Source organism: Arthrobacter sp. zg-Y1219 (assembly GCF_030125545.1).
GTDB lineage: Bacteria > Actinomycetota > Actinomycetes > Actinomycetales > Micrococcaceae > Arthrobacter_B.
The window spans coordinates 115343-173013 of record NZ_JASKLY010000014.1; the positions used below are offsets into that span (position 1 = coordinate 115343).

Below are 57671 nucleotides of genomic sequence, written 5' to 3' on the forward strand. Positions count from 1 at the left end.
CTGCTGCCGGTGCTGCTGGGCTGGCTGGCCGACGGCGTGGACCCCGACGCCGGGCTGCTGGGCTTCCGGCGGCTGAGCGAGTCGCTGGGGGAGACGCACTGGTACCTGGGGATGCTGCGTGATTCCTCGGCCGCGGGGGAGCGGCTGTGCTCCATCCTGTCGTCCAGCCGGTTCATCACGGACCTGCTCGAGGTCTCGCCCGAAGCCACCGCGTGGCTGGCCACCGACAAGGACCTGACCCCGCTGTCGTTTGACGCGCAGTGGCAGGAAATCCGGTCCAAAATGTCCCGCCACCCCGATCCGCGGGCGGCCATGCGGCTGGTCCGCCTGATCCGGCGCCGGGAAATGCTGCGCATCGCGCTCGCCGACAGCGCCGGGCTGCTGACGCAGGAGGAAGTTGGCCGGGCGCTGGCCGACGCCGACCGGGCAGCGGTCCTGGGGGCGCTGCACGTCGCCGAGGGCGAGGTGTTCGCCGGCGAGGAGAGACTCACCGACATGCTGGTGGTGGCCATGGGCCGCCAGGGCGGCCGCGAAATCGGCTACGGGTCCGACGCCGACGTCCTGTACGTCCACCGTGCCGTGCCCGGGGCCGACCCGGGCGCTGCCCAGTCCCAGGCCGAACGCATTGTCGGCCAGCTCTCGGCCCTGCTGCAGCAACCGTGCACGCCGGCGATCCTGGCGGAAAAAGTGCTGGTCCTGGATGCCGGCCTGCGCCCGGAAGGGCGCAACGGTCCGCTGGTGCGCAGCCTGGGCTCCTACCGCGAGTACTACAGCCGCTGGTCGCTGATCTGGGAGGCGCAGGCACTGGTCCGCGCTCGCCCGATGGCCGGCAGCGACGACCTGGCCGAGGACTTCATAGACCTCATCGATCCCATCCGCTACTCAGCCGGCGTGAGCGAAAACGACATCCGCGAGATCCGCCGCATCAAGGCGCGGGTGGAAAATGAACGCCTGCCCCGCGGGGCGGATTCCTCCCGGCAGCTGAAGCTCGGCCGCGGCGCCCTCAGCGACGTCGAGTGGCTGGTGCAGCTGCTGCAGCTTGAGCACGCCGGCACCCATCCGGAACTCCGGACCACCGCCACGCTGCCGGCGCTGGACGCAATCGCGGCTGCCGGCCTGCTGCCCGAGGCGGATACGGCCATCCTGCGGGAGGCCTGGCTGCTCGCCAGCCGGATCCGAAGCGCCAACGTCATCCGCGGCGGACGGAACCCCGATGTGTTGCCTTCCTCACGTCGGGAGCTCGAGGCAGTGGCCCGCTGGTGCGGCTACGGCGCCGGCCAGGGAGGCGTTTTGGAGGAAAACTACCTACGAATCACGCGCCGATCGCGGGCAGTCTTCGAACGCTGGTTCTACGGCTACAACTCCCACTGACCCCGGAGCCGCCAGTCTCCCGGTTAGTTCCTGCGCCGTGCGCTCGGTAGTCTCTATGAGGCATTATCGGCATTTCTGTGCCGTTTCGGAACATCTAGGAGACGTTTTCACCTTGCATACTGGCAAACGGGCCCTCCGGGGCCGGGCTAAGTTCGCCGCGCCCTTCATAGCGGTGACCGCGGCCATCGCACTGCTCCTTGGCGTCCCCGCAACCGGGGCCTTCGCAGCAGATACCACCGGCGGCGTCTCGGGCCAGAACTTCGCCGTCGGCACCGACACCACGTTCGCCCCCTTCGAATTCCGCCAGGACGGCGAACTCGTGGGCATCGACATGGACCTCATCAACGCGATTGCCGAGGAGGAGGGATTCAGCGTCGACATCCGCTCCCTCGGTTTTGACGCGGCCCTGCAGTCCCTGCAGTCCAACCAGGTGGACGGCGTCATCGCGGGCATGTCCATCACCGAGGAACGCCAGAAGGTCTTCGACTTCTCGGACCCCTACTTCGAATCCGGCATCCAGATGGCTGTCGCGGAGACGAACGACGAGGTTTCCAGCTACGAGGACCTGGCCGGCAAGCGCGTGGCGGTCAAGACCGGCACCGAGGGCCAGACCTTCGCAGAATCCATCAAGGACGAGTACGGCTTCAGCGTGGTGGCGTTCGCGCAGTCCGCGCAGATGTACGACGACGTGAAGTCCGGCGGTTCCGTGGCAGTCTTCGACGACTACCCGGTGCTGGCCTACGGCGTCGCTTCCGGCAACGGGCTGAAGACCGTCACGGAGAAGGAAGCCGGTTCCTCCTACGGCTTCGCCGTGAACAAGGGGACCAACCCCGAACTGCTGGAGGCCTTCAATGCCGGCCTGGCCGAGCTGAAGGCCAGCGGTGAATACGACGAGATCATCGACCGCTACCTGGACGCCGGTGCCAAGGATTCCAGCTTCTGGTCGCTGGTCACCGACAACGCCCCGGCCTTCGCCAAGGGCATGGGCCTGACCCTGCTGGCAACCGCCCTGTCGCTGGTCTTCGCCCTGGTGCTAGGTGTGCTCTTCGGCTTCTTCAAGGTTGGCAACAACGTCATCCTGCGCGGCATCGCGACCACCTACGTGGCGATCTTCCGCGGCACTCCGGTGCTGGTCCAGGCGTTCTTCTTCTACTTCGGGCTGCCGCAGCTGATCGGCCAGCCGGTGGACGTGCTGACCGCCGGCGTGCTGACCCTGTCGCTGAACGCGGGCGCCTACATGACCGAAATCGTGCGCGGCGGCATCCAGTCGGTGGATCCGGGCCAGATGGAAGCCTCCCGCAGCCTGGGCTTGGGCTACGGCAAGACCATGCAGAAGGTCATTATTCCGCAGGCCGTGAAGATCATGACGCCGTCCTTCATCAACCAGTTCGTCATCACCCTGAAGGACACCTCACTGCTGGCCGTGATCGGTTTCGCCGAACTCACCTACCAGGCCCAGCAGATCTACGCCGTGAACTTCCGGACCGCCGAGGTGCTGCTGATCGTTGCGGCCCTGTACTTCATCGTCATCACGCTGCTGACCAAGCTGGCGGATGTTCTGGATAAGAGGTTTAACAAGTGAGCAAGATCGTAACCCGCGGACTGCGCAAGTCCTACGGATCCAACGAGGTCCTCAAGGGCCTGGACGTCTCCGTCGCCGAGGGCGAGGTGGTGTGCGTGATCGGCCCGTCCGGTTCGGGCAAGTCCACCTTCCTGCGCTGCCTGAACAAGCTCGAGGACATCACGGCCGGCGAGGTCGAGGTCAACGGCTACAGCCTGACCGACCCGAAGGTGGACCTGAACAAGGTCCGCCAGAACATCGGCATGGTCTTCCAGCACTTCAACCTGTTCCCGCACATGAGCGTGCTGCAGAACGTCATGCTCGCGCCGCTGGAACTGAAGAAGGGTTCCAAGGCAGAGGTCCGCGCGAACGCCCTGCGCCTCCTGGAACAGGTGGGACTGGCCGACAAGGCCGACGCCCGCCCGGCGCAGCTTTCGGGCGGCCAGAAGCAGCGTGTGGCCATTGCGCGGGCGCTGGCCATGGCTCCGGACATCATGCTCTTCGACGAAGCCACCTCCGCGCTTGATCCGGAAATGGTCGGCGAGGTCCTGCAGGTCATCCGCGACCTGGCCAAGGCCGGCATGACCATGGTCGTCGTGACCCACGAGATGGGCTTTGCCCGCGAAGTGGCAGACCGCGTGATCTTCATGGCCGACGGCGTCATCGTGGAAGAGGGCGTGCCGGAGGACCTCTTCTCCCGGCCCGAGCAGCCCCGGCTGCAGGACTTCCTGGCCAAGGTGCTCTAGCTCCGCTTGTGGCAGCGCCGGGACGTCCGGCGCCACCGCGACGACGGCGGCCGTTCCCTCCGGGGGCGGCCGCCGTCGTCGTACTCCGGCCGGTTTGGTGGGTTCCCGCGTGACCAGACCCACGTTGAAGCGGCCAGACCGGGCTCCTAGACTTAATGGTGGCCGGGATTTGTTGGCGGCGCGGCGAAATTCATCCGCCCGCCAGTCCCCGCCTTGGAGCGGACGAGCCGTTGCGCCGTCCGGCACCTCCATCTTCCGGCAATGACGGCGTTCTGCCTCCCGGAAATCTCCACCACAACGATAGGAGTCCCATCCATGCCGAAGCATGCTGCGCAAACCCGGAACCGTACCGGATCTTCCCTGACCGCCCAGATCACCGCTATCGCTGTTGGCTGCGTCCTCGTGGCCGGCGGGGTGTCGGCCGCCGAAATCAGCATTTTGAACAACGCGCGTGTCGATGCTTCCGTCAGCGCTGAGCTGGTGTCCTAACGAAGCGACCGGACTGCCCGCCGTTCCTGGCCGGGTTTCTGCCAGGAATCGGCTACCGTAAGAAATGTGGGCCGTACGAGCCCGGCGCCGCTATCCAATCCAGGAGAACCCCATGACATCGCCACTGCCCGGCTGGTACCAGGATCCGCTGAACCCGGACCAGCTGAAATGGTGGGATGGCCAGCAGTGGAGTGCTCACACCATGCCGCTGCCGGCGGCCGACACTGCCGACTCCTTCAGCCCGGTGCAGCCCGCAGCGCCCACGGCCCGGGAGGACCAATCCCCGGAGGCATTCGACGTCCCGGCCGCCGCCGAGGACGTGCCGTCTTATCCCGGCAGCCAGGGATATCCCGGCGGCCAGCAGCAGGCTTTTCCGCCCTATTCCGGCTATCCGGGGCAGCAGCCGGGCCATCCGGGGCAGGCCCAGGGCTATACGGACCAGGCCGGGCATGTTGGCTACCAGAACTACCAGCAGGGGTACGCCGGCTCCCGGCCCGCATACTCCGGCTACCCCGGATATCAGGGCTTTCCCGGCTATCCTGCGCGGACCCGCAGCAATCCTGTCGCCCTGACCGGCTTCATCCTGGGAATCGTATCCCTCTTCCTGTTCTTCATTCCGTTCGTGGGCACCGCCGTGGGTCTTGCCGCGGGAGCCTTTTCCGCCATCGGGCTGTCGAACCAGAGCGATCGGGCACCGATGTACAAGGTCTTCGGGGTCATCGGCCTGGTGCTGGGCATCATCTTCACGCTTTTGTCGGTCCTGGTCCTTTTCGTGTTCCTCTCCAGTTCCCTTTATTACTAGGGATTCCTGGCCGACAATCCGGCGGCAATCCGTTTGGCGAGCATCTGCTTGCCACCTGTGGTTTTATGGCCGTGGGCCCGGGCGAAACGGGACGGCTCATCTTTTAGCCAGTACCGCTGAAGAGATTCAGCTCCGGTGGTACCGGCGGTTAACGGCGGCCGTTCGGTCCCCGGAGTCTTTCCGCAGCGATAATATTTCCCACCCTCCACCTCTTGTGCCCGCAGTAGCTAGTGTTACTATTTAGCAGTAGTCAGTAATGCCAAGTAGTGCGGAGGAGCCTTAGTGGGCAAGCAGATGACCGAGATGCTCAAGGGCACTCTTGAGGGCATCGTCCTGGCGATCCTGGCCGTGCGGCCGGCGTACGGCTACGAGATCACGGCCCGGCTGCGCGAGCAGGGTTTCTCGGACATCGTCGAGGGCACGGTCTACGCGCTGCTGGTTCGAATCGAGAGACGCGGCCTCGTGGATGTCGAAAAGGTCCCCTCGGAAAAGGGCCCGCCCCGCAAGGTTTATTCGCTCAACGCCCTGGGCGGAGAGTACCTCGAGGAGTTTTGGGGTTCGTGGGGATTCCTCGCAGAACGGATCGAACAGCTCCGCCGCCGGATCAACAACCCGCAGCAAGGAGAGTAGCCATGGCCGCAAAATGGATCGAGCAGGTGACCGGCTCGTTCGAGGACAAGAAGCGCTGGCGACAGTACAAGGCCCGCAAGGAAGAGCTCCCCGCCAACTACCGCACGGCGGTCGAGGGACTTGAACGGTACTTCATGTACGCCCGGCCGATCGCCAACGGCAGGATCCTGGTCCAGATGCACGATGACCTCGCGGACCTGTTTGAACGAGCCGCTGCCGATGAGACACCAATCCGCGACATCGTCGGGAATGATCCGGTGGAATTTGCTGACACCTTTATCCAGAACTACGCGGACGGCCAGTGGATCAACAAGGAGCGAAAGCGCCTGAACGACGCGATAGAGCAGGCCGCCCGCGAGCCGTAACCGAGCACAACCCGAGCCGGAACCGGAGAACCGGACATGACCACCTACCAATCACCTGGCACCGCCATACGGGTCCAGGGAATCCAGAAGTCATTCAAGGACCTGCACGTACTGCGGGGGGTCACCTTCGATGTGGGCCGGGGGAGCATCTTTGCGCTGCTCGGCTCGAACGGTGCAGGCAAGACCACGCTGGTGCGGATACTGGCGACAACATTGACGGCCGACGCCGGCAGTGCCACGGTCTGCGGCTTCGACGTCGCCGCCAAACCCGGCGGCGTCCGCGGGTCGATCAGCCTGACCGGCCAGTTCGCGGCAATCGATGACGTGCTGACAGGCAGGGAGAACCTTGTCCTTATCGCCAAGCTGCGCCAGCTGAAGAAACCCGGCAAGATTGCCGACGACCTGCTCGCCCGGTTCTCGCTGAGCGATGCCGGAAATCGCAGGGCTTCGACCTACTCGGGCGGCATGCGCCGGCGGCTGGACATTGCGATGAGCCTCATCGGCCATCCGCCGGTCGTCTTCCTGGACGAGCCGACCACCGGCCTCGACCCCCAGGCACGCATCGAGGTGTGGCAGACCATCAGGCAACTCGCCGACAACGGCACCACGGTGCTGCTCACGACACAGCATCTCGACGAGGCGGAGCATCTCGCCGACCGGATCGCGATCCTCCACAGGGGCACGATCATTCAGAACGGCACCCTCGCTGAACTCAAGCAGCTCCTTCCACCCGCCAAGGTCGAGTACATCGAGAAGAGGCCCTCCCTGGAGGACGTCTTCCTCAGCCTCGTCGGGGGCAGCGACGGCCCGGTTTCTTCGGGAGAGGACCTGAGATGACCACGCACACGCTCGGCAACACACGTGTCCTGACCGGACGGTCGCTGCGCCACATCCAGCGCAGCCCCGACACGATCATCACCACCGCCGTTACGCCCGTCGCCCTGATGCTCCTGTTTGTCTACGTCTTCGGCGGCGCGATAAACACCGGATCCGACGAGTCCTACGTGAACTACATGCTTCCCGGCATCCTGCTGATTACCATCGCGTCCGGCGTCGCCTACACCGCCTACCGGCTGTTCCTTGACCTGCAGGGCGGCATCTTCGAACGCTTTCAGTCAATGCCCATCGCGAGGTCGAGCGTGCTCTGGGCGCACGTCTTCACCTCCCTGGCGGCGAACCTGATCTCCATCGCGGCGGTCACCGGCGTCGCGCTGATCCTGGGGTTCCGCAGCGGAGCCTCAGCGGCTGCGTGGCTCGCCGTCCTGGGAATCCTGCTCCTGTTTACCCTGGCGCTGACCTGGATCGCTGTGCTTGCCGGGCTCTCGGCCAAGACTGTCGACGGCGCGAGCGCGTTCAGCTACCCGCTGATCTTCCTGCCGTTCATCAGCTCGGCCTTCGTTCCCACCGGCACCATGCCCGGCCCGGTGGCCTGGTTTGCCGAGAACCAGCCCGTGACATCCATCGTGGACACCATCCGGGCCCTGTTCGCGCAGCAGCCCGTCGGCAGCGACATCTGGATAGCCCTCGGCTGGCTCGCCGGTATCCTCGCTCTGGGCTACGCCTTGGCGACTGCCAAGTACCGCAGCAAAATCACCTGACCCCGAACCCAGCCCCGAAATGGCACAAAGTGCTCGTCTGAGCGCTGAGAAGAGCACTTTCTGCCATCTCGGGGGTGGGGCGAAACAAAAAAAGAGTCCGCACGTGCAGCCGTCACCGAAGTGCCGGCCGCTCGTGCGGACTCCCTGCGGACTGAACCCGGTTCAGCCGCGGATGCTAATTAGCAGCCGTAGTACAGCTCGAACTCGTACGGGTTCGGGCGCAGCAGGAGCGGCTTGATCTCGTATTCGCGCTTGTACTCGATCCAGGTGTCAATCAGGTCCTGGGTGAAGACACCGCCGGCCTGGAGGAACTCGTTGTCGTTCTCCAGGGCCTCCAGTGCTTCTTCCAGGGAGCCCGGTGCCAGCTGGATGCCGCGGGCCTCTTCCGGCGGAAGCTCGTAGAGGTCCTTGTCGATCGGGTCCGCCGGCTCGATGCGGTTCTTGATGCCGTCCAGGCCGGCCATCAGCTGGGCCGAGAACGCCAGGTACGGGTTCGAGGAGGCATCCGGGGCGCGGAACTCAATGCGCTTGGCCTTCGGGTTCGAGCCCGTGATCGGGATGCGGATACCGGCCGAGCGGTTGCCCTGCGAGTAGACCATGTTCACGGGAGCTTCAAAGCCCTTGACCAGGCGGCGGTAGGAGTTCACCGTCGGGTTGGTGAAGGCCAGGACGGCGGAAGCGTGCTTGAGCAGGCCGCCGATGTACCAGCGTGCGACGTCGGACAGGCCGGCGTAGCCCTTCTCGTCGTAGAACAGGGGAGTGCCGCCGTTCCAGAGCGACTGGTGGCAGTGCATGCCCGAACCGTTGTCGCCGAAGATGGGCTTGGGCATGAAGGTTGCGGACTTGCCCCAGGCATCCGAGGTGTTCTTGACGATGTACTTGAACTTCAGCAGATCATCGGCAGCATGCGTCAGGGTGGTGAACTTGTAGTTGATCTCTGCCTGGCCGGCGCCGCCGACCTCGTGGTGGGCGCGCTCAACCTCAAGGCCGGCGTTGTCCAGCTCGACGCAGATGGCGTCGCGGAGGTCGGCCTGCTTGTCCACGGGAGCTACGGGGAAGTAGCCGCCCTTGAACGGCGTCTTGTTGCCGAGGTTTCCGCCTTCTTCTTCGCGGCCGCTGTTCCAGGGCGCCTCAATCGAGTCGACCTTGTAGAAGCTGCCCTGCGGGGAAGACTCGTACTGGACGTTGTCGAAGATGAAGAACTCGGCCTCGGACGCGAAGTACGCGGTGTCGGCAATGCCGGTGGAGGAGAGGTAAGCCTCGGCACGCTCGGCCACGCCGCGCGGGTCGCGGTGGTACGGCTCGCCCGTGCGGGGGTTGACGATGGAGAAGTTCAGCGCCAGGGTCTTTTCGATGCGGAACGGATCCAGGAACGCCGTGGTGACGTCCGGGATCAGCTGCATGTCGGATTCGGCGATGCCCTGGAATCCGCGGATGGAAGAACCGTCGAAGAGCTGGCCATTGATGAAGAACTCTGCATCGACGGATTTTGCCGGCACGTTGAAGTGCTGCTGCACTCCGGGGAGGTCGGTGAATCGGACGTCGACGAACTTGATATCTTCGTCAGCGATGAACTTGAGGACTTCGTCCGCAGTTTTGAACATCGGTATTTTGCTCCTTTTACACATTTGGGTGGATGACTCCGGGCTGCCCGGCCTGCCCACGGACGGAACTTGCTTCCCTGTCAACTTCTTAGAACTGTAGGGGGAGCAAATTTCTCGGCCGTGACGGCCGTGTTTCAGGCAAGTAACGCTAGCCGAAGTCTCCTTACTACCCTAGCGTGAACCGGCCTCAGGGAGCATTCGCGGGGGCCGGGCGCTTCACCGGGGCCGGGTAGTCTTAAGTCGTGGTTGATAGAAGAGACATAGGTTCGTGGCTGGAAGGCCCTCCCTCCGACGAAAGCTCCTGGCCCGGCAAGCGCCTCGGCAGGCCCAAGACGGGACCCGGCAGCATCGGCCGGGTCGGCCCGCGGCTCGGGGCAATCCTCATTGACTGGGCCATCGCCTCGGTGATCTCCTACGCCTTCTTCGGCGGCTCCTCGACAGCAACGCTCGTCATCTTCGCCGTGGAACAGCTGGTCCTCGTGGCGTTGCTGGGCTACGGCATCGGGCACCGCGTGTTCAGCCTGCAGGTCCAGAAGCTCGACGGCACACCGGCAGGCCCGTTGGCGGCCCTGGTCCGGACCCTGCTGCTCTGCGTCGTGATTCCCGCCGTCGTGTTCGACGCCGACCAGCGAGGCCTCCACGACCGCGCGATGGGCACGGTCCTCGTCAAGGTCCAGCACAAGCGCTAAGGACGACGACGGCGGCCGCTCCACTCCGAGCGCCGCCGCGCACCGGTTCCCACCCGGTGTTGCCTGCTGGGGCCGGTGGAACCCCAGGAGGGCCCACGCGCCACAGCGGGTGGGACTGTGCAGCCGAAAGCCTCCCGCCCGTCCGATGTACAGCTAACGGGCTTATACCGGCCTCCCGCCCCGTCCGTTGTACAGCAAACAGGCCTATCCCGAGCTGAAAAGCCCGTCATCCGTACGACGAACGCACGAACGTACGCCGGACGCACCACCCTTGCTCGAAGCAATCCCGTCGAGCCCGCAACGCAAAAAGGGGCCCTTCCGAAGAAGAGCCCCTCTTTGCGTTGTGAGGTATCTGTCCTGCTTAGCGTCCGCGCGAAGCCTTGCGGTCCGGGCGCGCCTTGTACGGGTCGATGCCCTTGGGAATCGGCAGCCGGGTGCCCAGGGCGGCCAGGCGCTTGTTGACTGCCTGGACCTCCTGCTTGGTCAGCGACTTGGGCAGCTTCTTGGCTTTCTTGGCCACCTGGGAGAGCGGGGTCAGGTTCTCGCCGCGTCCGGTCTGGATGATGTGTACCGGAACGTTCGGCGCGATGCGGTTCATGCGGCGGCGTTCGCCGTCGGCCAGGGCCTTGGCGCGGCCGGGGGCCCCCTCGGTCACCAGGACAATGCCCGGGCGTCCGATGGCGCGGAACACGGCTTCCTGGCTGCGCGGGTTGATGGCGACCGGCTGCTCTTCCAGGATCCAGCCGCGGCGCAGGATGCTCAGCGCGGCGCCGGAGGCACCGGCCTGGCCCTCGATCTGGGTGAAGGCGGCGCGTTCGGCGCGGCGGGACAGGATGAAGACGGCAGCAAGCAGTCCCAGCGGAACCGCGATGATGAGCATCGTGATCCAGTTGTCGATCAGCAGGCCGATGATCAGCCCGACGGCGATGATGCCCAGGAACGCGCCCAGCATCACCCAAATCAGGTTCGGATCGTTGCGCCGCGTCATCTTGAAGACGTCGGCGATCTGCTTCATGCGGCCCGGGCCTTTTTTCTTCTTCTCCGCCTTGGGCTTGCGGGAGAAGAGGCCGCTGCGGGCGCTCTTGGGTGCGTCGGAATCTGTGCTTTTGGCCATAGTGGTTCAATTCTACGTGATCGGAGCGCGGTATCCGTGCGGCCCGGACGTCGGCAAACCGGAAGTTCCGGCTTTCCGTGCGCCGGGTTCGCGACAGGCGTACATCTGTCCGCCCGCCCCGTCTGCAGCGGGCCGGGCGGGAGCGAGTCAGCGGCGGGCGAGAATGGAGGACGCCTCCTGGAGCGTGGTGCCCGAATCCTCGATGTGTGCCAGCCGGGGCGGGAGCTCCAGGCCCTTCCTGCGCATCGCTCCCGCCCAGAGCCGGCCGGCCCGGTAGGAGGAGCGCACCAGCGGCCCGCTCATCACGCCGAGGAAACCCAAGGCGGTGGCCTCTTCGCTCAGCTCCACGAACTCCTGCGGCTTGACCCAGCGGTCCACCGGCAGGTGCCGGTCGCTGGGACGCAGGTACTGGGTGATGGTGAGCAGGTCGCAGCCGGCGTCGTGCAGGTCCCGCAGCGCACCCGAGATCTCCTCACGGGTCTCGCCCATGCCCAGAATCAGGTTGGACTTGGTGACCATGCCCAGTTTTTGTCCCTGCGTGATGACGTCCAGGGACCGTTCGTAGCGGAAGGCCGGCCGGATCCGCTTGAACAGCCGCGGAACGGTCTCGACGTTGTGCGCAAAGACTTCCGGCCGGGCCTCGCAGATCGCCTCGATGTGCGCGGGGTTGCCGGAGAAGTCGGGGATCAGGATTTCGACGCCGGTGCCCGGGTTCAGCTCGTGGATCTTGCGGATGGTCTCGGCGTAGAGCCAGACGCCTTCGTCCTCCAGATCGTCGCGGGCGACGCCGGTGACCGTGGCGTAGCGCAGGTTCATCTTCTGGACCGAGCGGGCCACCTTCGTCGGTTCGAAGATGTCGACGGCGGAGGGCTTACCGGTGTCGATCTGGCAGAAGTCGCAGCGGCGGGTGCAGGCGGAGCCGCCAATCAGGAAGGTGGCCTCCTTGTCTTCCCAGCATTCGAAAATGTTCGGACAGCCGGCCTCCTCGCAGACGGTGTGCAGGCCCTCCTTCTGCACCTGGTCCTTCAACTGGACGTATTCGGGGCCGATGGACACCTTCGCCCGAATCCAGTCAGGCTTGCGTTCCACGGGAACGGCCACATTCCGCTGTTCAATGCGCAGCAGGCGGCGGCCTTCGGGTGCAAGGGTCATAGCATGGCTCCTTTCGGCCGGCCGGCTGCGGTTGCGCCGGTTTCCGGAGTTGCGGTGTCCGTGGTCCCAACGGGATGTTCGCGGACGAGGTGGTCCCGGCGGCGGAGAAGTTCTTCTTCCACGCGGGCCACCAGGTCGGTCGGAGTGACCGTGCGGCCGGTCTCGGCCGAAAGCGTGGTGGTGCCGGCGTCGGCGATTCCGCAGGCGACAATCTGGCCGTAGGGAGCCAGATCGTTGCTGCAGTTGAGCGCGAACCCGTGCATGGTGACGCCGTGGTCCACCCTGATGCCGATGGCAGCAATCTTGCGGTCACTGCCGCCGCCGCGCACCCACACGCCGGAGCGGCCCGCCACCCGTTCGCCGGCAACGCCGTAGTCCGCCAGCACACTGATCAGCGCAGCTTCGAGCGTGTCCACATAGTTGGCGACCTTGCTGGGATCGGGCAGCCGAAGGATGGGATAGCCAACCAGCTGGCCCGGGCCGTGCCAGGTCAGCTTTCCGCCGCGGTCCACCGGTATCACCGGAGTTCCGTCAAACGGACGCTCGTGGTCCTCCGTGCGCCGGCCCGCGGTGTAGACCGGGGAATGCTCCAGCAACAGCACGGTGTCGGGGGCTGTGCCGGCCCGGACCCGCTCGTGCAGTGCGCGCTGCCGGTCCCAGCCGTCGCGGTATTCCACATAGTGCGGGGCGAGACCGATGCGCAGGAACTCCAAAGTCATGGGGCCAGCCTAGACTGCCGGAGCGCAAGTTCCGACTGTGGTTTGGCTCACACCGCCTCAGGAGTCGCAGCCGGTTGTGGATAACTTCTGCACGCGCCCGGGATCCGGTCTAGAACAGAGGGCATGGAGTTCAACGGAGCTATCGGGACAGCGCGTCCGCCGGTGATCGAGCAGGGGTACCGGGCCGCGCGGCTGCTGGGTTCGGGCAGCACCGCCCGGGTCTGGCTGGCGGTCCGCGAGCACGACGGCGCCTGCTTCGCTTTGAAGACACCGGCGGCGGGCGGCGGCCCCGCCGGTACGTTCGAAACCCGGCGGGAGCTGAACATCCTCTCGCGGTTCGAACACGAGAACCTGCTGCACCTGTACACGGTGCTGGAGACGGACCAGGGGCCGGGGCTGCTCATGGAACACGCGCCGGGGGAGTCACTGTCCCGCCTGGCGGCCGTCCGCGGAACCCTGACGCCGGGGGAGTCGGTCACGGTCCTGGTGGGCATCGGCTCCGCGCTCGCCTATCTGCACGGACAGGGAGTTGGTCACGGCGATGTTTCGCCCGGAAACATTCTGTTCTCTGCGCAGGGCAAGCCGCTGCTCGCCGACCTGGGAACCGCCCGCCTGCTCGGGACGGCGGGGCCGGGTGTCCCGCCGGCACCGCCTGCTGTCGACGCCGCCGCGGAACCGGTCGCTCCTGAACGGCTGCCGCAGCCTGATGCTGACGTATTTGCCCTTGCCGCGTCGGGCTGGCTCATCCTGACCGGACAGGCCCTGCCCCCGCATGAGCACCGTCCGCGGCTTGAGGAGCTGGTTCCCGGGATTCCGCCGGCGCTCGCCGCTGCAGTGGAAGCAGGGTTGCGGGCAGACGCCCCTCGCCCGGACGCCGCGGAGTTCACCCGGCTGGTCTTTGCCTCCGCCGCTGCGAAACCGCTGGACCTGGCGCTTCCCGTTAACGGTGACGGCGGACCCGGGGCGGAATCCCGCCGCGCCCGAATCGAACTGGGGCGGGCCTCCGCCGGGCTGCGGGCGCGGGGCCGGCGCCGAACATCCGGACGGCGTGCGGGCCCGGACGAGCGGATAACGGAGCGCAGACGCCCCAACCGGCTGCTGCTGAGCGCGGCGGCCGTCCTGGTGGCGGGCACGATGGGGCTGGGCGCCGTAGCGGTGGCTGCTCCGGAAATGCTGCAGCCGCAGGGCAACCCGGCCCCGGAAGGCCAGACGCCGGAAGGTCCGGCCCCGGAAGGCCAGACGCCGGAAGGCCCGGCCCCGGAAGGCCCGGCCCCGGAAGGCCAGACGCCGGAAGGCCCGGCACCGGCCGGGCCCGGCGCTGCAGCCCCGGAGCAGGGCGATGCGCCGGAAGCAGATGCATCTGCGGTTCCGGCACCGCCGACGGGCACTGCTCAAGCTGTGGCGCCGCGACCGGAGGCCGCCCCTGGCCCGGGTCCGCTGGCACTGGTTCCGGAGCCCGAACTCCAGGCACTGCTGCATGCAGATGATCCGGTACGGGCGGCGGCGGCCCTCGCGGAACTGCGTGCCCGGGCCTTCAGCACGGCCGACGCCGGGCTGCTGGACGGGGTCAATCTTCCGGGCTCATCAGCAATGGAAGCCGACCGGGCCGAGGTCGCCAAGCTCGAGGCAGCCGGAACCGTCCTCTCCGGCCTCACCGTGGAGGTCCTGTCCGCGGGTCCGGCGCTGGCGGGGGAGGGCGGGCGGTTCAGCGTGCCGGCAGCAGTGTCCACGTCGGCCTACGCCGAGCGTGACGCGCACGGCGGCATGGTCCGCGGTGCGGAAGCGCTGTCTCGCCAGGACATTGTCCTCGTCATGGTGAACACTCCGGACGGATGGCGGATCGAGGACATCCTGGCCTCGCCCGCCTGAGCGCCGTGCCGACATGGCGGCGCCGGGCCTGTCCCTGGGGCGTCCTGTCCGGCCTGAAAGATAGGATCGGGGACATGAGTTCAACTCCCTATCTTCGCTTTCCCGATCTGCACGACGACCTCGTCACCTTTGTGGCGGAAGACGACGTCTGGGTCGCCTCGCTGACCGGGGGCCGCGCGTGGCGGATCTCCTCGATGCATCTCCCGGCACGCAATCCCCGGTTTTCCCCCGACGGCGCCACCATCGCGTGGAGCGTCGTGCAGGGCAGCGCGCCCGAGGTGGTCGCGGCGGATACAGCCGGCGGAGACTTCCGCCGGCTGACCTACTGGGGCAACCAGGGCACCAGGGTCAAGGGCTTCAGCGCAGCGGGCAACGTGATCGCGATCAGCCCCTTCGAACACGAGGACTTCCGGCTGCGCTGGGCCTACGAAGTGCCCCTGGACGGCTCCGCCCCGCTGGCCCTGCCGTACGGCCCGGTGGACGCCGTGGCCGAGGGCCCGGCCGTGGGCGATGAGCGTCCCGTCGTCATCGGCTCCGTGATGACCCGCGAACCGGCCTGGTGGAAGCGCTACCGCGGCGGCACCGCCGGCAAGCTCTGGATCGATGCAGACGGCAACGGCGAGTTTGAGCGGCTCGTGCCGGAACTGGACGGCAACCTGACCGATCCCATGTGGATCGACGGCCGCATCGTCTTCCTCTCCGACCACGAGGGGTACGGCAACCTCTACTCGGTGACGCCGCAGGGAACGGGCCTGCGCCGGCACACCGACTTCGGCGAGTTCTATGTCCGCCATGCCTCGACGGACGGGCGCCGGATCGTCTTTGAATCCGCCGGCACCCTCTGGCTGCTGCCCTCGCTCGAGGAGGACGCCCGGCCGCTGGACATCACCCTGGGCTCGGCCGGCACCGGCCGGCGGCCGCAGCCGCTGAACGTCGGCGCGCACCTGGCGGCTGTCATGCCGGACACCGAAGGCACCGCCTCCGTGGTGGAGTCCCACGGCACGCTGCACTGGCTGACGCACCGCGACGGACCGTCCCGCGTCATCGAAGCGGACTCCGCCGTCCGTGCCCGGCTGGGCCGGCCGCTGGCCGGCGGCCGGGCCGTCTATGTGGCGGACCACGACGGCGAGGAATCCCTCTACGTCCGCAGTGTCTTTGCCGAGCTGGACCTGCCCGACGGCGCCGCCTCCGCCGTCCGGGACGGCCAGCCCGCCGCCTCCGCGGCAGCGCCCGTGCCCGGGGCCGCAGCCCCGGCCGCCGCCGAGCCTGAAATTGTCCTGCCCCGCCCGGTCTCGGCCGCCACCCGCACCCCGGTGCCGGTCTCGGCCACGGCACCGGCGCACGAAGACAAGCCGCCGGTGGCCCCGGCCGGAGCGGAACCGGTCCGGCCGGAGGAGGACACGGAAACGTCGGCGGTACCGGCGGAGAAATCCCCGCGCACGCTGCGCATCCCCTTCGACAAGCCCACCCGCGTCGCCCAGATCACCGCCAGCCCGGACGGAACCGCTGTTGCGGTGTCCACCGAATACGGCGAGGTCTACCTGCTGGATCCCGCCGGCGGCGCCCTGGCCCGCATTGCCGCCACCGGTCACGGCGCCGTGGACCAGCTGGCGTTCTCTCCCGACTCACAGTGGCTGGCCTGGTCCGAGCCGGTGACCGGGGAAGGCGCACGGGCCCGAATCCGGGTGCACTCGGCAACGGATCCCGCGGCCGGGACCATCGAGGTGACCGACGGCCGTTTCCGCGACCATGCCCCGGCCTTCACCGTGGACGGACGCTACCTGGCGTTCCTGTCCGAGCGCAGCTTCGACCCGGTTTATGACACCCACCGCTTCGACCTGAGTTTCCCGTCCTCCACCAAGCCCTTCCTCGTCGCCCTCGCGGCGGATACGCCGTCGCCCTTCGGCCCCTCCGTCCACGGCCTTCCGGTGCCACGCGCCGAACAGCCTCCGGTGTCCTCGGATGATCCGGCCGAAGCGGCCCCTTCGGGCCCGCGATCGGTGATTGACGCCGTCGGCATCTCTGACCGGATCATCAGTGTGCCGGTGCCGCAGGGCCGCTACGAAAAGCTCACGGCGGCCGACGGCGCCCTGCTCTGGCTGGCGTCCGACACCTACGGGGTCACCGGCGACGGCCGGGCCTCGACCCGCGACCGGCAGCCCGCCGGCCGGCTGGAACGCTTCGACCTGGAGAAGAAGGACGTGTCGGTCCTGGTGCCGGCCCTGGAGGATTACGAGATCAGCGGCGACGGCCGCAAGGTCGTGTTTGTCCACGAGCAGCAGGTGCACGCCGTCCCGTCGTCGTCGCGCGCCGACAACGACTCGCCGGAGAACGTCACGGTGGATCTCACCCGCATCCGCGTCCTGCTGGATCCGCTGAAGGTCTGGGGCCAGGAATTCGATGAAGCGTGGCGCCTGCAGCGGGACTTCTTCTGGGCGCCGGACATGGGCGGACTGGACTGGAAGGGCATCCACGCCCGGTACCGGCCGCTGATTGACCGGCTCGGCTCGCACGATGACCTGGTGGACGTGCTGTGGGAGATGCAGGGCGAGCTGGGCACATCCCACGCGTATGTTGCGCCCCGTCCGGCGGCCGAGCCCGGTGCCGGCGCGCAGGGCTTCCTGGGTGCCGATCTGCGCCCCGGCCCGGGCGGCTGGGAAGTGGTGCGGATCCTGTCCGCGGAATCCTCCGACCCGCAGGCCGTGTCGCCGCTGGCGGCTCCCGGGGCCGACGTGCACCCGGGCGACATCATCGCCGCCGTCGACGGCCGGCCGGTTCCGGCGGACCAGGGCCCGGCGCCGCTGCTCTCCAGCGCTGCCGGCGGCACCGTGGAACTGACCATCGTCCGGACGGCGGAGGACGGCGCCGGCGCACCCAGCCAGCGCCGAATCGCCGTCGTGCCCCTGCGCAGCGAGGAACGCCTGCGCTACCAGAACTGGGTCGCCGCGAACCGCAGGATTGTCCGGGAGGCCTCCAACGGAGGATTCGGCTACCTGCACATCCCCGACATGGTCGCCAACGGCTGGTCCCAGCTGCACCGCGACCTGGACCAGGAGTCCTCCCGCAATGCGCTGATCGTGGACGTGCGGCGCAACCGAGGCGGCCACACCTCGCAGCTGGTCGCCGAACTGATCGGCCGGAAGGTCACCGCCTGGACGCTGGCCCGCGGCGAGCAGCCCAGCACCTACCCGGCGCATGCGCCCCGCGGACCGGTGGTGATCCTGACCGACGAGTTCGCAGGTTCCGACGGCGACATCATCACCCAGGTGGCCAAGCTGCGCGGCATCGGTCCCGTGATCGGCATGCGGACCTGGGGCGGCGTCGTCGGCATCGACGGCCGGTTCAAGCTGGTCGACGGCACGGGTGTGAACCAGCCGCGCTACGGCTTCTGGGTCACCGGCGGCATTGACTGGACGGTGGAGAACTACGGCGTGGATCCGGACATTGAGGTTCCGTTCCCGCCGCATGCCTATGCCGCCGGAGAGGATCCCCAGCTGGAGCACGGCGTGGGGATCCTGAAGGAAATGCTCTCCGAGCTGCCCACCGACCAGCCGCCGGCCCTGGCCGGCTACCCGTCGCTGCAGCCCGCTCCGCTGCCGCCGCGCCCGCAGCCGACGCCGGCAGCAGGGTCCCGGCCGGGCACATCAGCGGCTCCGGCGCCGGTTTCGGCTGCCGGCGCCGCCGGTGACCGGGAGGCCGGGCGGCACTAACGGCAGAGAGCCGGCCGCCCGCATCCCGCCGAAATGGCAGAAGGTGGGGTTCCCAGCGCGGGGGACCACACCTTCGGCCCTTTCGCGGGGGAGGTCAGGGCTGAGGTCCTAGGACTCCAGCGTCGCCTCCAGGGAGATCTTGATTCCGGCGAGGGCCTGGGAAACCGGGCAGCCGCTCTTGGCGGCCTCGGCGATGTCCTGGAACTCCTCGGCGGTCAGGCCGGGCACGACGGCCGTGACCTTGAGCCGGCTTTCGGTGATGCCGGTGCCGGGAACGAAGGAGACATCCGCTGACGTTTCAATGCGCTCAGCGGTCTTGCCAGCCTCGGCGAGGCCGTTGCTGAAGGCCATGGAGAAGCAGGCCGAGTGGGCGGCGGCAATGAGCTCCTCGGGGCTGGTCTTGCCGTTGGCTTCCTCGGCGCGTGCCTTCCACGTGACGTCGTAGGTTCCCAGGCCGGAGCTGTCGAGGGTGACCTCGCCCTGGCCGTTGAAGAGATCGCCGTTCCAGACGGTATGGGCTGAGCGGACTGTAGCCATGGGGGCTCCTTAAAAACGGATGGGATGAAGGCCGGAAGATTCCGGCACTTCATCCCATCCTATTCAGAGTCGCGCGGCAGGATCTACTGCAGCGACGGAACGTGCTCCCGCGCGGAGTATCTGGAAGGGCCTACCACATGGTGGCGACGGCGATGTTGACCACCGTCAGAATGCCCACGCCATTGGCCAGGCCCTTGCCCACGGGCTCGCCCTTCTTGTACTTTCGCTGGCCGACAAAGGCCATTGCGGCAATGGCCAGGGCCAGCACCAGCTTGACGGCAATCTTGACGTGGTTGACGTCGTAATCGTCCATCTCGGCCAGGCCGACCAGCAGCAGGCCGGTGACCAGCTGCAGCAGGGCTCCGTGGAACTGGCCGGGCATCACGGTGGGGTTCTTGATCCTGGCGAACCAGATGCCGACGATGATGGCGGCGCCAAGGATGTGCAGGAAAACGAGAAAGTTCTGTAGGAAGTCCATGCGTCCAGCTTACCGACAGTCCGTCAGCATTCCTGCCCGCCCGCGGTGTAAAACGGTAACTTTTCTACAACAGGTAGAAGTCAGTCGTCAGTAGGAGGTCGTCCGGAGCCGGCGGCGGACAGCGCAAAGGGCGCCTCCCCGAGGGGAAGCGCCCTTTGCGGCTATGCCGGGTTCCGGTCCGGAACTACAGGCCCAGATCGGCCGAGAAGTTGCCCTCTTCGAGCCGTGCCTTGAGCGTCTGCAGGAAACGTCCTGCATCCGCGCCGTCCACCAGGCGGTGGTCGTAGGACAGGGACAGGTACATCATGGACCGGATCGCGATGGTGTCGTTGCCCTCGGCGTCCGTCAGGACGACGGGGCGCTTGACGATCGCACCGGTGCCCAGGATGGCCACCTGCGGCTGGTTGATGATCGGGGTATCGAACAGCGCGCCCACCGAACCGATGTTGGTGATCGTGAAGGTGCCGCCGGACAGCTCGTCCGGTCCGATCTTGCCTTCCTTGGTGCGGGAGCCGACGTCGCCGATGCGCTTGGCAAGTCCGGCAAGGTTCAGGTCGCCGGCATCGCTGATGACCGGAACCAGCAGGCCCTTTTCGGTGTCCACGGCGATCGCCAGGTGCTCGGCGTCGTGGTAGGTGATCTGCTGCGAGTCCCAGTCGTAGGACGCGTTCAGCTTCGGGTGCTGCTTCAGCGCCTCGGTGACGGCCTTGGCAATGAACGGCAGGAACGTGAGCTTCGCGCCGTTCTGCGCGGCGAAGTCGTTCTTGGCCGTGGCGCGCAGCTTGGCGATGCGCGTCATGTCCACTTCCTGGACCTGGGTCAGCTGGGCCGAAACCTGCAGGGACTCGACCATGCGGCGGGCGATCGTCTGGCGGATCCGCGGCGCCTTGACCGTGGTGCCGCGCAGCTTGGCGCTTGCTTCGCTGATCTTTGCCGGTGCTGCCTTGTCCGAGGACGCGGCTGCTGCCGGAGCTGCGGCGGGCTTGGCTTCGGCGGCCTTCTTGGCTTCGGCAGCCTCGAGGACATCCTGCTTGCGGATGCGGCCGGCCACGCCGGAACCCTTGACGGTGGAGAGGTCCACGCCGTGCTGGTTGGCGAGCTTGCGCACCAGCGGGGTGACGTAGGTGCCTTCGGACTCGGCCGCAGCGGGAGCTTCCTGCGCAGGAGCCTCCTGCTTGGGCTCGGCCTTCGGCTCGGGCTTCTCCTCCTCCTGCTTCGGGGCAGGCGTCTCTTCCTTCTTCGGCTCGACGGCCGGAGCTTCGCGCTCGTCCTTGGAGGCTGCCGCTACGGGCTCGGCTTCCTTCGGCTCGGCCGTCGCGGGAGCGCCGGCACCGGAACCGATGACGGCCAGAACGGCGCCGACCTCGGCGGTCTCGTCCTCGTTCACGCGGATTTCCAGCAGCTTGCCGGCAACGGGGGAGGGGATCTCGGTGTCGACCTTGTCGGTGGAGACCTCGAGCAGCGGCTCGTCAACCTCGACGTCGTCGCCCACGGCCTTCAGCCAGCGGGTGACGGTGCCTTCGGTGACGGACTCGCCCAGTGCGGGCAGGGTCACATCGGTGCCCTCGGCGGAACCCGAATCAGCGGAATCCGAGGATTCGGCGGCGGGGGCTTCCTGCGCCGGAGCTTCCTCCGCTGCGGGGGCCTCTTCGGCCGGAGCTTCCTGTGCCGGAGCTTCCTCGGCGGGGGCGGAATCTGCGGAGCCGGAGCCGTCGCCGATGCGCACCAGTGCCTGGCCGACCTCTGCTGTTTCGTCCTCGGCTACGAGGATTTCCTCGATGACGCCGGCGACGGGGGAAGGGATCTCGGTATCAACCTTGTCGGTGGATACCTCGAGCAGCGGCTCGTCTACTGCGACGCTGTCGCCGACGGCCTTGAGCCAGCGGGTGACGGTGCCTTCGGTGACGCTTTCACCGAGGGCGGGTAAGTTCACGGTTTCAGACATATTGTCCCCGTTTCTCCTTATTAGATCTTTGTTGACCAGCCGTACCGCTGGTGCTGGTGGTGAAAGCCTAGTGCACCCGGTGGTTGGGCTGCCGGGTGCACTAAGCAGGTGGTTCTTGTTCTAGCCGTGCAGTGGCTTGCCGGCGAGGGCCATGGCGGCCTCACCGAGGGCTTCGTTCTGCGTCGGGTGGGCGTGCAGCAGGCTCGCCAGGTCCTCCGGGTAGGCTTCCCAGTTCACGATCAGCTGTGCTTCGCCGATCTGCTCGCCGATGCGGCCGCCGATCATGTGGACACCCACGATGGGGCCGTCCTTTTCGCGGACCATCTTGATCAGGCCGGAGGAGCCCAGGATGGAGGTTTTGCCGTTGCCGGCCAGGTTGTACTCCTGGACCTGAACGTTCTCGTCGCCCAGCTTGGCCTTGGCGGCCTTTTCGGTCAGGCCCACGGAAGCGATTTCCGGCTCGCAGTAGGTGACCTTCGGGATGTTGACGTCTTCGACGATAACCGGTTTGAGGCCGGCGATCTCCTCGGCGACGAAGATGCCCTGCTGGAAGCCGCGGTGGGCCAGCTGCAGGCCCGGCACGATGTCGCCGACGGCGTAAACGTTGCCGACGCCGGTGTGCAGGCGTTCGTTGGTGATGACGAAGCCGCGGTCCATGGTCAGGCCGGCTTCTTCGTAGCCCAGGTTGGCGGTGACCGGTCCGCGGCCCACGGCCACGAGCATCAGGTCAGCTTCGTAGGTCTTGCCGTCGGCAAGCGTGACGACGACGCCGTCGTCGTTCTGCTTCACGTTGTCGAAGAAGATGCCGGTGCTGAACTTGATGCCGCGCTTCTTGTAGGCGCGTTCCAGCTGCTTGATGATTGCTGCGTCTTCGTTCGGCACCAGGGACGGCAGTCCCTCGATGATGGTGACGTCCACGCCGAAGGAGTTCCAGACCGAAGCGAATTCGACGCCGATGACGCCGCCGCCCAGGATGATGGCGCTCTTGGGGATGGTGTCCATCTTCAGGGCCTGGTCCGAGGTGATGACCTTGCCGCCGATTTCCAGGCCCGGCAGTGACCGGGAGTAGGAGCCGGTGGCCAGGATGATGTTGGCGCCCGTGTAGGTCTCGCCGTTCACCTCGATGGTCTTTTCGCTGGTGAGCTTGCCTTCACCCTCGATGACAGTGATGCCCTTGGACTTGATCAGGCCCTGCAGGCCGCGGAACTTGCCCGCAATGATGTTGTCCTTGTAGGAGTTCACCGCCACCATGTCCACGGAATCGAAGGTGGCCTTGACGCCGTACTTCGAAGCGGTCTTGGCGTTTTCGGCGACTTCAGCCGAATGCAGCAGCGCCTTGGTGGGGATGCAGCCGTTGTGCAGGCAGGTGCCGCCCAGCTTTCCCTTTTCGATGAGTCCTACTGAGAAACCCAGCTCCACGGAGCGAAGGGCGGCGGCGTAGCCGCCGCTTCCTCCTCCGAGGATCAGGATGTCGAATTCTTGCGCAGTTGCCTTTTCGGCCACTTGAACGCTCCCTCGCGTAATCGGTGACGCACATGGGCGCGTCGTTTTAGTGATTTGGGCGGTCGTGATTGTCTCTCACACTATCCCGCCGGCAGGGCTCCATCCACTCGATGCAGGCCCGCCGGCGGGAAGTGTAATGAGAAACACCAGTCACAACAGTCATTCCTGGCGGCCCCTGAGCGGGGCCGGTGCTATATGGGTGCGGCTTAGGCGGAGCGGGAGACTACGTCTTCCGCGTAGGCCACGAGTGTGCGGACCGCGACGCCGGTGCCCTCCTTGGGCGTGTAGCCGTAGGGGGATCCTTCGTTGAAGGCCGGGCCCGCGATGTCCAAGTGGGCCCAGGGAATCTTCACGCCGTCGACCTCGCCGACAAATTCGCGCAGGAAGCTGGCGGCGGTCATCATGCCGCCGAACCGCTCACCGTGGTTGGCGATGTCCGCCACCGAGGAATCCAGGCTCGCGCGCAGTTCTTCGGGGATGGGCATCGGCCAGAACAGTTCTCCGGCGCGGTCCGCTGCGGCCTTCACGGCGTCGCGCACTCCTTCCTCGCCCATGACGGCCGAGACCCGGTTGCCCAGAGCGATCATCTGCGCACCGGTGAGGGTGGCGACGTCGATCAGGACGTCCGGCGCCTCCTCGGAGGCGGCGACCAGGCCGTCGGCCATGACCAGGCGGCCTTCGGCATCGGTGTTCAGCACCTCCACGGTGCGTCCGCCGTACGTCGTCATGACATCGCCGGGGCGCTGGGCGGTGCCCGAGGGCATGTTCTCGGCCAGGCACAGCCAGGCGGTGACCTTGACCGGCAGTCCCAGTTCGGCGATGGCCAGCAGGGCATTCAGGACTACGGCGGCGCCGCCCATGTCGCACTTCATGGTCTGCATGCCGGCGGCCGGCTTCAGGGAGAGTCCGCCGGAATCGAAGGTGATGCCCTTGCCCACCAGTGCCAGCTTGGCCTTGGCGCGCTGCGGTGCGTATTCGAGCTTGACCATGCGCGGCGGCCGGGAGGAGCCCTTGCCGACGCCCATCAGCCCGCCGAAGCCGTCGCGCTCGAGCTTCTTCTCATCCATCACCGTGACCTTGACCTTGGCCGAGAGCGGCTTGGCCAGGTCCTTGGCGGCGGCGGCGAACGTCTCGGGGTACAGGTGGCTCGGGGGCTGGTTGACCAGGGTCCGGGTGGCGTTGACGGCGCGGCCCAGGATGCGGGCGCGTTCCAGCGCCGGCTTGAGTGCCTTCTCGTCGGCGGCCGGAGTGAGGACGATGATGCTGCGCACCGGCTCCTTGACGGCGGCGCCCTTGTCCGTGCGGTGCTCGCTGTAGCTGTAGGCGCCGAAGAGCGCGCCCTCGGCGACGGCGGCGGCGTCGGCCACGGTGGCGGCCGGCAGGGCCAGGGCCACGGATTCGGTGCCGGCGAGCTGGCGGACGGCGGATCCGGCCGCCCGGCGCAGCGCCTCTTCGCTGAGCGGAACTCCGGCGGTGACCTTGCCGACCCCGGCCAGGACCAGCATCTGGGCCTCCAGCTCGGGCAGCCCGGGCAGGCGGTGGACCTCGTCGGCGGCACCGGTGACGCCGAGAAGGGGCAGCGACGCGGCCAGGGCGGATGCCGCCTTGGGGCTCAGCGGGCTGTCGATCAGAACGGGGCCGCCGGAGGTCTGGCCAATCCCTACCACCAATGCCTGGGCCGGGACTTTGGAAACGTCCCGGGAGATCACCGACAGATTTGGCTCGTTCGTTTTGACCACGAAGTTTCATCCTTACGTTATGCACGAATTGTTGACTGGTGCCGCGTTCTCCCGCGTCCCGCATAGTGCCGGCACGGCTCCTCTGTACAGATCGTAGTCTCTTGCCCGCGCCCCGGGGGTTTGCTAAGCGGCAGTGTGCCCTTGGCGGACGGGAATGAAACGCGGGGGCGGCGGCGTTTACCCTTGAGTAATCAGCGCAGCCCGCGCTGTACCTGCGCTCTGCTGGGATCGGAAGTTTTCCTCTTGGAGAAGTTTCCTTGCAGCACCGCCGCGGACATTCGCAAACCTCGGGAGACCGAAGCACATGGAAGCACAGAAGGGGAAGACATGCTTGATCCGCTGACCCTGTTTAATCTCAATCCGGAAGTGGCCGACGACGCCGGCCTGCACGGGTTGCAGCTTCTGGTGGGCTTTACCGGCTTTGCCGAGGCCGGCCACGTGGTCTCCCAGATCCGCGACGAGCTGCTGGAAACGCTCGATCACGACCTGGTGGCGTCCTTCGACACCGACCAGCTCATCGACTACCGCGCCCGCCGCCCGCAGATCTCCTTCGTGGAGGACCACCTCGCGGACTACGAACCGCCGCTGCTGAACCTGTACCGGCTCTATGACGGTTTGGGTGAGCCGTTTCTCTTCCTGACCGGTTTCGAACCTGACGTGCAGTGGGAACGGTTCACCGCAGCCGTCGTGCATCTGGCGAAGACCTTCGGCGTGCAGCAGGTGAGCTGGATCCACTCGATTCCGATGCCGGTGCCGCACACCAGGCCCGTGGGCGTGACCGTCCACGGCAACCGCCCGGACCTCATGGCGGGCATCAGCTCCTGGCGGCCCAACGCGCAGATCCAGGCAGCCGTGGGGCACATCCTGGAACTTCGGCTGACGCAGGCCGGGATCGACGTCGTCGGCCATGCCATGCACGTGCCGCACTATCTCGCCGAAGCCGAGTTCCCGCCGGCCGCCGTGGCCGGGCTGGAATACCTGGGTGCTGCGGCTTCGCTGGTGCTGCCCACCGACCGCCTGCGTGAAGCCGGCCGCGACGTGGAACGCCAGATCGCCGAACAGGTGGAGGCCTCGGCCGAAGTCAAGGGAGTCGTGGCCACCTTGGAAAAGCGCTACGACGAGTACACGGACAGCAGCGTGCGCCGTTCCCTGCTCGTGAAGGACAATGACGAGCTCGCGAACGCCGAGGAACTCGGCGCCGCCGTCGAAGCGTACTTGGCCAGTCCGCAGGCGGAGGAGGAATCCGAGGCGCTGTGGCCGGAGAATCACGAAAACTCAACGGAGGACGCAGAAACCGGTGGAAAGAAGAACACTTCGGGACAACCGGACCGCGGGTCCGGGCCGGCACCGCAGGATCATCCTCGGGAGTAGCCGTCCGGAGGTGCGGCTGTGAACAGTTCCCGCGCCTGGCTGGTCTGGGGCATCAGCGTCCTCGCCTACCTGGCTGCGGTGACGCAGCGCACCACCTTCGGCGTGGCCGGGCTGGAGGCCACGGCACGCTTTGACGCCACAGCTTCCATCCTTTCCGTTTTCACCGTGGTGCAACTGCTGGTTTATGCCGGCCTGCAGATTCCGGTGGGGGTGCTCGTGGACCGGTTCGGTCCGCGCCTGCTGATTGCCGGCGGCGCCGCCCTGATGGTGGCCGGCCAGCTGCAGCTGGCCACTGCCGACTCGGTGGGCGGCGGCATCCTGGGCCGTTCCCTGGTCGGTGCCGGCGACGCCCTCACCTTCATCAGTGTCCTGCGCCTGCTCCCGGTCTGGTTCAGCGGCCGGCACATTCCCGTCCTGACCCAATGGACCGGAATCATCGGCCAGCTCGGCCAGATCGTCAGCGCCGTGCCCTTTGCCTTTGTCCTGCACCGCTTCGGCTGGAACACGGCCTTTGTCTCCGCCGCGTCCCTCTCCGTCCTGATCCTGGTGCTCACCCTGGTCTTTGTCCGCAACCGACCGGCCGGCTCGGAGGCGCCCCCGGTGCTGCCGCTGCGCCAAACCGCCACCTCGCTGGCCGAGGCCTGGCGCCAGCCCGGAACGCGGCTGGGCATGTGGACGCACTTCACCATCCAATTCCCCGGCACCGTTTTTGTCATGATGTGGGGCTTCCCGTATCTGGTCAGCGCGGAGGGCGTGGAATCCTCCTGGGCTTCGGCGCTGATGACGCTCTTTGTCGTGGTGGCCGTCATCTGCGGGCCGTGGCTCGGTTCCTGGGTGGGGCGCCATCCGCTGCGCCGGTCCACCATGGTGCTGCTGATCGCCGCGGCGATGGCCTGCGCCTGGCTGGCCGTGCTGCTGTATCCGGGGCCCGCGCCGCTGTGGCTGCTCGCCGTGCTCGTGGCAGTGCTGGCGGTGGGCGGCCCGGGATCGATGATCGGCTTCGATTTCGCCCGCACCTACAATCCAGGCCACCGGCTGGGCACCGCCACCGGGATCGTGAACATCGGCGGCTTCATCGCCTCACTGGTGTCCATGTACCTGATCGGCGTGGTGCTGGACGTCCTGGACGCCACCGGTTTCTCCGGGGGAGACCTGTACGCGCTGGACTCCTTCCGGATTGCGCTTGCCGTCCAATTTGCCGTGATGGCCGTGGGCGTCGCCGGGATTCTCCGCACCAGGGGGCGGGTCCGGGCACGCATGGCCGACGACGGCGTCCGGCTTCCGCCGCTGCGGGCGGCAATCGCCCGGGAGCGGCAGGCCAAACAGGCTGCGAGGAAGTCCCGGCAGGAGCGCCGGGAACCGGATCCCGGCCGCGAATAACGACGCGACTGTTCCTCCACGGGCGGGGCCGGCCGACTGGACGGCCGGTTTCTGTCCACAGCAGCCTCCGATCCACTCGCCGGACGCCGTCCCGGCCGCGAAGCTCGAGCCATGACGAAAATTCCCACCGGCCGGCGCCCCCAGGAACCGTTTCCGGTCAGCGGACCCGTGGACATCCTGGCCTTCATACCCCACAGCCTCGGCTTCGTCCCGCAGGAGTCGATGGTCCTCATGACCATGGACTCCGCTCGGCTCGGCGCAACGCTGCGGCTGGACCTGCCTCCTGCCGGCCTGAACCACACCGATTTCGCGGCCCGGGTAACGGAGCTTCTGCGCTCCGACCGAGCTGCCAACGGCGTGCTGATGGCCCTGTACACGAATCTGGCCTGGCAGCAGCCGGAGGTTCCGCCGTACTGCACGCTCGTCACCGAGCTTGGCGAACACCTCGCAGAGGCGGGCCTGCCCATCCGGGATGGCTGGCTGGTCTCCGCGCATGCCTGGCGCGAGTATTTCTGCACCGACAGCAGCTGCTGTCCCTGGCCCGGCCATTCCCTTGGCCTGATCGCCGACAGCACCCTCAGCGCCGAAATGGTGTACCGGGGCAGTGCCTACGCCCGTTCGCTGGATGAAGCGGTCAGCCTGGACCTGCCGCCGGCCTGGGCGAACAGCGATGATGCGGCGCTGCACCGGTCCGCCTATGTGCGCCGGCTGCGGACCCGCTGGTGCCGGCGTGCGCAGTTCGCCGGCACCCTGGCCGTGTGGAATGCGTTTTTCGCCGCTGCGGCCGGCACGGGCACGGAGCAGGCCGTCCCGGAGCGGGGCTGTCCCCAGTTGCGCGCCGACCCCGAGGCCGCCGGCTTCCTGCTGGCCAGCCTGCGCGCCCGGCCGGTGCGGGACACGCTCCTGGTAATGGCAGCCCTGGGGTACGGCCGGGCGCTGGAAGGCGCCGAGGCGTGCAATCTGTTGTCGACGGATGACAACCGGCCTGTGCTGCCGCCGGGCACCGGCGAGACCGCCTGGCCGGCTCCCGAAAGAGTTCCGCGGACCGGCTCCGGCACCGTCCGCGCAGCCAATCGGAGATCTCCCTTCCGGTCCCGGCCGGGAGCGGTTTCCGACCCGGAACGGGACTTCCGCGAGGTGCTTATTGGCCAGTATTCCGGGCTTCCGGATTGGACCGGCATGGATGCGGCCTTTGCGGTCTTCGCCGAACTGCTCGCGGCCACGGCAGGAGACCCTGGGGAAGCGGCCGACGCCGACGGCGAAGCTGCCGCCGCCCTGCTCAGCCTGCTGGCCTGGATCGAATGGGCCAGGGGGAGGGGCTCCCGGGCCCAGGTGCATCTGACCCGCTGCCTGACATCGTATCCGGGATACCGCCTGGCGGAACTGCTGGAAGACCTCCTGACCACCGGCATGTTCCCGCTGTGGGCCCGGCAGGCAGGTACCGCTTGGCGGTCGCCGCCGGCGCCGCATCCCGGAACCGCCCGCAGCTGAGCCGATCAGGGTCTGCGGGCGGCGCTTCACCGGCGGCTCTGATAGCGGCGGCAACACCGGTCTCGGCGCCGATGATCGCCGCAGCAGTGCTGGCAGCGGCAGGAAATCGTGAGACAATGGGAACCGAGACCCGGTCGGGTTCGTGTATCAAGTATCGCTTTTGGGCCTTTTGCCGTTTGTGCAGGGGGAACAGAAACCGTTGCGTGAGTGTTCTACCAAGGACACCGCTGCAGACGGGATCGCTTGAATTCAAGCACGGACTTGACAGGGTCATAGTGGTGTTGCCCCCAATGGCGATTCCACAGCCCGCCGTATGAAAGGTTTTCTGTGTCGCCGAGAAAGACAACTGCAGTCGAAGAGACTGACACTGCAAGCAAGCGCACTGCCGCAGACGAAGCTTCGGCTCCGATCGAACCCGCTGCCGGCGAAAAGACCGCGGTGAAGACCGTCCGCAAGGCCGCAGTGCGCAAGCCTGCCGCTGCCAAGTCAGGTACCACTGCAGCCGGCCGCAAGACCGCCGCCAAATCAGCCAAGTCGGCCAAGGCCGCAGCAGCTGCGGAAGAGGATGAGCAGCAGACAAGCGACTCCGATCCCGCCGAGCCGGAGCTTGACCCGGCAGACGCACCGGAGGCAGCGCCGACCGGTTCCGGGTTTGTCTACTCCGATGCCGACGACGACGACGCCCCTGCCCAGCAGGTCGTCTCAGCCGGTGCCACCGCGGACCCGGTCAAGGACTACCTGAAGCAGATCGGCAAGGTTGCCCTGCTGAACGCAGAGCAGGAAGTTGATCTTGCCCTGCGCATCGAAGCCGGCCTGTTCGCCGAAGAGAAGCTCGCAGCCGATCCGAATATGGACCCCAAGCTCAAGCGCGAGCTGGAGTTTATCGTCCATGACGGAAAGCGCGCCAAGAATCACCTGCTGGAGGCCAACCTCCGGCTCGTGGTCTCGCTGGCCAAGCGCTACACCGGCCGCGGCATGCTGTTCCTGGACCTCATCCAGGAAGGAAACCTGGGCCTGATCCGCGCAGTCGAGAAGTTCGACTACACCAAGGGCTTCAAGTTCTCCACGTACGCCACCTGGTGGATCCGCCAGGCCATTACCCGCGCGATGGCCGACCAGGCCCGCACCATTCGCATCCCGGTGCACATGGTCGAGGTCATCAACAAGCTGGCCCGCGTGCAGCGCCAGATGCTTCAGGACCTGGGCCGCGAGCCCGCGCCGGAAGAACTGGCCCTCGAGCTGGACATGACCCCTGAAAAGGTTGTGGAAGTGCAGAAGTACGGCCGCGAGCCGATCTCCCTGCACACGCCGCTCGGTGAAGACGGCGACTCCGAATTCGGTGACCTCATTGAGGACTCCGAGGCCGTGGTTCCGGCTGATGCCGTGAGCTTCACCCTGCTGCAGGAGCAGCTGCACTCGGTGCTGGACACTCTCTCCGAGCGTGAAGCCGGCGTGGTGGCGATGCGCTTCGGCCTGACCGACGGCCAGCCCAAGACACTGGACGAGATCGGAAAGGTTTACGGGGTTACCCGTGAGCGGATCCGCCAGATTGAGTCCAAGACCATGTCCAAACTGCGCCATCCGTCACGCTCGCAGGTTCTGCGCGACTACCTGGACTAAACCCGGGCGGTGCCCGCGCCGCTGCGAAGTCCGCTGAACGCCTCCGATCCGCTGCTGCGGGTCGGAGGCGTTCTGGGTTAAGCCGGCCCCTGGTCCGGCGGCACGGTGCCGGCCACCCGGGACCGGACCGCCCCCGGACAAGAAAAAGGTTCCTTCCGCTCAGCGGAAGGAACCTTTTCAAGCTGTAAGCGGCGCCCGGGTTGTCCGGGCGGACCGCAGGTGCGGCGCTAGTCTGCGGAGACGGATTCCGTCTTCGCCGTCAGGCGGGACGTTTCGTCCTGCCATTCCGACGTCAGGGGGCGGAGGTTTGCCTCCACTGCCCGTGCATGGTGGCCGCAGAAGAGCAACTCCCCACCCGAGGATTCCAGTACCGCACGTACGTACGCCTGCGCGCCGCAGCGGTCGCAGCGGTCCAGCGTGTTCAATTCACGAGTAGCTACTGCTGCTGTCATGAAAGCCTCCTAAGGGTGTTGATACTTCATATAACCATCTTTGCGCACCCAGTCTTCGCACCCGGGAGCGCCTTTCGCTCTGCGCGTACCAATCGGGTGTTCTGTTGTGAGGTAATTCACCGCTGCTGAGTCGCTGGCAGGCAGTGTCACCGGTGGGCCTTAACCTTGGAAGTAGTCCGGTTCCGGCCGGGCACAGCTAGTCGGCGATCCGCCGGCCAACGGTCCCAACGCCTGAGGAGTTTCAAACACGTGGCGCCCCCGAACACTGAGTACAACGCCCGCCACCTTTCCGTCCTGGAAGGGCTCGAAGCCGTCCGCAAGCGTCCGGGCATGTATATCGGCTCCACGGACTCCCGCGGGCTCATGCACTGCCTGTGGGAGATCATCGACAACTCAGTCGACGAGGCCCTGGCCGGGTACGGGCAGAGCATCAAAGTCATCCTGCATCCGGACGGCTCCGTGGAGATCCACGACGACGGCCGCGGCATTCCCGTGGACATCGAGCCCAAGACCGGGCTCACGGGCGTCGAGGTGGTCTTTACAAAGCTGCATGCCGGAGGGAAGTTCGGCGGCGGCTCCTACGCGGCATCCGGCGGCCTGCACGGTGTCGGCGCCTCCGTGGTCAACGCGCTGTCCTCGCGCCTTGACGTCCAGGTGGACCGGGCCGGCAAGACGTACCAGATGAACTTCCGGCGGGGCGAGCCCGGCCATTTCGCCGATACGGGCAAGACGCCGAGCCCCGACGCCAAGTTCTCCCCCTTCCTGGAAAGCTCCCGGCTGGAGGTTGTCGGAAAGGCCAAGCGCGGGGTGACCGGCACCCGGATCCGCTACTGGGCGGACCGGCAGATCTTCACGCCCGACGCCAAGTTCTCCTACACGGAGCTGCAGGCCCGCGCCCGCCAGACCTCCTTCTTGGTTCCCGGGCTGCGCATTACCCTGCGTGACGAGCGCCGGCTGCCGGGCACCCCGGGCGAAGCCGGACCCATCGAGGAGGTGTTCCAGCACGACGGCGGCATCACCGAATTTGTCGACTTCCTGTCCGCTGACGCCGCTGTCACGGACATCTGGCGGCTGCAGGGCAGCGGCAAGTTCAAGGAATCCGTTCCTGTGCTGGATGATTCCGGCCACAGCAAAATCGCCGAGGTCGAGCGTGAGTGCGAAGTCGACATTGCGCTGCGCTGGGGCATCGGCTACGAAACGAACATTCGCAGCTTTGTTAACATCATCGCCACACCCAAGGGCGGCACGCATCAGGCAGGCTTCGAACAGGCCCTGCTCAAGACGTTCCGCAAGGTGATCGAGGCTAACGCACGCAAGCTCAAGGCCGGCTCCGACAAGATCGAAAAGGACGATGTCTTCGCCGGGCTGACCGCCGTCCTGACCGTCCGGCTGGCCGAGCCGCAGTTCGAAGGCCAGACCAAGGAAATCCTTGGCACCTCGGCTGTGCGGGCCATCGTCGCAAAGGTTGTTGACAAGGAGATCACCGCCCGGCTGAACTCCAGCGCCCGCAGCGACAAGACCCAGTCGGCGCTGCTGCTGGAAAAGGTCGTTTCGGAGATGAAGTCACGCATCTCAGCCCGCGTGCACAAGGAGACCCAGCGCCGGAAAAACGCGCTGGAAACGTCATCCATGCCCGCCAAGCTGGCGGACTGCCGGATCGACGACAACGAACGCTCTGAACTGTTCATCGTCGAGGGGGACAGTGCGCTCGGCACGGCCAAGCTGGCACGCTCCTCCGATTACCAGGCGCTGCTGCCGATCCGCGGCAAGATCCTGAACGTGCAGAAGGCCTCGGTTGCGGACATGCTCTCCAACGCCGAGTGCGCGGCCCTGATCCAGGTGGTCGGTGCCGGGTCCGGCCGCAGCTTCCAGCTCGACGCGGCGCGGTACGGCAAGGTCATTTTCATGACCGACGCCGACGTCGACGGCGCCCACATCCGAACCCTGCTGCTCACGCTGTTCTTCCGCTACATGCGGCCGCTGGTCGAGGCCGGACGGGTCTACGCCGCCGTTCCTCCGCTGCATCGGGTGGAGGTCATCCACCACGGCTCAAAGGCCAATGAAATGATCTACACCTACAGCGAGAAGGAACTGCACACGCTGCTGGCCAAGCTGCGGAAGGACGGCAAGAACTACAAGGAGCCGATCCAGCGGTACAAGGGCCTGGGTGAAATGGATGCTGACCAGCTGGCCGAGACCACCATGGATCCGCGGCACCGCACGCTGCGCCGGGTGCGCATTGACCAGGCGGCCGACGCCGAACGCGCCTTCGAGCTGCTGATGGGCAGTGACGTGGCTCCGCGCAAGGACTTCATCGTGGCCGGTGCGGCCATGCTGGACCGCGACCGCATCGACGCCTAGGGCATTCCCGGCGCCTAGAGCATTCCCGGGGCCACCAGCAGTGCCGTGGGAACGGCCAGCAGCAGTCCGGAAAGGACAAGCGCGGCAGTGCGCTGCCAGGCCGGCAGCGGCGGCAGGGGTGTCAGCAGCCGGCTGAGCCGCCGGACGGTGCCCAGCTGTTCCTGCTCGTCCGGGCTGGCCAGCAGGGGAGCGCCCCGGGGTTCAGCGTGCAGTCTTCCTTCGGGCTGCGCGCCGGTTCCCACGATCGCCACGGCCCGGACCAGTGTCTCGGGCGGAACGGCACGCAGGGCCTCGTCGTCGGCCAGCATTTCGATCAGCTCGTTGACCGACTGCTGGGCCAGCTGGGAGGTCGGCAGCCACGGCAGCGCGGCGCGCCACGCTGCGAAAGCCCAGAGCAGCAGGTGGTGGTGCTGGGACAGGTGGGCTTTCTCGTGAATGAGGACCGCCGAGAGTTCCTCGTCCGAGAGCATCTCCAACAGTCCGTCCGAGAGGACGGTGACGGAACGCGCCCCGCCCGGAAGGCAGTAGGCCACCGGGGTGGGATGGTTGATGACCACGGTGGCGGGCCGGGTGGCGGACGGCGAACTCAGCAGCGTAAGCATGTCGCGGTGCCGGTTGCGGCCGCGCCGGATCCGGTAATAGGTCAGCAGCAGGGTAAAAATCAGATGGGCGCTCAGCAGCAGGGCGGCGCTCAGGGCGAAGACGTGCACCAGGCCGAGTGTGGTGGCCGGCGCGCGGGCCAGCAGGATGTTCCACAGCCCGCCCAGGGCGGAGATGAGATTATCCCCAATGGGCTCAAGGCCCCAGGTGAGCATCGCTCCGATCATCGACAGACCGCCGGCCAGCGCAATCGCCTGCCAAAGCACCATGGCCGTGAAAGGGGCGCGGGCGGGCCATTTGGCCCGGGACAGGGCAATGGGAACCGGCCACGCCAGCACGAGGGCCAGCGCAGCGAGGCAATACGAGGCCCAAAACACCGCGGTGCGAAGTGGCTGCCGCTACCGGATCAGTTGCCGCCGAGAAGCCGGCGCAGCGTCTCGGCCTCAGTGACCGAGACGGAGCCGATGAACCGGGCCAGGACGGCTTCCCGGTCACTCACCGAGCCGAGGACTTCGTGCATCAGTTCGGCCGTGTGCTCGGCCTTTGACGTGATGGCGCGGTAGCGGTGCGGACGGATGTTCCGCTCCCGTACCACCAGGCCCTTCTTTTCCAGCCGTGAGAGCACCGTCAGGATGGTCGTTACCGCCAGCCCCTTGCCGGTGCCCGTGCCTGCCTCGGGATTGACCTCGGCCAGTTTTTCGCGCAGTTCGTTTGCGCTGGCTGCCTCCGGAGACTCCCACAGGAGGTCCATCGTTGCCCGTTCCAGCTCGCCCAGGGTAGCCATTTACATCCCGTCCTTTAAATCAAAAAACCCTCCACTGTTCGCCGCGGGGCCGCTGGGCTCAGGTATCAGCTGCAGCACTGCGGACCCGGCGCCGAGGAGGTGTGGTGCCTCTAAATGTACAGGGTTTTCGGCCATGGTTCTACGTCACGTAGAAAACATTTCGGAAGTGTTCTAGGATCGACAGCGGAATGATCTTCTACGCTCTGTAGAACTCCTGGTTCGACTAAAGGAAACCTCCCTTGGAAGCACTCGACATTGCCCGCTGGCAGTTCGGCATCACCACCGTCTACCACTTCCTCATGGTGCCGCTGACCATCGGCCTGGGGCTGGTGGTCGCCACTCTGCAGACTATGTGGGTCCGCACGGGGAAAGACGAATACCTGCGGATGACCAAGTTTTGGGGCAAGCTCTTCCTGATCAACTTCATCATGGGCGTGGCCACCGGGTTGGTGCAGGAGTTCCAGTTCGGCATGGCCTGGAGCGAATACAGCCGCTTCGTCGGAGACGTCTTCGGCGCCCCGCTGGCCCTGGAAGCACTCCTGGCGTTCTTCACCGAATCAGTATTCCTCGGCCTGTGGATCTTTGGCTGGAACCGGTTGCCGAAGAAAATCCACCTCGCCTCCATCTGGATCGCGACGCTGGCCTCGGTGCTCTCGGCCTACTTCATCCTGGCCGCCAACTCCTGGATGCAGCACCCCGTCGGCGTTGAAATGGTGGACGGCCGGCCGGTCCTGAACGACATCTGGGCGGTGCTGACCAACAACACCCTGCTTGTGGCCTTCCCGCACCAGATCACCGCCGCCCTGTCCGTGGCCGGCGGCTTCCTGCTGGGCATCGCCTGGTTCCACCTCTGGAAGCGGCGCAGGGACGGCATCGACACCGTCAACGAGGACGGCAGCGTGACCATCGGTTCGCGCCCGGAAACCGGCCGCGACACAACCGACCACAGCGTCTGGATCAAGTCCCTGCGCATCGGCGCCGTGATTGCCATGGTGTCCTTCGCCGGCACCGCCGTCACCGGTGACCTGCAGGGCAAGCTGATGTTTGACCAGCAGCCCATGAAGATGGCAGCCGCGGAAGCGGCCTGCCACGACGGCACGTCATTCTCGATCCTCTCCATCGGCGACGTCGGAGCGGAAAACTGCGATGACGTCACCGCCGTGATCGAGGTTCCCGGTGTGCTCTCCTTCCTGGCGAACGGGGACTTCACCACCAACGTCAAGGGTGTCAACACCCTGATCCCGGAGTACCAGGAGGCGTACGGCACCCACATCCCGGATGACCCCAAGTACGGGGAACAGGCCGGCACCGAGGTCGATTACCTGCCGGTCATGTCAGTGACCTACTGGGGCTTCCGGCTCATGATCGGCTTCGGCGGCATCGCCGCGGCAGCGGCAGCGGCTGCCCTCTGGATGACCCGCAAGGGGACCGTGCCGCAGCCCAGGTGGCTCATGCGCCTGGCGGTCTTCGGCATCCTGGCCCCCTTCGGCGCCAACAGCGCCGGCTGGATCTTCACGGAGATGGGCCGCCAGCCCTTTGTCGTGGCGCCCAACCCGAGCTTCACCGGCATCGACCAGGTGTTCATGTTCACCGCAGCCGCCGTGTCACCCGGGGTGTCCCGGGCGGAGCTGATCTTCTCGCTCTGCGCGTTCGTGGTCGTCTACCTGGCGCTGCTCATCGTGGAAGTGAGGCTGCTGTTCAAGTACACCCGCGGCGGCGTGCCCTCGGCCATGCCCGAACTCCTGCACGGAAACGACGGCGGCTCTTCCGGCGGCCTGGACTCGGCCGGCAGCGACGACGGAACCGGCAGCGACGGCCCCGGCGGATCCTCCGGCGGCAGGACCAAGCAGCCCGACGACGTCCTCGGCTTTGCGTACTAACCCGGCTTTGCCCACTCAGCAGTCTGGAGCACAGAAGTGATCTCGCTACCCACCCTATGGTTCATCGTCCTGGCCTTCCTGTGGACCGGATACCTCTTCCTGGAGGGATTCGACCTCGGTGTCGGCATGCTCATGAAGCTCATGGGCCGCAGCGAGAAGGACCGCCGGGTCATGCTCAACACCATCGGCCCGGTCTGGGACGGCAACGAAGTGTGGCTCATCACCGCCGGAGCCATGACCTTTGCCACCTTCCCGCTCTGGTACGCCGCGCTTTTTTCGGCGCTCTACATTCCGCTGGTCTTTGTCCTGCTCGGCCTGATTTTCCGGGCCGTGTCCATCGAATACCGCGGCAAGCACAACGATGACCGGTGGCGCAGCCGCTGGGACTGGGGCATGGCCCTGGGCTCCTTCGTCTCCGCCTTCGGCGTCGGCGCCGCCCTGGCGCTGACCACCACCGGCCTGCCGCTGAACGCGAACGGCGACCGGCTCGGCGGAGCGTTTGCCTGGTTCAACGGCTACGCGGTGCTGGGTGGCCTGGCCGTCGTGGCGTTCTGCCTGGTCCACGCCTGCGTGTTCCTGGCCCTGAAGACCCGCGGCGACATCGAGGTGCGGGCCCGCCGCGCCGTCGTGCGCTGGCTGCCGCTGGGCGTGCTGCCCATGGCGGTCTGGGCGATTGTGGTGCAGATGCAGAACGGCAAGGCCCTGACCCTGATTCCACTGGTCATTGCCGTGGTCGCCGTGGTGCTGTCCTGGACAATGGCCCGCCGCACCCGGGACGGCTGGAGCTTCATCTACATGGGCCTGTTCCTGGTGGCGGGCGTGTTCACGATCTTCGCCTCGCTCTACCCGAATGTCCTGCCCTCGACGCTGGATCCGGCCTGGAACCTGACCGTCGACAACGCCTCGTCCTCTGATTACACGCTGACCGTGATCTCCTGGGTGTCGCTCTTCGGACTGCCCCTGGTGGTGCTCTACCAGGGCTGGACCTACTGGGTGTTCCGCAAGCGCATCACGGCTGAGGCGATCCCGGCTGCCCACACGGTGAATGCCCAGTGAAACCGGTGCTTCCGGTCAGCGCCGCCAGCCGGCGGGCGCTGTATCTCCTGGGGCTGCTGGCTGCCGTCAAGGCGGCCGGCCTGGTGCTGCTCGCCACCGGCATTGCCGCGGGCGTGGCCGGGCTGGCCGCCGGCGGGCCGGACTGGCGCTGGGTGCTGGCCAACGGCGTCGCCGGCGCGGTGCTGCGCTCCCTCGCGGTCTGGGGCACCGAGACCGTGTCCCAGCGGGCCGCGGCAGGGGTCAAGGAGGAGCTGCGCGCTTCCCTCACCTCCCGCGCGCTCGACGACGGCGGGAACGTACCGGGGATGGGCAGCGGCGCGCTGAGCGTCCTGATCACCCGCGGCCTGGACGGCCTGGACAACTACTACGCCAAGTACCTGCCCGCCCTGGTGACGTGCGCCGTCGTACCGCTGCTGGTGGGGCTGCGCATTCTGTCCGCCGACTGGCTCAGCGCGCTCGTGGTGGTCCTGACCGTGCCGCTGATTCCGGTCTTCATGATCCTGATCGGCCTGCACACCGGCGACAAGACCGCAGCCGCCGTCGACGCGCTCAACCGGCTCTCCGACAACATGCTGGAGCTGGCCAAGGGCCTGCCGGTTCTGGTGGGCCTGGGCCGCGCCCGGGCCCAGACCCGCGCGCTGCGCGACGTCGCCGACCGCTACCGCGTCCGCACGCTGGAAACCCTGCGGGTGGCGTTCCTGTCCTCCCTGGCGCTGGAACTGATTGCCACCATTTCCGTGGCACTCGTGGCCGTGGTGATCGGCGTGCGCCTGGTCAACGGATCCATGTCGCTGGAACTGGGCCTGCTGGTGCTGATCCTGGCACCGGAGTGCTATCAGCCGCTGCGCGACCTCGGCACCGCCCACCATGCCAGCGAGGACGGCCTCGAAGCGCTCAACCGCACCAACGCCGTCCTGGAGGCTCCCGCCGCCGTGCCGCTGGTGCCCGAGCACGCCGCCGCGGCTGCCGCTCCCGGAGCGGGCCTGACCGTTGCCGGGCTGACCATCCGGTACGCCGGCCGGCCCCGGCCGGCCGTATGGAACCTCAGCTTCACCGTGCCCGCCGGCAGCATCGCTGCCCTGACCGGGCCCAGCGGCACCGGCAAAACCTCAGTGCTGGAGGCACTTGCCGGGCTGCGCCGCAGCGGCGGTGACACCACGCTCGAGGGCACCGTCAGCGGCGTGGACCGCGCCGGCATCGCCTGGATTCCCCAGCATCCCGTGCTGGTGGAGGACACCGCGACAGCAGAGATCGCCCTCTACTCGGGGCTCGGAACTGCGGACGAGGGACGGCGGGCAGCCGTTGAGGCCCTGGCCGCGATCGACTCCCTGCACCTGCTGGACACCCCCACCGCCGACCTCAGCCCGGGCGAGCAGCGCCGCGTCGCCGTCGCCCGTGCCCTGGCCCGGATCGCCTGCCAGCCTCAGGTGCGCCTGCTGCTCGCCGACGAGCCCACCGCGCACCTGGACGCCCGCAGCGCAGCCGCCGTGATCCGTGCCCTCGAGCGCCTGCGCGGCTCCGTGACCGTGCTGCTGGTGGCCCACGACTCCGCCGCCGCCTCCATCGCCGACCGCCGAATTCCGGTGGGCGCGGCGGACCTTCCGGACGGGCCGGCGGCTTCCCCCCTCGCGGGTGGCTCCGGTGCCGGCACTGGAGCCCGGTCAGCCACCGCCACCTCCACCGCCGACGGCGACAGTTCCGCCGGTTTCGCCGGGTCCGCCGGCTCCGCGCACGACGCCGTGCCCGCGCCTGCCCGCTGGCGGGACGAGCTGGCCGATACCGGGACCCATCCGGTGCACCAGCCGCTGTGGAAGAACCTGTTGGTCCTGCGTCCCTGGAGCCGGCAGTTCCTGCTGGCCCTGTTCCTGGGCACCGGCGCCACGCTCTTTGCCGTTGCCCTGACCTCCCTGTCCGGCTGGCTGATTGTCCGCGCCCACGAACAGCCGCCGATCCTGCTGCTGCTCACGGCGATTGTCGGGGTGCGGTTCTTCGGCATCGGGCGGTCCGTCCTGCGGTACCTAGAGCGGCTGCGCCTGCACGACGCCGTCTTCCGCGCCACCAACTCGATTCGCATCCGGCTGTGGAACGGGCTGCTGCAGCGACCCGAGGGCTGGCGCCGGCTGGCCCGCGGGGGCGGCGCCCTGGAGCGGCTGGTCGGGGACGTTGACGAACTGCGCGACATCGCACCGCGCGTCGTCTTCGCACCGCTGACCGGATTCTTCACTGCCGTGGCCGCCTGCATCGCCACCGGCCTGCTGCTGCCCGAAGCGCTGCCCGCCCAGATCGGCGTCTGCATGGTGGGCCTGATTGCCGCCCCGCTGCTGGCCCACGCCGCCGACGCCGCAGCCCGCGCCGCCACCGTACGGCTGCAGTCCCGGTCCATGGCCGCCATGGCCCGCCTGCTCTCCGCGGCTCCGGATCTGCAGGCCAACAGCAGTGCCCCAGCGGTCTTTGCCCGGCAGCAGGAGCTTGATGCCCGGGCCTCGGCCGCGGTCCGGCGCAGTGCCTGGGCGCAGGGCCTTGCCAATGCCCTCACGGCCCTGGCCTGCTCCCTCGGCGCGCTGTACATGCTCACGCTGGCCGAGTCGGCGCCCGCGACCGTGGCCGCCGTCGTCGTGCTCATGCAGTTGGCCCTGATTGAAGCCTTCATCGCCGTCAACGGATCCATCCAGCAGTTCTCTGCCTGGCGGACGCTGGGCGACAAGGTGCTGCCGGACCTGGGCACCAACGAGGTCGAGCCCCTGGACGCACTCGACGCCGAACCGGACACCTTCGCCGGCGCTGAACACCGGGAGGCGGACCTCCGGAGCGTGGATGCCGTCGAGCTGCGCGGCATCAGCTACAGCTATCCCGGCCAAACCCGTCCCGTCTTCGAGGACGTGGACCTGGATCTGTACCGCGGCAGCTGGTTGGCAGTCACCGGACCGTCCGGCAGCGGAAAGTCCACTCTGCTTGGAGTCCTGCTCGGGTTCCTGGTTCCGCAGGAAGGATCCTTCCGAATCAACGGCATCCCTGCCGCCGATCTGCCTCCGGCCGCGCGGCGGATGGCCTGGTGCCCGCAGGAGGCGCACCTGTTCGACTCCACTCTGCGCGGCAATCTGCTGCTGGCCCGCGACCGCCGGCAGGCTCCCGGCGACGCGGAAATGACTGCGGTGCTGGTCGCCGTCGGGCTGGGGCCCTTCCTGTCCGGGCTTCCGGACGGACTGGACACCCGTGTGGGCGGCGGCGGGCACTTCCTCTCCGGCGGCCAGCGCCAGCGGCTCGCCGTCGCGCGCGCCCTCCTCACGGAGGCCGACGTCGTCCTGCTGGATGAACCCACCGCTCACCTGGATGCGGAGGCGGGGGAGCAGTTGATGGCCGACCTCACCGTCGGGCTGCGCGGCAAATCAGTGGTTGTCGTGACCCACAATCCGGCCGACGCCGCGTGGTGTGACCGGACCCTGGCCCTGGGTGAACCCGTGTGTGCCGGATCACAGGCGTAGGAAGCGCCCGGGCCCGGTGTCTTAAGCTGGAAAAATGACTACCGCGCCTCCTGAAATTCCAGCTCCCACCACCGGCCTGCGCTGGCGGGCGATCACCGCAGACGACCTTGACGGCTGGCTGGAGCTGATTCGGCGCATTGCCGCGGTGGACAAGCCGGGCTACGTGGACCAGCGCGCCGACCTGGAACACACGCTGGTTTCGAGCGCCGACAACCCGGCGCGGGACACCCTGCTGGGACTGGACCGGGACGGGATTCCGCGTGCCTACGGGTACCTGGTCCGGACCGAGGGGTCGGACAAGATCCACGGTGCCGGGGGAGTGGACCCGCAGTGGCGCAGGCGCGGGATCGGCACCGCCCTGCTGCGCTGGCAGCAGCAGCGGGCCCGCGAGCGGCTGTTGGAAACCGGGCACGAGACCGGCCTGCTGCGGTTCATGGCGGAAGAGGACAACGCCTCGCACGTGGCGCTCTTCCATGCTGCCGGAGCACGGGTGGTGCGCTACTTCACCGAGATGACCCGGCCGCTGGAGAACGGGATCCCCGACGTTCCTCTGCCGCAGGCTCTGGAGTACGTCACCTTCAACGCCGGCATTTCCGAGGCCCTGCGCCAGGCGCACAACGAAGTGTTCCGGGACCATTGGGGCAGCGAGGAGCGCGACGTCGAACGCTGGCAGCACAACGTCGAACATCCGCATTTCCGGCCGGACTGGACCTTCGTGGTGATGGACACCGCGGCGGGGGAAATCGCCGGCTACAACATCGCCTCCTACGATCCCGAGGGCAGAAACCGGCACGGCTACACCGAGGGCTACACCGAACTGCTGGGCGTGCGCAGGAACTGGCGGGGACTGAGCCTCGCTCCGGCCATGCTCGGCGAGGCCATGCGCCGGTACAAGGCCTCGGGCATGGAGCGCGCCGGGCTGGGCGTCGATACTGAAAACCCCTCCGGTGCCCTGGGCCTCTACGAGCGTCTCGGCTATGTGCCGACCTACCGCGAGGTCTTTTTCGACCTGCAGCTGCTGCCGTAGGTTAGCGCGGTCCGGGTGCTTGGCCGGTCCGGAAAGCGGCAATGCCGGCGGCCCACCCCGGCGCCCTGCCGCCGTTGGGAGGATGGAGGGCGCCGGCGTCGACCCCGGCGCCCGTCAGCAGCCAGGAACACAGCGAGTTGGAATTCCACATGTCAGCGGAGCCGGACACCTCGCGTCCCCACGTGTGCGGCGGCACCGCCGCCACGCGGTCCAGCAAGGCGGACGCGGCGTCGGCCGTCAGGGTGAACTCGACCGGCTTGCCGGCTGCATGCCGGCGGTCGGGAAGGATTCCGTGCGGCCAGCAGCGGACCTCGTAGCGGAAAAACCGGGAGCGGCCCAGGAACGGCAGGCCCACGGGTCCGGTGACCACCACACCCCGCGAGGGGTCGTGCTGACCCCAGACCGGAGACATTTCGATGACGTACTCCACCTCATCCAGCACCACGATAAGGGCGCTGTGAAACAGCGGCTGCGGCGGGCGGCGGTTCACCAGGGCATGGAAAAGTTCCCAGCATCTGCTGGTGTGGACCACGACGTGGCCGCCCGCCCCGACCGGAAGCCACCACAGCTGCAACCGGGCGGAATCCATCGCGGCTGCTATGCCTCGGCGGGGGAGGGCAGCACCCAGATGGATTGGGCGGCGGGGAGCCCCAGTTCGAACTGCTCTCCGTTGGCTGCCAGCGTCAGGGTGCCGGCGTAGGCCTGGCGCTGCAGCACCCGCACCCGCACGTCCAGATGCAGTCCGAGCCCGGCAAGATAACGCAGCAGCTCCGGGTCGATGTCCGACACCCGGGCAATCGTGGCCTCCGTGCCGGCGTCGCACGCGCTCAGCCGGATTGCGGCCAGTGGCGGAAAACTGCCGTCCCGGGACGGAATGGGATCACCGTGCGGATCCCGGACGGGATAGCCCAGCCGCCGGTCCAGGGCGTTCACCATCTTGTCGGAGACCGCGTGCTCCAGGTGTTCGGCTTCGTCGTGCACCTCGTCCCAGCCGTAGTCCAGATACTCCACCAAAAACGTCTCGATCAGCCGGTGCCGGCGCACCATGGCCACCGCCTCGCGGGTTCCGGCGTCGGTCAGCGTGATGGAACCGTAGCGCGCGTGGGTCAGCAGGCCCTGAGCCGTCAGTTTCTTCACGGCCTCGGAGACCGACGACGGCGAATTGCCCACATGCGCGGACAGCGCCGACACGGTGACCGGCTCGTCGGTCCATTCCTGGGCGGTCCAAATGACCTTGAGATAGTCCTCGGATGCGGCTGAAAGCTGATTGGTACCCACCCCTCCACCCTACGTGAACCCCCAGCGGGAACCGATCCCGGCCCAGACCACAACGTCAATACCCCCAGGGGGTACTTGACGACATACCCCTTGGGGGTATATTTTGCTGGAGATCGAACAGCAAGGGAGCAGCCATGAGCGCAACAACCGAACATGCCCAGCCGGCGCGTGGCCATCAGGATGACGGCTCCGAAACGGTCTCCGCGGTTCAGGCACCCTCACCTGCGGACCCGCACCCGGGGGCGCATGGGTACGCCAGCGACAAAGAGGCGTACCTCAAGCGGCTCCGCCGCATCGAGGGGCAGGTCCGCGGCATTGCCCGGATGGTCGAGGAAGACAAATACTGCATCGACGTCCTGACCCAGGTCGCAGCGATCAATAAGGCGCTGCACGCCGTCAGCTTGGGGCTCGTCCAGGACCACATCTCGCACTGCGTGGTGGACGCGGCCCGTGAGGCCGAGGCCACCGGCAATCCGGGACTGGTGCAGGAAAAGGTCCAGGAGGCCACAGACGCCATCGGCCGGCTGCTGCGCTAGGACGCCAAGCAAAAGCCGCTCAGCACATGAAAGATCAACGGCACGTCGAACCACCAGCAGCCAGCGAACAGAGGAACACCATGGAAACCACACTGAACGTCTCCGGCATGACCTGCGGGCACTGCGCCTCATCCGTCACCGAGGAACTTACTGCCCTTGACGGCGTCGACAGCGTCAGCGTTGACCTGAATGCCGGAGGCATCTCGACCGTCGTCGTCACCTCGCACCGCGCCCTTGCACCCGAGGAGTTGGGTGAGGCCGTCGCGGAGGCCGGCTACCTCGTGGTGGAAGCTTCCGCCTAACCGCAGGGCCCGTCGTACGGCCCCGCACCGCAATTCCCCTGGAAGGACAGTTGTCATGAGTACCGAAGAACTGCTTCAGCAGCCGCAGCCTCGGGTCATCGACCTCAAGATCGAGGGCATGACCTGCGCTTCCTGTGTTGCCCGGGTGGAACGCAAACTCGGCAAGCTCGACGGCGTTGAGGCCACTGTCAACCTTCCGCTGGAATCCGCGCGAGTGACGGTGCCGGAGGGCGTGACCGATGAGCAGATCGTGCAGACCGTCGACTCGGCCGGCTACAGGGCGCGCCTGGTCCGCCCGGCGGGCGCAACACGGGTGGCCGCCGGCCCGGCGAACCATGCGGCAGATCCGCACTCCGGGCCCGGTGCGGATGCGCACGAAGCGCACGAAGGCGCCCCCGCCGGCATGCACGACGGCGGGGCCGTGGACCATATGGCCCACGGCGGAACCGCCGCCAGCCTGCGTCCGCGGCTGATCCTGGCCGCCGCGCTCACCCTTCCGGTCTTCCTCGTATCGATGGTCCCCGCCCTGCAGTTCAGCAATTGGGGCTGGGTTGCCGCGGTCCTGTCGCTGCCGGTGGTCACCTGGTCCGCCTGGCCATTCCACCGGGCCGCGGCCATCAACGCCCGGCACTTCGCCTCGACAATGGACACCCTGGTGTCCCTGGGCGTCATAGCCTCCTACCTGTTCTCCCTGGCGACCCTCCTCGCGGACCCGGCCCTCACCGCGCACGCCGGCATGGCAGGCATGACAGGCATGGACGGTCTGCCTGAGCCCGCGCATGCCAACCTCTACTTTGAAGTGGCCGCCGTGGTGGTCACGTTCCTGCTGCTGGGCCGCTACCTGGAAGCCAATGCAAAGGCCCGTGCCGGTGACGCCCTGAAGGCGCTGCTCAGCCTGGGCGCCAAGGATGCCACGGTGCTGCGCAACGGTGCCGAAGTCCGGGTTCCCGCGGACCGTTTGCAGGTCGGAGACATCATCGTGGTCCGCCCGGGTGAGAAGATCGCTGCCGACGGCGTGGTCGCGGACGGCCGCTCCGCCGTCGATGCCTCCCTGATCACCGGCGAGTCAGTGCCGGTGGACGTGGGCCCGGGGGATTCCGTTACCGGTGCCACCGTGAACACCTCCGGCCGGCTGCTGGTGCGGGCCACCCGGGTCGGCAGCGAAACCACCCTGGCCCAGATGGGACGGATGGTCAGCGAAGCGCAGTCCGGGAAGGCTCCGATTGCCCGGCTGGCCGACCGGATCAGCGCCGTTTTTGTCCCCATCGTGCTGGGCGTCGCCGTGCTGGCCTTCGTCCTGTGGCTGCTCTTTACCGGCGATGTGCAGGCGGCGTTCACCGCCGCCGTCGCGGTGCTGGTGATCGCCTGCCCGTGTGCCCTGGGCCTGGCGACTCCGGTGGGCCTGCTGACCGGTACCGGACGCGGCGCCCAGCTGGGCATCCTGATCAAGGGCCCGCAGGTGCTTGAGGACACGCGGACCGTGGACACCATCGTGCTGGACAAGACCGGAACGGTCACCGACGGCCGGCTCTCAGTGGTGCGGACCCTGGCCTTCGCAACAGCCGGTGCCGGGATCTCGGTGCCGGCGGGCCCGGATGCCGCCGCCGCCGAGCTGCTGCGGCTCGCCGGAGCCGTGGAGGCGGCGGGGGAGCACCCCATCGCCGTCGCCATCGCCGGTGCGGCGCAAAAGGCGGCCGCCTCCGTCGGCCAGTCTTCCGCTCTGACCGGCCGGCTGCCTGCGGTGACCGGGTTCGATTCCGCACCGGGCGGCGGTGTGCGGGGCACCGTGGAGGGGCACGCCGTCGTGGCCGGCCGCCCCGGCTGGCTGGAGGAGAACGGCATTTCCCTGCCCGCGGACGCTGCGACTCTGCTCCGCGCGGAGCAGGACGCCGGCTCCACGGCGATCCTGGTGGCGGTGGACGGCCGCGCCACCGGAATCATCAGCCTGCGGGACAACCTCAAGCCCGGATCGGCGGCCGCCATCGCGCGGCTGCGGGCCCTGGGCCTGCGGCCGGTGCTGCTGACCGGCGACAACGCCGTGGTGGCCGCCCGCGTGGCCGACGCCGTCGGCATTGCTCCCGAAGACGTCCTCGCCGACGTCCGTCCGGCGGGCAAGGTGGAGGCCATCAAACGGTTCCAGGCGCAGGGGGCCACCGTGGCGATGGCCGGCGACGGCGTGAACGACGCCCCGGCCCTGGCGCAGGCGGACCTGGGCATTGCGATGGGCTCGGGCACCGACGTCGCCATCGAAGCCGCGGACCTGACCGTGATGGGCAACGACCTGGGACAGGTGGCCACCGCCATCGAACTGTCCCGGCGCACGCTGCGCACGATCAAGACCAACCTGTTCTGGGCCTTCTTCTACAACGCGGTCGGCATTCCCGTGGCGGCGCTGGGCCTGCTTAATCCGATGATCGCCGGCGCCGCGATGGCCGCCAGCTCCGTGCTCGTGGTCGGGAACTCGCTGCGGCTGCGCAGCTTCGGCCGGCAGCACCTTCCCGCGAACCAGCACCGGTAGCTGTGGGAACGGCAGAGGCCGGGCAGTCCGTTGCGGGCTGCCCGGCCTCTCTCGTGCAGATAATGCACTCTCCGGGAATCCTTCGTGCAGATAATGCCCTCCCCGAGAGTCCTTCGTGCAGATAATGCATTCAAGGGCCGCATTTCGGGCATTTTGAGGCCCTGATCTGCACGAGAGATTTCCGCAGACCGCATTATCTGCACGAGAGATTGCCCGGACACACCGAGTGTGCAGATCCGGTGGGTTTGCGTTCATCCAGTGTGCAGATCTGGCGGGCAAAAGTCGCGCTGAAGTCGCCATAGCTGCACTCTCGGCGCCTCGGCAGCGTCGAAAGTACACGTCTGGTGGGATACGGGCAGCACCGGCCGTCGAGAGTGCACGTCTGGCGACTTGATCGGCGTTTTGGCCGCCACAGCTGCACTCTCGGCGCCCGGGCTGCGCGCAAACCCGCCATAGCTGCACTTTCGGTGCCCCCGGCGTGCTCAAACCCGCCATAGCTGGTGACTTGAAACCGGGAGCGTCCGGGCGACCTGGCCCAGCCCCCAGCCCCCGCCAGCCCCAGCCCCGGCCAGCCGCAGCCCCGGCGGCCGCCGGATCTCCAGCGGCCGCTCGGAGGGGGAGGGCCGGGTCAGCCGGCCGCCGGATCCTCGCCCGGCTCGACGGGTGTGTTGCTCGGCCCCACCTGGTCCACCGGGTTGGTCAGCGGAATGCCGGAGCCGTCCCGCCGCCCGTGCTCGGTGGGCAGCGCCCGGGCCACGCCGTTGGCGGCCGCGGCCTTCGCCGGACCGTGCCCGGCCCAGGCCACCACGAGCGCGTCCTCGCCCTTCAGGAACCGGTGCGCACGCACGCCGCCGGTGGCGCGCCCCTTCACCGGATACTCGGCGAATTCGGTCACCTTCACCGACCCGCCGGGCGTGCCCGGGATGGTCTCGCTGCCGGTGGAGACGGTGACGACGACGGCGGCAGGATCGTTCTGCGCCACCACACCGAAGAACAGCACCCGGTCATCGGCGCCGAGCTTAATGCCGGCCACCCCGCCGGCGGTGCGGCCCTGCGGCCGGACCTGCGCGGCGCTGAAGCGCAGCAGCTGGGCCTGCTCGGTGACAAACACCAGTTCATCGGTGTCCTGCGGCGCCACGCCCACACCCACCACCTCGTCCTTGGGCTTGAGCGTGATGGCTTCCCAATCGTCGCGGTTCAGCGGATAGTCGGGGTTGACCCGCTTCACGATGCCGTTGCGCGTGCCCAGGGCCACGATCTCGTTCAGCGGCACCAGCCCGATCAGCTTTTCGCCCTTGGCCAGGGTCATGAAGTCCTTGACCGGCACCCCGCCGGCCATGTTCGGCAGGCCCGACGTCGGCGGCAGGGCAGGCATGTCCAGCACCTGAACGCGGATCATCCGGCCCGACGACGTGAGCGCCCCGATCTCGCCGCGCGCGGTGGTCTTCACGACCGAGCGGAACACATCGTGCCGCACCCGCTGTCCCGCTTCGGTGAGCGGCTCCTGATTGGCGGTCCGGGCGAGCTGCCCCGAGGTGGTGAGGATGACCCAGCACGGATCATCGGCAATCTCCAGCGGCAGTGCGGCCTTGGCCCCCTTGCCGGTAACGGCGGGAGCAGCAGCGGCGCCCTTCAGGGGAGAGGAGGCCTCCGATTCCAGCAGCACCGTCCGGCGCGGAGTGGCGTACTTCGCGGCAACCTCGCCGAGCTCATCGGAGACCAGGGAGCGCAGCCGCGGCTCGGAGTCGAGGATCGCCTGCAGCTCCTTGATGGCCAGCAGCAGCTCGTCCTTTTCCTTCTCCAGTTCCAGGCGCGAGTACTTGGTGAGCTGGCGCAGCCGCAGCTCCAGGATGTGGTTGGCCTGGATCTCGGTCAGGTCATAGATGGCCATGAGGCGTTCGCGCGCCTGGGCCGTCTCGTCCGAGGAACGGATGATCTGGATGACCTCGTCAATGTCCACGATCGCAATGAGCAGGCCCTCGACCAGGTGCAGCCGGTCCTGCTTCTTGCGCAGCCGGTACGCCGTACGCCGGCGGACGACACCGAGCCGGTGCGCCACATAGACCTGCAGCAGTTCCACCAGGCCCAGGGTCCGGGGCTGGCCGTCCACCAGGGTGACGTTGTTGATCCCGAAGGAATCTTCCATGGGGGTGTACTTGTACAGCTGGGCCAGCACCGCGTTGGGATTGAAGCCGTTCTTCAGCTCAATGACCAGGCGCAGGCCGTGGCTGCGGTCCGTGAGGTCCACGATGTCTGAGACGCCCTGCAGCTTCTTGGACGTCACCGCGTCCTTGATTTTCTCGATGACCTTTTCCGGGCCCACCATGTACGGCAGCTCGGTGACCACCAGGCCGGTGCGGCGGGCGGTCAGCTGTTCCACCTCCACCTTGGCCCGGGTCTTGAAGGAACCGCGGCCGGAGGCATAGGCGTCGCGGATGCCGTCCAGGCCCACGATCCGCCCGCCGCTGGGCAGGTCGGGGCCGGGGATGAAGCGCATCAGCTCATCGAGCGTGGCGTCGGGGTTCGCGATCAGGTGCTGCGTGGCGGCAATGACCTCGCCGAGGTTGTGCGGGGCCATGTTGGTGGCCATGCCCACGGCGATGCCCGCGGCGCCGTTGACCAGCAGGTTGGGGAACGCGGCGGGCAGCACTTCGGGCTGCATCAGCTGGTTGTCGTAGTTGGGAACGAAGTCCACCACGTCTTCGTCCAGGTGATCCGTCAGCGTCAGTGCCGGCGCGGCGAGGCGCGCCTCCGTGTACCGCGCTGCGGCGGGGCCGTCGTCGAGCGAGCCGAAGTTGCCGTGCCCGTCGATCAGCGGCAGGCGCAGCGCCCAGCTCTGGGCCATGCGGACCATGGCGTCGTAGATGGCGGAGTCGCCGTGGGGATGGAGCTTGCCCATCACCTCGCCCACCACCCGGGCGGACTTCACATGGCCGCGGTCCGGGCGCAGGCCCATGTCCGCCATCATGTACAGGATGCGCCGCTGGACGGGCTTGAGGCCGTCCCGGGCATCGGGAAGGGCGCGCGAATAAATCACCGAGTACGCGTACTCGAGGAAGGAACCTTCCATCTCGGTGGTGACATCAATGTCGATGATGTTCTCGGCGATGATCTCGCCGGGTGCGGTTTTGGAGACGGTTTGGCGCCGGGCCATGCTGTTGTCGGGTCCTTGCATTGGTAGGGGATAACGGGTGTGCAGGATGCGGCGGCGCGGCGGCCGATGCGCCCTGCAGACAGCGGAGAAATTTTCCCACTACTCTGAGTCTATGGCGGAGCAGGGACATTACCCCGAATATTGGGAAGCTGACGTGGTGTTGCGGGACGGCGGCACCGGGCATTTGAGACCGGTGACACCGGCCGATGCGCCGGCCCTGCAGGAGTTCCACATGAAGCAGTCGCAGAGCTCGATCTATCTGCGGTTCTTCACCTACAAGGCCAAGCTCAGCAACAAGGAGCTGGCCCGGTTCACCAACGTGGACTACCGGGACCGCGTGGCGTTCGTCATCACCATCGGAGCCGAAATCATCGGGATCGGCCGCTACGACCGGCTCGACGACCCCACCGAAGCCGAAGTGGCGTTCAACATCTCGGACGGGCACCAGGGCCGCGGCCTGGGCTCGATCCTGCTGGAACACCTGGCGGCCGCGGCGCGGGAAAACGGCATCCGCCGGTTCTCCGCCGAGGTGCTCCCCGAGAACCGCAAGATGATCGGCGTCTTCGCCGACGCCGGCTACGAGGTCCGCCGGCACTTCGACGACGGCGTGATCGCGCTGGACTTCAACATCGACCCCACTGACAAGTCCCGGGCCGTCATGGAAGCGCGCGAACACCGCGCCGAGGCCCGCAGCGTCGCCGATCTGCTCTCCCCGTCCTCAGTGGCCGTCATCGGTGCCAGCCGCGAATGGGGCACCGTGGGCTACCAGCTGCTGGAACACATCATTGAGGGCGGATTCACCGGCTCCGTCTACGCCGTCAACCCGGAAGCCTTCGAACTGGCGGGCATGGTCTGCCACGCCCGGATCGCCGACGTGCCGGAACCGGTGCAGCTGGCCATCATTGCGGTGCCCTACGACCAGGTGCTCGGCGTCGCCGAGGAATGCGCCCGCGCCGGGGTCAAGGAACTTCTGGTTGCCACTGCAGGCTTCGCGAACGACGGCGAACGCGGCCTGGCCCGGCAGCGCCGCCTGGTGCGGCACGCCCGGGCCAACGGCATGCGCGTGGTCGGTCCGGCCTCGCTGGGCCTGATCAACACCCGCCCCGACGTCTCCCTGAACGCCTCCATGGCCCCGGCGATGCCGGCCAGGGGAGGGCTGGGCCTCTTCAGCCAGTCCGCGGGCATCGGGGTCCTGCTCTACGCCGCGGCACAGCGGCGCGGGCTGGGTCTGTCCTCGACCATCTCCGCCGGCAACCGCGCCGACGTCTCCGGCAACGATGCCATGCAGTACTGGGAGGACGACACCGACACCCGGGTGGTGGGCATGTACCTGGAGTCCGTGGGCAACCCGCGCAAGTTTTCCCGCATCGCCCGGCGGCTGGCCACCTCCAAACCCGTGATCGTCGCCAAATCCGACGTCACCGGGCTGCAGCTGCCTCCCGGGCACGCCGTGCGGACCACGCAGGCGCCGGCCGGGGCGCTGGACGCCATGCTGCGGCAGTCCGGAGTCATCCGCGTGAACACCAACGAACAGCTGATGGATGTCGTGCAGATCGCCGTCAGCCAGCCGCTGCCGGCCGGCCGCTCCCTGGCGGTGTTCAGCAACTCGGCAGCCCTGGGCCGGGTGGTCGCGGACGCGGCTCTCGGCCTGGACCTGGAGCTGGGCAGCCTGCAGACCGACCTCGTCCTGGACGCCGGCATGAGCGTGGCCCTGCCGCTGCTGCGTGCCACCGTCACCAAGACCCTCGCGGACGACGCCGTGCATGCCGCCGTCGTAACCCTGCTGCCCTCGCCGGGGCTGACGACGGAGAAGATCGCGCAGTGCCTGCAGGAGTGTGCCGCTGAAACCGGCAAGCCGGTCGTTGCCGCTTTCACTGGGATCATGGACCCGGGCGCCCACGTGGAGGGCATCCTGACTTCCGGCAGCTCCGGCAGCTCCGGCAGCACCGGGGAGGACGGGCGCCAGCCCGGCCTGCCCTGTTTCTCCAGCCCGGGTGCCGCCGTCGCTGCGCTCGCCTCCCTGGTCCGGTACACCGAATGGTCCGCCCGCGACCACGGTCACTTCATCGAGCCGGCCGGCGCCGATCCCGACGGCGCCCGCGCCTTCATCGACACGCTCCTGACCCGGGTGGCGGGGGACGGGCTGACGCGGCTGACCGCCGACGAAACCACCCGGCTGCTGCGCTTCTACGGGGTGGAACTGCTGCCGTCACTGCCCTTCACCAGCGGGGCGGAGGCGGTGGCGGCCGCCGACACGCTCGGCTGGCCGGTGGTCATCAAGACGATGGACGAGCACCTGCGGCACCGGCTGGACCTGGGCGGCGTGCGGCTGAACATTTCCACGCCGGAGGACCTGCTCACCAACATCGCGCAGATGAAGCAGGCGCTGGAGCCCTACGGCAGCTTTGAACTCGAGGTGCAGTCCATGGCGCCGTCCGGGCAGGGCTGCATGGTCCGCGCGATTGAGGATCCGCTGCTGGGGCCGGTGCTGTCCTTCGGCCTGGCCGGGGATGCGGTGAACCTGCTGGACGACTGGGCGCACGGCATTCCGCCGCTGACGGACACCGACGTCGCGGACCTGGTGCGCGCACCCCGGGCCTCCGGAAAGCTGTTCGGCTATCAGGGGTTGCCCAAGGCCCATGTGGCTGCGCTGGAAGACCTGATCTCGCGGCTGGCCCTGCTCAAGGACGAGCATCCCGAGATTGCGCTGCTGGAAATCAACCCCGTGCTGGTGTCCACCACGGGTGTGACGGTCCTCAGCGCCGACGTCCGGCTCGGCAATCCGCAGCAGCGGACGGACAGCGCACGACGGGCGATGAGGGACTAGCCACACGGGAGGCAGGGCGGAACCGGGAGATGCCGGACTAACTCGGATTGCTCCCGCGCGCCATTTAGGTACTGGGGCGCTCTCTGGGGGAAACTGGAAGCATGTCGCCGTTACTTTCCGCTGAACGCCGCAGCCTTGACGCTTCCATGGAGCGGGCAGGCTTTTACCCCACCCTTTTGGCCGACGTGGTCCACGATGCCCTGGACGGCCGTGAACCGCTCTCCCACATCATCCATCTGGAAACCCACTTCGAGCGCACCGAGGTGCACCGCCACATCACGGTGCTGGTGCTGACCGAGGACATGCTGGTGATCACCCATGTTGACGACCAGCAGCTGGACGACGCCGGTGAGCAGATGATGGCGCAGGTCTCCACCGAATCGGTGCCGGTCACCCAGATCCGCTCAGTGGTCCTGGGCTACATGTATGCCCAGCCGCAGGACTACAAGCCCTCGGACCAGGCGCGCGAGCTCACCCTGGCCATTGCCTGGTCCGGCGGCCAGCGCCTGGACATGGGACCGGCCGGCTGCGCCGATCCTCAGTGCGACGCCGACCACGGCTACACCGGCACCATCGCCCAGGAGGACATCGTGCTCCGGGTCAGTGCCGAGGCCGACGGCGCGCAGGCAGTGCAGAACGCCAAGGATTTCGCCCGCGCCCTGCGCAAGGTCAACACTGACACCGTCAATCTGCGGCCGGCGGAGCCCGGGGACTCCCGGCGCGTACCCGGCATCGGCAGCCGGTTCAACCGCACCCACCACCAGCGGTAAGGGCCCATGAACTTGCCCTCCGGAACAGGTCCCGGCGCCGTTGCCCCGTCCGGCACGGCCCCCGGCGAACCGCTGCCTCCCGCCCCGGGCTACGGCCGCAGCAGTGTTGCCGAGGTGCTGACCAGCTCGGCCGCCGTCCTCGGCGTCCCCGGCTTTGCCAACACCCTGAACCTGCCGGCCGCCAAGCGGGTCTGCGTGGTCATGGTGGACGGCTTGGGCTGGTCCCTGCTGAAGCAGCGCGGCGGCCACGCGCCGTTCCTGCGCAGCTTCCTGCCCGCCGGCCGCGTCCTTACTGCGGCTTTCCCCACCACCACGGCGGCCTCGCTCGCCTCGCTGGGCACCGGCCTGCCGCCCGGAGAACACGGCATGGTGGGCTACGACGTGCTGGATCCGGAGCAGGACAAGGTTGTCAATATGCTCGGGAACTGGGACTCCGGCGTTGATCCCCAGCGCTGGCAGCCGCATCCCACCGTTCTGGAACGGGTGGCGGAACACCTTCCGGTGGCCTCGGTCAGCCTGCCGCGGTTCGCCGATTCGGCGATGACCCGGGCCGCCCTGCGCGGCGGCACCTTCATCGGCGCCACCGGTGTCCATGCCCGGGTGGCAGCCGCTGCCGAAGCCCTGGCCGCATCCCCGCGCATGCTGATGTACCTGTACTGGAACGAATTGGACAAGGCCGGCCACAAGCACGGTGCCCAGTCCGCGCAGTGGGGCTTCCAGCTCGAGGAGCTGGACAGCGCCCTGAAGCTGCTGGCCGCCCGGCTGCCGGCCGACACGCTGCTGCTGCTGACGGCGGACCACGGCATGGTCGACATTGCTCCGGAGCACCGGTACGACTTTTCGGAAGACCCGGCGCTGATCGCCGGGGTGCGGCACACCGCGGGGGAGCCGCGGATGGTGCACCTGTACCTGGAATCCGACGCCGGCGCCCGGGAGCGGGAAACCCTGATGGCCGCCTGGCGCGCCGCCTACGGCAGCAAAATCTGGATCGCCACCCGGGAGGAAGCCGTCGCCGCCGGCTGGTTCGGGCCGGTCGTGAACGAGTCGGTGCTGCCGCGCATTGGCGACGTCCTTGTCCTGGCGCGCGAACCGATCGCCCTGTACGACCTTCGGCGCATGAAGGCCTCCTCCCTGGAAGTGGTGGGCCAGCACGGCTCCCTCACCCGGGCGGAGCGGGAAGTGCCGTTGCTGCAGCTGGCGGTGCCTGCTGCCCGGCGCAGTGCCGGAGCCCAGGGCCGGGGAAAGAAGTAACCGTGGCTGAGCTCGTCTTCTTTTCCGGAACCATGGACTGCGGCAAGTCAACGCTGGCGCTGCAGATGGATTACAACCACAGCGCCCGCGGCCGCGGCGGCATCCTGTTCAGCCGCAACGACCGCGCCGGGGACTCGGTGATTTCCTCCCGGCTCGGACTGCGCACTCCCGCGGTGGAGGTCACTGACAGCACTGACTTCTGGAACGAAGTAACGAACCGCCGCGGCGCCGGATTCGCCGTGGACTACCTCATCTGCGACGAGGCACAGTTCTACTCCGCCGAACAGGTGGAGCAGCTGGCCCGAGTGGTGGACGAACTGTGCGCGGATGTTTTTGCCTTCGGCATCACATCGGACTTCCGGACCCGGCTCTTCCCCGGATCCCAACGGCTGATCGAGCTGGCCGACCGGATGGAAGTGCTCCAGGTGCGCGCCCTGTGCTGGTGCGGCCGCAGAGCCACCCACAACGCCCGAACCGTGAACGGAATCATGGTGGTGGAGGGGGACCAGGTGGTGGTCGGAGACGTCGGAAAGCATGCTCCGGCGGCGGTGCCCGCGGAGTCCGCCGCCGTTGCGGAGGAGCCGTTGTTTGCCGCGGAGGCCGTACGGAGTGCGCCGGTGGTCGGTTATGAAACCCTGTGCCGCCGGCACTACATGCGGCGGGTCACTGCACACAAAGCTGAATCGATTGCTGAGCTGGCACCCGGCTCCGCCACGGATCTCGACGTCTGCGCCGTGCCCCCGCGCGAAGCCTGAACCCCGGTTCCGGTCCTGCCGGGAGCCACTCCGCGGCAGGACGGCCGGTGTTCGGCTGGTGGGGACCGGGTGGAAGAGTTGGCCAGACGTTGGAAGAGCTGGCTAGTCGCCCTTGGTGCCGAAGACGATGTCGTCCCAGCTGGGAACCGAGGAGCGCTTGGGCTTGATGCCCCGCCGGTCGGCGGAGTCTCCGCCCTTCGTTGCGTCGTCGGAGCCCGTGACATCGTTCTTCGGAGCGCCCGAACTCATCCGGTCCCAGGGGAAGTCGGTCCGGCCGCTCTTTCGTCCGGCGGGCTTGGCCTTGCCCCGGCCGGCCGGAGCGGCCCCGCTGTCGGGGGTTGCCTTAATGGACTCAGCCGCGGCAGGCGCCGCGGCCTTTTTGACCGCGGGGGCCTCGGGCGCCTCAGCACCGGCGGTCGCCTCGGTGCCGGTGCCGTCGTTGGCTTTGGCGATGTCGGCGGACGAAGAGGCCGGATCCATGCCGTTGCCGGAACCCTTGGCTGAATCCTTTCCGGAAGCAGCTGCCGTTTCGCCGCGGCGGCGGAACGGGCGGGCGAGGACACTGATTTCCCGGGTTCCCGGGTTGACGCCGTCCGACAAACGGAGCGAGTCCGGCGCATCGGGGGCCTCGATTGCCTCAGCGGCGGCCGGAGCCAGCGAAAGGCGTCCGGTGCGCGGGCGGCTGGAGCCGGCGTCGTCGACCTCGGGGCGTCCGTCACGGGGATGGGCGGCCGGGATGCCGCCCTTGGCCAGCAGGGTCGCCAGGGCATCGTCGCCGTCTTCATCAGCGCCGAGGCGCTGGCCGCGGCGGGACCGCAGGACCTCGAGCAGATTGTCGGTGTCCTCGTCGCCGTCCTCGGACGCGCCGTCGGTCTCCGCCGGTGGCACGGCCTCGAAATCAAAAACCCGGTCGGCGACGGCGGTGAGCCGGCGGGACGGCACGGGGGAGTCCAGCGGTTCCAGCTCGCTGAGCAGCTGGGCCCAACGGTTGGAGTTGGAGACGCTCTTGCGCAGCGGGCTGAATGTCCAGCGGGCCGGGGGTTCCTCGCCCACCGACACCTGGGAGTCGTTCCCCAAGTCGAAGCGCGCCACGACGTCCCAGGTGGAATCCGGGCGCCGCCAGGCATCCCATTCCACGCTGTCAGGGTCCACGCCGAAGGCCTTGAGTCGGTGGTTGACCATGTCGCCCAGATTGACGGGGCTGTCACCGAAGGTGCTGCGGTAGCCGTCATGGGTCGCTGAGAGGGGGGCGGCAACTTCGACGCCCTGGGCCTGGCGGGCCACATAATCGCGTTCCGCGCGAACGGGACCCTCGTAGCGGCGGATGTGGGCAAGGTCCAGGCCCGAGATTTCCGCGACCTCTTCTGCGCTGGCGCCGGACCGGATGCGCGCCTGGATGTCACGCGGAGTCATGGCCGGGCCCTCGGGCCGTTCTGCCGCTGACGTGGAGCGGTGCACCGGTCGGGATACTGCCACCCTGAGCGCTTCGTCCATCCGAAGCCGGAATGTTTCCCCACCTTTACCGCTGAGCAGCAAATGCTCGCCACCCTCATGGACACCCACGAGACGTAGATCCTGCATGAACCAATCCTCCACCCGTTAGCAATACCTTCTTGAAACAATGCCATCCGGAAGGCCGAACGCCTACTGTTTGCAAGGGTGTGGCGCGGTTCGGCTGCTCACGGCGGCCTGTTTTGAAGCCTGGGCTGCGTCCCGGGTTTTCACGTTTGCCGGGTTCAGTGCCGGGGCAGGGCTCAACTGTGGCTATTTTCTCCACCCTCAGCAAAAATCTCTGGTTTACGGGCACAAAAGGGAACGCCATGGCGTTGATACCTCCGAGCCAAAGAAGCAAGCTGGTCTAGCTACCGGCTGCAGCTCATTCAACCCACAAGACTCGACCGGATGGTGAGAGTACGGATTATGGCGACTGACTACGATGCGCCGCGCAAGACAGACGAGGACATCAGCGAAGAATCCCTGGAGGAACTAAAGACCCGCCGGACCGCCGGCACGCAGTCGGCGGTCGTGGATGAAGACGAGGCCGAGGTCGCTGACAGCTTTGAGCTCCCCGGAGCGGACCTCTCCGGGGAGGAATTGCTGGTGCGGGTGCTGCCCGCGCAGGCTGACGAATTTACCTGTGCCTCCTGCTTCCTGG

45 protein-coding genes (2 of these 45 running past the window's edge) are annotated in these 57671 nt (G+C 67.6%); 29 read left to right on the forward strand and 16 right to left on the reverse strand.

Annotated features, from left to right (window positions below):
* From QNO00_RS11815 to QNO00_RS11855, 9 genes are all read left to right on the forward strand, one after another.
* A protein-coding gene (locus QNO00_RS11815; RefSeq protein ID WP_284024633.1) for a bifunctional [glutamine synthetase] adenylyltransferase/[glutamine synthetase]-adenylyl-L-tyrosine phosphorylase crosses the window boundary here: on the forward strand, nucleotides 1-1371 show its final stretch. 1647 nt of this gene lie to the left of the window's left edge; 1371 of the gene's 3018 nt are visible here — the last part of the coding sequence; its start codon lies beyond the left edge, outside the window; it ends in the stop codon at nucleotides 1369-1371.
* A 112-nt stretch (nucleotides 1372-1483) separates the two neighbouring features.
* Nucleotides 1484-2953: an amino acid ABC transporter substrate-binding protein/permease gene (locus tag QNO00_RS11820; protein ID WP_502863354.1), complete on the forward strand. Its 1470-nt coding sequence runs from the start codon at nucleotides 1484-1486 to the stop codon at nucleotides 2951-2953.
* Nucleotides 2950-3678 (forward strand): amino acid ABC transporter ATP-binding protein, encoded by a 729-nt coding sequence (locus QNO00_RS11825; protein WP_229966953.1) that lies wholly within the window; start codon nucleotides 2950-2952, stop codon nucleotides 3676-3678. Before QNO00_RS11820 ends, QNO00_RS11825 begins: the two co-directional genes overlap by 4 nt.
* A gap of 315 nt (nucleotides 3679-3993) precedes the next feature.
* Complete coding sequence (locus QNO00_RS11830) at nucleotides 3994-4167, forward strand: hypothetical protein (RefSeq protein ID WP_229966952.1); 174 nt, start codon at nucleotides 3994-3996, stop codon at nucleotides 4165-4167.
* A gap of 112 nt (nucleotides 4168-4279) precedes the next feature.
* The gene (locus QNO00_RS11835) at nucleotides 4280-4969 is read left to right on the forward strand and encodes a DUF2510 domain-containing protein (protein ID WP_284024634.1); all 690 of its coding nucleotides are present in this window, start codon (nucleotides 4280-4282) and stop codon (nucleotides 4967-4969) included.
* 282 nt (nucleotides 4970-5251) lie between these two features.
* Nucleotides 5252-5599, forward strand: coding sequence for a PadR family transcriptional regulator (locus QNO00_RS11840; RefSeq protein WP_284024635.1), 348 nt, complete (start codon nucleotides 5252-5254; stop codon nucleotides 5597-5599).
* A gap of 2 nt (nucleotides 5600-5601) precedes the next feature.
* On the forward strand, nucleotides 5602-5964 hold the full coding sequence (locus tag QNO00_RS11845; RefSeq protein ID WP_229966950.1) for a DUF1048 domain-containing protein: 363 nt from the start codon (nucleotides 5602-5604) through the stop codon (nucleotides 5962-5964).
* Nucleotides 5965-6000: 36 nt separating this feature from the next.
* Nucleotides 6001-6801 (forward strand): ABC transporter ATP-binding protein, encoded by an 801-nt coding sequence (locus tag QNO00_RS11850; RefSeq protein ID WP_229966949.1) that lies wholly within the window; start codon nucleotides 6001-6003, stop codon nucleotides 6799-6801.
* A complete protein-coding gene (locus QNO00_RS11855) occupies nucleotides 6798-7562 on the forward strand; it encodes an ABC transporter permease (RefSeq protein WP_229966948.1) in 765 nt (254 codons plus the stop codon). The genes QNO00_RS11850 and QNO00_RS11855 overlap by 4 nt, the downstream gene beginning before the upstream one ends.
* Nucleotides 7563-7741: 179 nt before the next feature.
* On the opposite strand, the gene glnA is transcribed toward QNO00_RS11855, so the two are convergent.
* A complete protein-coding gene (gene glnA, locus QNO00_RS11860; RefSeq protein WP_229966947.1) occupies nucleotides 7742-9166 on the reverse strand; it encodes a type I glutamate--ammonia ligase in 1425 nt (474 codons plus the stop codon).
* Between the two features lie 242 nt (nucleotides 9167-9408).
* Here glnA and QNO00_RS11865 point away from each other — a divergent pair, with 242 nt between their 5' ends.
* On the forward strand, nucleotides 9409-9855 hold the full coding sequence (locus tag QNO00_RS11865) for an RDD family protein (protein WP_229966946.1): 447 nt from the start codon (nucleotides 9409-9411) through the stop codon (nucleotides 9853-9855).
* A gap of 361 nt (nucleotides 9856-10216) precedes the next feature.
* Here QNO00_RS11865 and QNO00_RS11870 read toward each other — a convergent pair whose 3' ends face one another.
* The 3 genes from QNO00_RS11870 to lipB all read right to left on the reverse strand — a co-directional run bounded on the left by QNO00_RS11870 (nucleotide 10217) and on the right by lipB (nucleotide 12840).
* Nucleotides 10217-10969: a DUF4191 domain-containing protein gene (locus QNO00_RS11870; protein WP_229966945.1), complete on the reverse strand. Its 753-nt coding sequence runs from the start codon at nucleotides 10967-10969 to the stop codon at nucleotides 10217-10219.
* 147 nt (nucleotides 10970-11116) lie between these two features.
* Nucleotides 11117-12121, reverse strand: coding sequence for a lipoyl synthase (gene lipA, locus QNO00_RS11875; protein ID WP_284024636.1), 1005 nt, complete (start codon nucleotides 12119-12121; stop codon nucleotides 11117-11119).
* Nucleotides 12118-12840, reverse strand: a complete 723-nt coding sequence (lipB, locus tag QNO00_RS11880; RefSeq protein ID WP_229966943.1) for a lipoyl(octanoyl) transferase LipB — start codon at nucleotides 12838-12840, stop codon at nucleotides 12118-12120. The genes lipA and lipB overlap by 4 nt, the downstream gene beginning before the upstream one ends.
* A gap of 123 nt (nucleotides 12841-12963) precedes the next feature.
* Between lipB and QNO00_RS11885 the strand changes: the two genes are divergently transcribed.
* Entirely contained in the window at nucleotides 12964-14709 is a 1746-nt protein-coding gene (locus tag QNO00_RS11885; protein ID WP_284024637.1) for a serine/threonine protein kinase, read from the forward strand.
* 74 nt (nucleotides 14710-14783) lie between these two features.
* Nucleotides 14784-18419, forward strand: coding sequence for a S41 family peptidase (locus QNO00_RS11890; RefSeq protein ID WP_284024638.1), 3636 nt, complete (start codon nucleotides 14784-14786; stop codon nucleotides 18417-18419).
* 108 nt (nucleotides 18420-18527) lie between these two features.
* Here QNO00_RS11890 and QNO00_RS11895 read toward each other — a convergent pair whose 3' ends face one another.
* The 5 genes from QNO00_RS11895 to QNO00_RS11915 all read right to left on the reverse strand — a co-directional run bounded on the left by QNO00_RS11895 (nucleotide 18528) and on the right by QNO00_RS11915 (nucleotide 24621).
* On the reverse strand, nucleotides 18528-18956 hold the full coding sequence (locus QNO00_RS11895) for an OsmC family protein (RefSeq protein WP_229966940.1): 429 nt from the start codon (nucleotides 18954-18956) through the stop codon (nucleotides 18528-18530).
* Between the two features lie 130 nt (nucleotides 18957-19086).
* Nucleotides 19087-19434: a hypothetical protein gene (locus QNO00_RS11900; RefSeq protein ID WP_229966939.1), complete on the reverse strand. Its 348-nt coding sequence runs from the start codon at nucleotides 19432-19434 to the stop codon at nucleotides 19087-19089.
* Between the two features lie 184 nt (nucleotides 19435-19618).
* Nucleotides 19619-21379 (reverse strand): 2-oxoglutarate dehydrogenase, E2 component, dihydrolipoamide succinyltransferase, encoded by a 1761-nt coding sequence (gene sucB / locus QNO00_RS11905; protein ID WP_284024639.1) that lies wholly within the window; start codon nucleotides 21377-21379, stop codon nucleotides 19619-19621.
* Between the two features lie 120 nt (nucleotides 21380-21499).
* Entirely contained in the window at nucleotides 21500-22882 is a 1383-nt protein-coding gene (gene lpdA, locus QNO00_RS11910; protein ID WP_284024640.1) for a dihydrolipoyl dehydrogenase, read from the reverse strand.
* Between the two features lie 206 nt (nucleotides 22883-23088).
* Complete coding sequence (locus QNO00_RS11915; protein ID WP_284024641.1) at nucleotides 23089-24621, reverse strand: leucyl aminopeptidase; 1533 nt, start codon at nucleotides 24619-24621, stop codon at nucleotides 23089-23091.
* Nucleotides 24622-24948: 327 nt separating this feature from the next.
* Between QNO00_RS11915 and QNO00_RS11920 the strand changes: the two genes are divergently transcribed.
* The 4 genes from QNO00_RS11920 to QNO00_RS11935 all read left to right on the forward strand — a co-directional run bounded on the left by QNO00_RS11920 (nucleotide 24949) and on the right by QNO00_RS11935 (nucleotide 30483).
* The gene (locus tag QNO00_RS11920; RefSeq protein WP_284024642.1) at nucleotides 24949-25992 is read left to right on the forward strand and encodes a PAC2 family protein; all 1044 of its coding nucleotides are present in this window, start codon (nucleotides 24949-24951) and stop codon (nucleotides 25990-25992) included.
* An 18-nt stretch (nucleotides 25993-26010) separates the two neighbouring features.
* The gene (locus QNO00_RS11925; protein WP_284024643.1) at nucleotides 26011-27372 is read left to right on the forward strand and encodes an MFS transporter; all 1362 of its coding nucleotides are present in this window, start codon (nucleotides 26011-26013) and stop codon (nucleotides 27370-27372) included.
* A gap of 111 nt (nucleotides 27373-27483) precedes the next feature.
* Nucleotides 27484-28863 carry a DUF4192 domain-containing protein gene (locus QNO00_RS11930; RefSeq protein ID WP_284024644.1) on the forward strand — a complete coding sequence of 460 codons (1380 nt, stop codon included), beginning with the start codon at nucleotides 27484-27486 and terminating at the stop codon, nucleotides 28861-28863.
* A 327-nt stretch (nucleotides 28864-29190) separates the two neighbouring features.
* Entirely contained in the window at nucleotides 29191-30483 is a 1293-nt protein-coding gene (locus QNO00_RS11935; RefSeq protein WP_284024645.1) for an RNA polymerase sigma factor, read from the forward strand.
* Nucleotides 30484-30710: 227 nt separating this feature from the next.
* Here the strand turns inward: QNO00_RS11935 and QNO00_RS11940 are convergent, their stop codons facing one another.
* Nucleotides 30711-30935, reverse strand: a complete 225-nt coding sequence (locus tag QNO00_RS11940) for a DUF7455 domain-containing protein (RefSeq protein WP_284024646.1) — start codon at nucleotides 30933-30935, stop codon at nucleotides 30711-30713.
* Nucleotides 30936-31184: 249 nt separating this feature from the next.
* Here QNO00_RS11940 and QNO00_RS11945 point away from each other — a divergent pair, with 249 nt between their 5' ends.
* Nucleotides 31185-33296, forward strand: coding sequence for a DNA gyrase/topoisomerase IV subunit B (locus QNO00_RS11945; RefSeq protein ID WP_229966931.1), 2112 nt, complete (start codon nucleotides 31185-31187; stop codon nucleotides 33294-33296).
* 14 nt (nucleotides 33297-33310) lie between these two features.
* Here QNO00_RS11945 and QNO00_RS11950 read toward each other — a convergent pair whose 3' ends face one another.
* Both QNO00_RS11950 and QNO00_RS11955 read right to left on the reverse strand, forming a co-directional pair.
* A complete protein-coding gene (locus QNO00_RS11950) occupies nucleotides 33311-34273 on the reverse strand; it encodes a M56 family metallopeptidase (protein ID WP_284024647.1) in 963 nt (320 codons plus the stop codon).
* A gap of 29 nt (nucleotides 34274-34302) precedes the next feature.
* Entirely contained in the window at nucleotides 34303-34680 is a 378-nt protein-coding gene (locus QNO00_RS11955) for a BlaI/MecI/CopY family transcriptional regulator (protein ID WP_229966929.1), read from the reverse strand.
* Nucleotides 34681-34919: 239 nt separating this feature from the next.
* On the opposite strand from QNO00_RS11955, the gene QNO00_RS11960 reads away from it, so the two are divergent.
* Genes QNO00_RS11960 through QNO00_RS11975 form a run of 4 tightly spaced genes read left to right on the forward strand, consistent with a single transcriptional unit; the run spans nucleotide 34920 to nucleotide 42125 of the window.
* A complete protein-coding gene (locus QNO00_RS11960) occupies nucleotides 34920-36560 on the forward strand; it encodes a cytochrome ubiquinol oxidase subunit I (protein WP_229966928.1) in 1641 nt (546 codons plus the stop codon).
* A gap of 36 nt (nucleotides 36561-36596) precedes the next feature.
* Nucleotides 36597-37616, forward strand: coding sequence for a cytochrome d ubiquinol oxidase subunit II (gene cydB / locus QNO00_RS11965; RefSeq protein ID WP_284024648.1), 1020 nt, complete (start codon nucleotides 36597-36599; stop codon nucleotides 37614-37616).
* The gene (cydD, locus tag QNO00_RS11970; protein ID WP_284024649.1) at nucleotides 37613-41098 is read left to right on the forward strand and encodes a thiol reductant ABC exporter subunit CydD; all 3486 of its coding nucleotides are present in this window, start codon (nucleotides 37613-37615) and stop codon (nucleotides 41096-41098) included. The genes cydB and cydD overlap by 4 nt, the downstream gene beginning before the upstream one ends.
* Nucleotides 41099-41132: 34 nt before the next feature.
* The gene (locus tag QNO00_RS11975) at nucleotides 41133-42125 is read left to right on the forward strand and encodes a GNAT family N-acetyltransferase (RefSeq protein ID WP_284024650.1); all 993 of its coding nucleotides are present in this window, start codon (nucleotides 41133-41135) and stop codon (nucleotides 42123-42125) included.
* 1 nt (nucleotide 42126) lies between these two features.
* Here QNO00_RS11975 and QNO00_RS11980 read toward each other — a convergent pair whose 3' ends face one another.
* Together QNO00_RS11980 and QNO00_RS11985 are read right to left on the reverse strand one after the other, a co-directional pair.
* Complete coding sequence (locus QNO00_RS11980) at nucleotides 42127-42714, reverse strand: hypothetical protein (RefSeq protein WP_284024651.1); 588 nt, start codon at nucleotides 42712-42714, stop codon at nucleotides 42127-42129.
* A gap of 8 nt (nucleotides 42715-42722) precedes the next feature.
* Entirely contained in the window at nucleotides 42723-43403 is a 681-nt protein-coding gene (locus QNO00_RS11985) for a metal-dependent transcriptional regulator (protein WP_284024653.1), read from the reverse strand.
* 134 nt (nucleotides 43404-43537) lie between these two features.
* On the opposite strand from QNO00_RS11985, the gene QNO00_RS11990 reads away from it, so the two are divergent.
* The 3 genes from QNO00_RS11990 (at nucleotide 43538) to QNO00_RS12000 (ending at nucleotide 46759) form a co-directional block, all read left to right on the forward strand.
* Nucleotides 43538-43939, forward strand: a complete 402-nt coding sequence (locus tag QNO00_RS11990; protein WP_284024654.1) for a metal-sensitive transcriptional regulator — start codon at nucleotides 43538-43540, stop codon at nucleotides 43937-43939.
* Between the two features lie 80 nt (nucleotides 43940-44019).
* A complete protein-coding gene (locus QNO00_RS11995) occupies nucleotides 44020-44241 on the forward strand; it encodes a heavy-metal-associated domain-containing protein (RefSeq protein ID WP_229966921.1) in 222 nt (73 codons plus the stop codon).
* A 55-nt stretch (nucleotides 44242-44296) separates the two neighbouring features.
* Nucleotides 44297-46759 carry a heavy metal translocating P-type ATPase gene (locus QNO00_RS12000; protein ID WP_284024655.1) on the forward strand — a complete coding sequence of 821 codons (2463 nt, stop codon included), beginning with the start codon at nucleotides 44297-44299 and terminating at the stop codon, nucleotides 46757-46759.
* Between the two features lie 628 nt (nucleotides 46760-47387).
* Here QNO00_RS12000 and QNO00_RS12005 read toward each other — a convergent pair.
* Entirely contained in the window at nucleotides 47388-49913 is a 2526-nt protein-coding gene (locus tag QNO00_RS12005) for a DNA gyrase/topoisomerase IV subunit A (protein ID WP_284024656.1), read from the reverse strand.
* Nucleotides 49914-50025: 112 nt separating this feature from the next.
* Between QNO00_RS12005 and QNO00_RS12010 the strand changes: the two genes are divergently transcribed.
* The 4 genes from QNO00_RS12010 (at nucleotide 50026) to QNO00_RS12025 (ending at nucleotide 55516) form a co-directional block, all read left to right on the forward strand.
* Nucleotides 50026-52740 (forward strand): bifunctional acetate--CoA ligase family protein/GNAT family N-acetyltransferase, encoded by a 2715-nt coding sequence (locus QNO00_RS12010; protein ID WP_284024657.1) that lies wholly within the window; start codon nucleotides 50026-50028, stop codon nucleotides 52738-52740.
* A gap of 101 nt (nucleotides 52741-52841) precedes the next feature.
* Entirely contained in the window at nucleotides 52842-53510 is a 669-nt protein-coding gene (locus QNO00_RS12015; RefSeq protein WP_229966917.1) for a DUF5998 family protein, read from the forward strand.
* A 6-nt stretch (nucleotides 53511-53516) separates the two neighbouring features.
* Nucleotides 53517-54761, forward strand: coding sequence for an alkaline phosphatase family protein (locus tag QNO00_RS12020; RefSeq protein WP_284024658.1), 1245 nt, complete (start codon nucleotides 53517-53519; stop codon nucleotides 54759-54761).
* A 2-nt stretch (nucleotides 54762-54763) separates the two neighbouring features.
* Nucleotides 54764-55516 carry a thymidine kinase gene (locus QNO00_RS12025; RefSeq protein WP_284024659.1) on the forward strand — a complete coding sequence of 251 codons (753 nt, stop codon included), beginning with the start codon at nucleotides 54764-54766 and terminating at the stop codon, nucleotides 55514-55516.
* A gap of 102 nt (nucleotides 55517-55618) precedes the next feature.
* On the opposite strand, the gene sepH is transcribed toward QNO00_RS12025, so the two are convergent.
* Nucleotides 55619-57097 carry a septation protein SepH gene (gene sepH / locus QNO00_RS12030; RefSeq protein WP_284024660.1) on the reverse strand — a complete coding sequence of 493 codons (1479 nt, stop codon included), beginning with the start codon at nucleotides 57095-57097 and terminating at the stop codon, nucleotides 55619-55621.
* A gap of 339 nt (nucleotides 57098-57436) precedes the next feature.
* Here sepH and QNO00_RS12035 point away from each other — a divergent pair, with 339 nt between their 5' ends.
* A protein-coding gene (locus QNO00_RS12035) for a DUF4193 domain-containing protein (protein WP_229966913.1) crosses the window boundary here: on the forward strand, nucleotides 57437-57671 show its 5' portion. It continues 68 nt past the right edge of the window; only the first 235 of its 303 coding nucleotides appear in the window; the start codon lies at nucleotides 57437-57439; its stop codon lies beyond the right edge, outside the window.

Coding starts and splice junctions, on each gene's coding strand:
- QNO00_RS12005 (WP_284024656.1), bottom strand. CDS start 49,913: ATGGCCCGGCGCCAAACCGTCTCCAAAACCGCACCCGGCGAGATCATC.
- glnA (WP_229966947.1), bottom strand. CDS start 9,166: ATGTTCAAAACTGCGGACGAAGTCCTCAAGTTCATCGCTGACGAAGAT.
- lipA (WP_284024636.1), bottom strand. CDS start 12,121: ATGACCCTTGCACCCGAAGGCCGCCGCCTGCTGCGCATTGAACAGCGG.
- QNO00_RS11845 (WP_229966950.1), top strand. CDS start 5,602: ATGGCCGCAAAATGGATCGAGCAGGTGACCGGCTCGTTCGAGGACAAG.
- QNO00_RS11885 (WP_284024637.1), top strand. CDS start 12,964: ATGGAGTTCAACGGAGCTATCGGGACAGCGCGTCCGCCGGTGATCGAG.
- QNO00_RS11995 (WP_229966921.1), top strand. CDS start 44,020: ATGGAAACCACACTGAACGTCTCCGGCATGACCTGCGGGCACTGCGCC.
- sepH (WP_284024660.1), bottom strand. CDS start 57,097: ATGCAGGATCTACGTCTCGTGGGTGTCCATGAGGGTGGCGAGCATTTG.
- QNO00_RS12020 (WP_284024658.1), top strand. CDS start 53,517: ATGAACTTGCCCTCCGGAACAGGTCCCGGCGCCGTTGCCCCGTCCGGC.
- QNO00_RS11900 (WP_229966939.1), bottom strand. CDS start 19,434: ATGGACTTCCTACAGAACTTTCTCGTTTTCCTGCACATCCTTGGCGCC.
- QNO00_RS11890 (WP_284024638.1), top strand. CDS start 14,784: ATGAGTTCAACTCCCTATCTTCGCTTTCCCGATCTGCACGACGACCTC.
- QNO00_RS11830 (WP_229966952.1), top strand. CDS start 3,994: ATGCCGAAGCATGCTGCGCAAACCCGGAACCGTACCGGATCTTCCCTG.
- QNO00_RS11940 (WP_284024646.1), bottom strand. CDS start 30,935: ATGACAGCAGCAGTAGCTACTCGTGAATTGAACACGCTGGACCGCTGC.
- QNO00_RS11870 (WP_229966945.1), bottom strand. CDS start 10,969: ATGGCCAAAAGCACAGATTCCGACGCACCCAAGAGCGCCCGCAGCGGC.
- sucB (WP_284024639.1), bottom strand. CDS start 21,379: ATGTCTGAAACCGTGAACTTACCCGCCCTCGGTGAAAGCGTCACCGAA.
- QNO00_RS11850 (WP_229966949.1), top strand. CDS start 6,001: ATGACCACCTACCAATCACCTGGCACCGCCATACGGGTCCAGGGAATC.
- QNO00_RS11955 (WP_229966929.1), bottom strand. CDS start 34,680: ATGGCTACCCTGGGCGAGCTGGAACGGGCAACGATGGACCTCCTGTGG.
- QNO00_RS11990 (WP_284024654.1), top strand. CDS start 43,538: ATGAGCGCAACAACCGAACATGCCCAGCCGGCGCGTGGCCATCAGGAT.
- QNO00_RS12000 (WP_284024655.1), top strand. CDS start 44,297: ATGAGTACCGAAGAACTGCTTCAGCAGCCGCAGCCTCGGGTCATCGAC.
- QNO00_RS11835 (WP_284024634.1), top strand. CDS start 4,280: ATGACATCGCCACTGCCCGGCTGGTACCAGGATCCGCTGAACCCGGAC.
- lipB (WP_229966943.1), bottom strand. CDS start 12,840: ATGACTTTGGAGTTCCTGCGCATCGGTCTCGCCCCGCACTATGTGGAA.
- QNO00_RS11975 (WP_284024650.1), top strand. CDS start 41,133: ATGACTACCGCGCCTCCTGAAATTCCAGCTCCCACCACCGGCCTGCGC.
- QNO00_RS11855 (WP_229966948.1), top strand. CDS start 6,798: ATGACCACGCACACGCTCGGCAACACACGTGTCCTGACCGGACGGTCG.
- QNO00_RS11895 (WP_229966940.1), bottom strand. CDS start 18,956: ATGGCTACAGTCCGCTCAGCCCATACCGTCTGGAACGGCGATCTCTTC.
- QNO00_RS11980 (WP_284024651.1), bottom strand. CDS start 42,714: ATGGATTCCGCCCGGTTGCAGCTGTGGTGGCTTCCGGTCGGGGCGGGC.
- QNO00_RS11930 (WP_284024644.1), top strand. CDS start 27,484: ATGACGAAAATTCCCACCGGCCGGCGCCCCCAGGAACCGTTTCCGGTC.
- QNO00_RS12010 (WP_284024657.1), top strand. CDS start 50,026: ATGGCGGAGCAGGGACATTACCCCGAATATTGGGAAGCTGACGTGGTG.
- QNO00_RS11920 (WP_284024642.1), top strand. CDS start 24,949: ATGCTTGATCCGCTGACCCTGTTTAATCTCAATCCGGAAGTGGCCGAC.
- QNO00_RS12015 (WP_229966917.1), top strand. CDS start 52,842: ATGTCGCCGTTACTTTCCGCTGAACGCCGCAGCCTTGACGCTTCCATG.